General features: G+C 71.5%; 52 protein-coding genes and 1 pseudogene. 24 read left to right on the top strand and 29 right to left on the bottom strand.

Going from position 1 to position 43,854, the window contains the following annotated elements; translation table 11 throughout:
- Positions 1-163 precede the first annotated feature (163 nt).
- Positions 164-802, bottom strand: a complete 639-nt coding sequence (locus tag ACWCXC_RS35025; protein ID WP_450891607.1) for a PASTA domain-containing protein — start codon at positions 800-802, stop codon at positions 164-166.
- A gap of 204 nt (positions 803-1,006) precedes the next feature.
- Here ACWCXC_RS35025 and ACWCXC_RS35020 point away from each other — a divergent pair, with 204 nt between their 5' ends.
- Positions 1,007-1,558, top strand: coding sequence for a hypothetical protein (locus ACWCXC_RS35020; RefSeq protein WP_450891606.1), 552 nt, complete (start codon positions 1,007-1,009; stop codon positions 1,556-1,558).
- A gap of 92 nt (positions 1,559-1,650) precedes the next feature.
- Here ACWCXC_RS35020 and ACWCXC_RS35015 read toward each other — a convergent pair whose 3' ends face one another.
- Complete coding sequence (locus tag ACWCXC_RS35015) at positions 1,651-2,541, bottom strand: PIN domain-containing protein (RefSeq protein ID WP_450891605.1); 891 nt, start codon at positions 2,539-2,541, stop codon at positions 1,651-1,653.
- A 476-nt stretch (positions 2,542-3,017) separates the two neighbouring features.
- On the opposite strand from ACWCXC_RS35015, the gene ACWCXC_RS35010 reads away from it, so the two are divergent.
- Positions 3,018-3,362, top strand: coding sequence for a hypothetical protein (locus ACWCXC_RS35010; protein WP_450891604.1), 345 nt, complete (start codon positions 3,018-3,020; stop codon positions 3,360-3,362).
- On the opposite strand, the gene ACWCXC_RS35005 is transcribed toward ACWCXC_RS35010, so the two are convergent.
- The 3 genes from ACWCXC_RS35005 to ACWCXC_RS34995 all read right to left on the bottom strand — a co-directional run bounded on the left by ACWCXC_RS35005 (position 3,352) and on the right by ACWCXC_RS34995 (position 4,704).
- The gene (locus tag ACWCXC_RS35005) at positions 3,352-3,927 is read right to left on the bottom strand and encodes a transposase family protein (RefSeq protein WP_450891603.1); all 576 of its coding nucleotides are present in this window, start codon (positions 3,925-3,927) and stop codon (positions 3,352-3,354) included. The genes ACWCXC_RS35010 and ACWCXC_RS35005 overlap by 11 nt on opposite strands.
- A 163-nt stretch (positions 3,928-4,090) precedes the next feature.
- Complete coding sequence (locus ACWCXC_RS35000; RefSeq protein ID WP_450891602.1) at positions 4,091-4,267, bottom strand: hypothetical protein; 177 nt, start codon at positions 4,265-4,267, stop codon at positions 4,091-4,093.
- Between the two features lie 89 nt (positions 4,268-4,356).
- On the bottom strand, positions 4,357-4,704 hold the full coding sequence (locus tag ACWCXC_RS34995; RefSeq protein ID WP_450891601.1) for a hypothetical protein: 348 nt from the start codon (positions 4,702-4,704) through the stop codon (positions 4,357-4,359).
- Between the two features lie 202 nt (positions 4,705-4,906).
- Between ACWCXC_RS34995 and ACWCXC_RS34990 the strand changes: the two genes are divergently transcribed.
- The 4 genes from ACWCXC_RS34990 (at position 4,907) to ACWCXC_RS34975 (ending at position 7,998) form a co-directional block, all read left to right on the top strand.
- The gene (locus tag ACWCXC_RS34990) at positions 4,907-5,512 is read left to right on the top strand and encodes a recombinase family protein (RefSeq protein ID WP_450891600.1); all 606 of its coding nucleotides are present in this window, start codon (positions 4,907-4,909) and stop codon (positions 5,510-5,512) included.
- Positions 5,509-6,816, top strand: coding sequence for a hypothetical protein (locus ACWCXC_RS34985; RefSeq protein ID WP_450891599.1), 1,308 nt, complete (start codon positions 5,509-5,511; stop codon positions 6,814-6,816). Before ACWCXC_RS34990 ends, ACWCXC_RS34985 begins: the two co-directional genes overlap by 4 nt.
- A gap of 201 nt (positions 6,817-7,017) precedes the next feature.
- A complete protein-coding gene (locus tag ACWCXC_RS34980) occupies positions 7,018-7,203 on the top strand; it encodes a hypothetical protein (protein ID WP_450891598.1) in 186 nt (61 codons plus the stop codon).
- Positions 7,204-7,341: 138 nt separating this feature from the next.
- The gene (locus ACWCXC_RS34975) at positions 7,342-7,998 is read left to right on the top strand and encodes an HNH endonuclease family protein (protein WP_450891597.1); all 657 of its coding nucleotides are present in this window, start codon (positions 7,342-7,344) and stop codon (positions 7,996-7,998) included.
- 54 nt (positions 7,999-8,052) lie between these two features.
- Here ACWCXC_RS34975 and ACWCXC_RS34970 read toward each other — a convergent pair whose 3' ends face one another.
- Positions 8,053-8,262 carry a hypothetical protein gene (locus tag ACWCXC_RS34970; RefSeq protein WP_450891596.1) on the bottom strand — a complete coding sequence of 70 codons (210 nt, stop codon included), beginning with the start codon at positions 8,260-8,262 and terminating at the stop codon, positions 8,053-8,055.
- Between the two features lie 297 nt (positions 8,263-8,559).
- Complete coding sequence (locus ACWCXC_RS34965) at positions 8,560-8,895, bottom strand: DUF6233 domain-containing protein (RefSeq protein ID WP_450891595.1); 336 nt, start codon at positions 8,893-8,895, stop codon at positions 8,560-8,562.
- Positions 8,896-9,044: 149 nt separating this feature from the next.
- Between ACWCXC_RS34965 and ACWCXC_RS34960 the strand changes: the two genes are divergently transcribed.
- Together ACWCXC_RS34960 and ACWCXC_RS34955 are read left to right on the top strand one after the other, a co-directional pair.
- A complete protein-coding gene (locus ACWCXC_RS34960) occupies positions 9,045-9,467 on the top strand; it encodes a hypothetical protein (RefSeq protein WP_450891594.1) in 423 nt (140 codons plus the stop codon).
- A 27-nt stretch (positions 9,468-9,494) separates the two neighbouring features.
- Positions 9,495-9,743, top strand: coding sequence for a hypothetical protein (locus tag ACWCXC_RS34955; protein WP_450891593.1), 249 nt, complete (start codon positions 9,495-9,497; stop codon positions 9,741-9,743).
- 86 nt (positions 9,744-9,829) lie between these two features.
- Here ACWCXC_RS34955 and ACWCXC_RS34950 read toward each other — a convergent pair whose 3' ends face one another.
- Entirely contained in the window at positions 9,830-10,351 is a 522-nt protein-coding gene (locus ACWCXC_RS34950) for a hypothetical protein (protein WP_450891592.1), read from the bottom strand.
- Positions 10,352-10,597: 246 nt separating this feature from the next.
- On the opposite strand from ACWCXC_RS34950, the gene ACWCXC_RS34945 reads away from it, so the two are divergent.
- The gene (locus tag ACWCXC_RS34945) at positions 10,598-11,323 is read left to right on the top strand and encodes an HNH endonuclease family protein (RefSeq protein ID WP_450891591.1); all 726 of its coding nucleotides are present in this window, start codon (positions 10,598-10,600) and stop codon (positions 11,321-11,323) included.
- 73 nt (positions 11,324-11,396) lie between these two features.
- Here the strand turns inward: ACWCXC_RS34945 and ACWCXC_RS34940 are convergent, their stop codons facing one another.
- Entirely contained in the window at positions 11,397-11,603 is a 207-nt protein-coding gene (locus tag ACWCXC_RS34940) for a hypothetical protein (protein ID WP_450891590.1), read from the bottom strand.
- A 112-nt stretch (positions 11,604-11,715) separates the two neighbouring features.
- Here ACWCXC_RS34940 and ACWCXC_RS34935 point away from each other — a divergent pair, with 112 nt between their 5' ends.
- The gene (locus tag ACWCXC_RS34935; RefSeq protein ID WP_450891589.1) at positions 11,716-12,378 is read left to right on the top strand and encodes an HAD family hydrolase; all 663 of its coding nucleotides are present in this window, start codon (positions 11,716-11,718) and stop codon (positions 12,376-12,378) included.
- Here ACWCXC_RS34935 and ACWCXC_RS34930 read toward each other — a convergent pair.
- Positions 12,359-13,585, bottom strand: coding sequence for a helix-turn-helix transcriptional regulator (locus ACWCXC_RS34930; protein WP_450891588.1), 1,227 nt, complete (start codon positions 13,583-13,585; stop codon positions 12,359-12,361). The genes ACWCXC_RS34935 and ACWCXC_RS34930 overlap by 20 nt on opposite strands.
- 243 nt (positions 13,586-13,828) lie before the next feature.
- Between ACWCXC_RS34930 and ACWCXC_RS34925 the strand changes: the two genes are divergently transcribed.
- On the top strand, positions 13,829-14,413 hold the full coding sequence (locus ACWCXC_RS34925; RefSeq protein ID WP_450891587.1) for a DUF7848 domain-containing protein: 585 nt from the start codon (positions 13,829-13,831) through the stop codon (positions 14,411-14,413).
- A gap of 81 nt (positions 14,414-14,494) precedes the next feature.
- On the opposite strand, the gene ACWCXC_RS34920 is transcribed toward ACWCXC_RS34925, so the two are convergent.
- Complete coding sequence (locus tag ACWCXC_RS34920; protein ID WP_450891586.1) at positions 14,495-15,106, bottom strand: GntR family transcriptional regulator; 612 nt, start codon at positions 15,104-15,106, stop codon at positions 14,495-14,497.
- Between the two features lie 265 nt (positions 15,107-15,371).
- Here ACWCXC_RS34920 and ACWCXC_RS34915 point away from each other — a divergent pair, with 265 nt between their 5' ends.
- The 3 genes and pseudogenes from ACWCXC_RS34915 to ACWCXC_RS34905 all read left to right on the top strand — a co-directional run bounded on the left by ACWCXC_RS34915 (position 15,372) and on the right by ACWCXC_RS34905 (position 16,426).
- Positions 15,372-15,599, top strand: a complete 228-nt coding sequence (locus ACWCXC_RS34915) for a hypothetical protein (RefSeq protein ID WP_450891585.1) — start codon at positions 15,372-15,374, stop codon at positions 15,597-15,599.
- 238 nt (positions 15,600-15,837) lie between these two features.
- A pseudogene (locus tag ACWCXC_RS34910) lies at positions 15,838-15,981 on the top strand (carbohydrate ABC transporter permease); the annotation flags it as partial.
- 178 nt (positions 15,982-16,159) lie between these two features.
- A complete protein-coding gene (locus tag ACWCXC_RS34905) occupies positions 16,160-16,426 on the top strand; it encodes a hypothetical protein (RefSeq protein ID WP_383634416.1) in 267 nt (88 codons plus the stop codon).
- A gap of 213 nt (positions 16,427-16,639) precedes the next feature.
- Here the strand turns inward: ACWCXC_RS34905 and ACWCXC_RS34900 are convergent, their stop codons facing one another.
- A complete protein-coding gene (locus tag ACWCXC_RS34900; RefSeq protein ID WP_450681994.1) occupies positions 16,640-16,816 on the bottom strand; it encodes a hypothetical protein in 177 nt (58 codons plus the stop codon).
- A 213-nt stretch (positions 16,817-17,029) separates the two neighbouring features.
- Between ACWCXC_RS34900 and ACWCXC_RS34895 the strand changes: the two genes are divergently transcribed.
- A complete protein-coding gene (locus ACWCXC_RS34895) occupies positions 17,030-18,067 on the top strand; it encodes an NUDIX domain-containing protein (RefSeq protein ID WP_450891584.1) in 1,038 nt (345 codons plus the stop codon).
- Here the strand turns inward: ACWCXC_RS34895 and ACWCXC_RS34890 are convergent.
- Together ACWCXC_RS34890 and ACWCXC_RS34885 are read right to left on the bottom strand one after the other, a co-directional pair.
- The gene (locus tag ACWCXC_RS34890) at positions 18,026-18,739 is read right to left on the bottom strand and encodes an MBL fold metallo-hydrolase (RefSeq protein ID WP_450891583.1); all 714 of its coding nucleotides are present in this window, start codon (positions 18,737-18,739) and stop codon (positions 18,026-18,028) included. The two genes, ACWCXC_RS34895 and ACWCXC_RS34890, sit on opposite strands and share 42 nt — an antisense overlap.
- A 125-nt stretch (positions 18,740-18,864) precedes the next feature.
- Positions 18,865-20,229, bottom strand: a complete 1,365-nt coding sequence (locus ACWCXC_RS34885) for a M20/M25/M40 family metallo-hydrolase (protein WP_450891582.1) — start codon at positions 20,227-20,229, stop codon at positions 18,865-18,867.
- A gap of 183 nt (positions 20,230-20,412) precedes the next feature.
- Here ACWCXC_RS34885 and ACWCXC_RS34880 point away from each other — a divergent pair, with 183 nt between their 5' ends.
- On the top strand, positions 20,413-21,627 hold the full coding sequence (locus ACWCXC_RS34880) for a geranylgeranyl reductase family protein (protein WP_383634407.1): 1,215 nt from the start codon (positions 20,413-20,415) through the stop codon (positions 21,625-21,627).
- A 118-nt stretch (positions 21,628-21,745) separates the two neighbouring features.
- Here the strand turns inward: ACWCXC_RS34880 and ACWCXC_RS34875 are convergent, their stop codons facing one another.
- On the bottom strand, positions 21,746-22,198 hold the full coding sequence (locus ACWCXC_RS34875; RefSeq protein ID WP_450891581.1) for a nitroreductase/quinone reductase family protein: 453 nt from the start codon (positions 22,196-22,198) through the stop codon (positions 21,746-21,748).
- 148 nt (positions 22,199-22,346) lie between these two features.
- Here ACWCXC_RS34875 and ACWCXC_RS34870 point away from each other — a divergent pair, with 148 nt between their 5' ends.
- The 3 genes from ACWCXC_RS34870 to ACWCXC_RS34860 all read left to right on the top strand — a co-directional run bounded on the left by ACWCXC_RS34870 (position 22,347) and on the right by ACWCXC_RS34860 (position 25,175).
- Positions 22,347-23,087 carry a TetR/AcrR family transcriptional regulator gene (locus tag ACWCXC_RS34870; protein ID WP_450891580.1) on the top strand — a complete coding sequence of 247 codons (741 nt, stop codon included), beginning with the start codon at positions 22,347-22,349 and terminating at the stop codon, positions 23,085-23,087.
- Between the two features lie 121 nt (positions 23,088-23,208).
- Positions 23,209-24,513, top strand: a complete 1,305-nt coding sequence (locus ACWCXC_RS34865; RefSeq protein ID WP_450891579.1) for a sensor histidine kinase — start codon at positions 23,209-23,211, stop codon at positions 24,511-24,513.
- Positions 24,510-25,175: a response regulator gene (locus tag ACWCXC_RS34860; RefSeq protein WP_450891578.1), complete on the top strand. Its 666-nt coding sequence runs from the start codon at positions 24,510-24,512 to the stop codon at positions 25,173-25,175. The genes ACWCXC_RS34865 and ACWCXC_RS34860 overlap by 4 nt, the downstream gene beginning before the upstream one ends.
- On the opposite strand, the gene ACWCXC_RS34855 is transcribed toward ACWCXC_RS34860, so the two are convergent.
- The 3 genes from ACWCXC_RS34855 to ACWCXC_RS34845 form a co-directional block, all read right to left on the bottom strand.
- Complete coding sequence (locus ACWCXC_RS34855) at positions 25,136-25,444, bottom strand: DUF6332 family protein (RefSeq protein WP_450682002.1); 309 nt, start codon at positions 25,442-25,444, stop codon at positions 25,136-25,138. The two genes, ACWCXC_RS34860 and ACWCXC_RS34855, sit on opposite strands and share 40 nt — an antisense overlap.
- Before the next feature lie 45 nt (positions 25,445-25,489).
- Positions 25,490-26,248, bottom strand: a complete 759-nt coding sequence (locus tag ACWCXC_RS34850; protein WP_450891577.1) for a maleylpyruvate isomerase family mycothiol-dependent enzyme — start codon at positions 26,246-26,248, stop codon at positions 25,490-25,492.
- A gap of 75 nt (positions 26,249-26,323) precedes the next feature.
- Positions 26,324-27,553 carry an MFS transporter gene (locus ACWCXC_RS34845; RefSeq protein ID WP_450682004.1) on the bottom strand — a complete coding sequence of 410 codons (1,230 nt, stop codon included), beginning with the start codon at positions 27,551-27,553 and terminating at the stop codon, positions 26,324-26,326.
- Between the two features lie 165 nt (positions 27,554-27,718).
- Between ACWCXC_RS34845 and ACWCXC_RS34840 the strand changes: the two genes are divergently transcribed.
- A complete protein-coding gene (locus tag ACWCXC_RS34840) occupies positions 27,719-28,942 on the top strand; it encodes an ROK family protein (protein WP_450682005.1) in 1,224 nt (407 codons plus the stop codon).
- A 3-nt stretch (positions 28,943-28,945) separates the two neighbouring features.
- Here the strand turns inward: ACWCXC_RS34840 and ACWCXC_RS34835 are convergent, their stop codons facing one another.
- From ACWCXC_RS34835 to ACWCXC_RS34825, 3 genes are all read right to left on the bottom strand, one after another.
- Positions 28,946-29,884, bottom strand: a complete 939-nt coding sequence (locus tag ACWCXC_RS34835) for a phosphotriesterase family protein (RefSeq protein WP_450891576.1) — start codon at positions 29,882-29,884, stop codon at positions 28,946-28,948.
- Positions 29,878-30,459, bottom strand: coding sequence for a DUF4865 family protein (locus ACWCXC_RS34830; protein ID WP_450891575.1), 582 nt, complete (start codon positions 30,457-30,459; stop codon positions 29,878-29,880). The genes ACWCXC_RS34835 and ACWCXC_RS34830 overlap by 7 nt, the downstream gene beginning before the upstream one ends.
- Before the next feature lie 166 nt (positions 30,460-30,625).
- Positions 30,626-31,189, bottom strand: coding sequence for a TetR/AcrR family transcriptional regulator (locus ACWCXC_RS34825; RefSeq protein WP_450891574.1), 564 nt, complete (start codon positions 31,187-31,189; stop codon positions 30,626-30,628).
- 190 nt (positions 31,190-31,379) lie between these two features.
- Here ACWCXC_RS34825 and ACWCXC_RS34820 point away from each other — a divergent pair, with 190 nt between their 5' ends.
- Complete coding sequence (locus tag ACWCXC_RS34820; RefSeq protein WP_450891573.1) at positions 31,380-31,673, top strand: SHOCT domain-containing protein; 294 nt, start codon at positions 31,380-31,382, stop codon at positions 31,671-31,673.
- A gap of 65 nt (positions 31,674-31,738) precedes the next feature.
- Here ACWCXC_RS34820 and ACWCXC_RS34815 read toward each other — a convergent pair whose 3' ends face one another.
- On the bottom strand, positions 31,739-32,257 hold the full coding sequence (locus tag ACWCXC_RS34815; protein ID WP_450891572.1) for an ATP-binding protein: 519 nt from the start codon (positions 32,255-32,257) through the stop codon (positions 31,739-31,741).
- A gap of 184 nt (positions 32,258-32,441) precedes the next feature.
- Entirely contained in the window at positions 32,442-32,759 is a 318-nt protein-coding gene (locus tag ACWCXC_RS34810; RefSeq protein ID WP_450682011.1) for a hypothetical protein, read from the bottom strand.
- A 226-nt stretch (positions 32,760-32,985) separates the two neighbouring features.
- Here ACWCXC_RS34810 and ACWCXC_RS34805 point away from each other — a divergent pair, with 226 nt between their 5' ends.
- Positions 32,986-34,137: a PLP-dependent cysteine synthase family protein gene (locus ACWCXC_RS34805; RefSeq protein ID WP_450891571.1), complete on the top strand. Its 1,152-nt coding sequence runs from the start codon at positions 32,986-32,988 to the stop codon at positions 34,135-34,137.
- A gap of 47 nt (positions 34,138-34,184) precedes the next feature.
- On the opposite strand, the gene ACWCXC_RS34800 is transcribed toward ACWCXC_RS34805, so the two are convergent.
- The 3 genes from ACWCXC_RS34800 to ACWCXC_RS34790 form a co-directional block, all read right to left on the bottom strand.
- A complete protein-coding gene (locus ACWCXC_RS34800; RefSeq protein WP_450891570.1) occupies positions 34,185-34,664 on the bottom strand; it encodes an SRPBCC family protein in 480 nt (159 codons plus the stop codon).
- A 137-nt stretch (positions 34,665-34,801) separates the two neighbouring features.
- Positions 34,802-35,251 carry an SRPBCC family protein gene (locus ACWCXC_RS34795; RefSeq protein WP_450682014.1) on the bottom strand — a complete coding sequence of 150 codons (450 nt, stop codon included), beginning with the start codon at positions 35,249-35,251 and terminating at the stop codon, positions 34,802-34,804.
- Between the two features lie 76 nt (positions 35,252-35,327).
- A complete protein-coding gene (locus ACWCXC_RS34790) occupies positions 35,328-36,170 on the bottom strand; it encodes a DeoR/GlpR family DNA-binding transcription regulator (RefSeq protein WP_450682015.1) in 843 nt (280 codons plus the stop codon).
- A gap of 269 nt (positions 36,171-36,439) precedes the next feature.
- On the opposite strand from ACWCXC_RS34790, the gene ACWCXC_RS34785 reads away from it, so the two are divergent.
- Positions 36,440-38,779 (top strand): hypothetical protein, encoded by a 2,340-nt coding sequence (locus ACWCXC_RS34785; RefSeq protein WP_450891608.1) that lies wholly within the window; start codon positions 36,440-36,442, stop codon positions 38,777-38,779.
- Here the strand turns inward: ACWCXC_RS34785 and ACWCXC_RS34780 are convergent.
- The 3 genes from ACWCXC_RS34780 to ACWCXC_RS34770 all read right to left on the bottom strand — a co-directional run bounded on the left by ACWCXC_RS34780 (position 38,739) and on the right by ACWCXC_RS34770 (position 43,525).
- Positions 38,739-41,177, bottom strand: a complete 2,439-nt coding sequence (locus ACWCXC_RS34780) for a right-handed parallel beta-helix repeat-containing protein (protein WP_450891569.1) — start codon at positions 41,175-41,177, stop codon at positions 38,739-38,741. The genes ACWCXC_RS34785 and ACWCXC_RS34780 overlap by 41 nt on opposite strands.
- A gap of 202 nt (positions 41,178-41,379) precedes the next feature.
- Positions 41,380-42,792: a hypothetical protein gene (locus ACWCXC_RS34775; protein WP_450891568.1), complete on the bottom strand. Its 1,413-nt coding sequence runs from the start codon at positions 42,790-42,792 to the stop codon at positions 41,380-41,382.
- Positions 42,793-42,871: 79 nt separating this feature from the next.
- The gene (locus tag ACWCXC_RS34770; protein ID WP_450891567.1) at positions 42,872-43,525 is read right to left on the bottom strand and encodes a hypothetical protein; all 654 of its coding nucleotides are present in this window, start codon (positions 43,523-43,525) and stop codon (positions 42,872-42,874) included.
- Between the two features lie 134 nt (positions 43,526-43,659).
- Between ACWCXC_RS34770 and ACWCXC_RS34765 the strand changes: the two genes are divergently transcribed.
- Positions 43,660-43,854, top strand: a 195-nt coding sequence (locus tag ACWCXC_RS34765; RefSeq protein WP_450891609.1) for a hypothetical protein, incomplete at its 3' end; no start/stop codon positions are given.

The following is a 43,854-nucleotide window of genomic DNA, read 5'->3' as shown; positions in this document are numbered from 1 at the left end:
ACATCCTGAAAGATCTCCCACAGCCTGTCCGGCACCAGACGCAGAACTATGTCCATGCCGGGAGCAACGATCCAGCACCAATCGAGACACCGTCTAAGCGACGACGCCCCTCCCGCCTTCGGACAGGAGGGGCAGCTGCCCGGCCGTTCAGGCCGCGCAGTCTCTACGGGCAGGACTCGTCGAACTTCACAGCAGTCAGCTCAACCGGCTGACCATTCAGAGTCTCGCCCGGGCTCGGCGACTGGGTGCACACCTGCCAGTTGCTCTCCAGCAGCACCATGCGGTCCTCGCTGGCGTCGGTTACGGTGACCGACGTCCCTGAGTCGAGGGCGCCGCGGGCCGCTTTCACGGACTTGCCGGCCAGGTTCGGCATCTTGCCGCCCTCCACCGTCGGCTCCTTCTGGTCCGTCGCCGGGCAGGTCTCCTCCAGCTTCACCGCGCCGAAGTCCAGCTCCGTGTCCGTGGGGATCGTCTTCCCCGCGGCGAAGTTCTGCGAGCACACCTTCCAGTTCCGATCGAAGGCCTGCATCCGGTCCCGGCCAGCGCTGTCATGCGACTTGAGGAGGTAGAACCCGTCGGCCTGCGCCTTGTCCTGCGCGGACTGAAGCCCCATACCGACGAAGTTCGCGACGGTCCCCATCTCGGCCGGCTCGTCGCTCTTCGCTGACGCCTTCGAATCCGCCGTGGGCGCGGCCGGTGTCGGGGTGGCGGGCGCCTCGGTCGCCGGAGTTGCCGGGTCACAGCCGACCAACGCGAAAACGGCCAGACAGCTGGCAGTGGCAGCGAGCGTGCGGATGCGCATTGCGTCCCCCCAAGGGTGCTTCGTGAAGGCCTGACCGTAGCGTCGCGAAATGAGGTGGGGGAGCAAGATGTTCCGGTGGTGACGGAGTTGTGACCAACACGTGGGGGATCAGTGCGGGCCATCTAGTGCAGGGTGGGCTGCCAGCCGCCCCAGATGTGTACGCTGGAAATCGGCGCGGGGCCTGAACACGTAGGAGCACACGTCATGTTCGAGATCCCCGATCGCGTCGCAGACCTCTTTGGTAATCACCAACTCCGCGTGGAGTTCGACCGGGCCCTCCGCGCCGCGGGGAAGTTCGAGTCGCGCGAAGAGGAGTGGTTCTACACCATGTCGTTCAGTGGGGCGGCCCGGACCTCATACCGCCGCCTGGCTCGATTCGACAGGGCGAGCCTCCCGACCGAGCAGCGGGAACTCATAGCCGGCGTGAAGGCACTCACTCACCGCCTCATTACGTCGGGCTATGCCATCGACGCGGCAGCCAAAGCCGGCTCGCACGTGAACGAGGACTGGCCCGACCTCCTCGACTTCGTGCAACGAAAGTGCACCGCGCGCGTCGGGCTGCCCGGCCACGAGGGCTGGGAACGGTGCTTCACCCACATCGTGGATCGCGCCGAAGCCGCCGTGCAGCCGAGCCGGCCCGCTGAAGATCGAGACGCTGCCTACGCAGTCCTCCAGCACTTCGCCTCGTTCTTCTCCGGTGACACCGGGTTCGAGAGGGCGTGGCTGATCGACGTTCCTGTGCCTGAGGTCGAGTAGGCCCTGGTCGATCGGATACGGCGGCTACAAAGAAGTCTGCGCTCCGAACGCCCCGCCGCAACGCCTGTTTGCGCGGGGCGTTCGGACGTTTCCTACTTTGAGATGGCGGGATCGGGTTCGGACTCTGCGGCCGGACGCAACTTGTGCACGCGCAGGCCGGCTGCCCTTGCTCGCATCGCCTGCCCGGTGTCGTAGGTGAGTAGGCGCACGGGCCGTGCTGCTACCAACTGCACCATCGCAGCGCGGTCGACGATCTCGTCATCATTGATCGGAAGACGGGAATGTCCCGGGGGGTCGAAGAGGATCTCAACCGCAACGCGCCCGTGGGGTACGCCGCCCGACTCCAATCCGGAGTAGTCCGCCGCCTTGATGACAGCGAAGTCAGATCTTTGCGTCAGGTGCTTATCCAGGACGGCAAGGGTGTACGCAGCGCGCCACCTGCGAACCCGCTCCTTACTCTGCTTCAAATTGTCAAGCTCGTCCACAATGACCATGGGAAAAAGTAGGCGGACGTGCTCCTCCCTGATGTCGAGTAGCGAGTGAAAGTTCCAGTCCAGCAACTTGAACTCGTGCTGTATGTACACGCTGCTGTCTGCGACAACGAGGACACCTTCGCTGCCCCAGTCCTCCCCTTGCTTCCTCAAGGCGGCTGCGGTTTCGCCAAGTTCTGCCACCCGCTCCTCCATCTCCAGTGAGATGAGGTCGTTGAGGAGAGCTTCCTGATGACTTCCGGCGAAGCCTCCCGCAGCACCAGAAAGCAGGGCATCGTACCGGCGGGTCAGTACCAGGCGTGTCATGTCCTCGGTGCGGACAAGGTTGCGGAGGAGGCGGGCCGATTCGGTAGCCCAGCGAAGGTACAGAACAAGACGGCTGTATGACGTGCCGGTGAACGGGCCTCGTAGGTTGTCGATTTTGATCCTGACGGTGTCGAGGGTACGGAGGAGGTGATCCCGGTCTGTGCCCGGGAGGGGCGTCACAAGCATGCGCGAAGTGTGGCAGTCGGCGATGTTCGGTGCCGACTGGCTACCGCATAACGTTCCCTTACGGGCTGGGACTGCCCGGATCGACGAAGGGGGGCAGAGCCCAAGCCTGAGCAGCAAGAGGTACGGGGCCCGCCAGTTGCCATGAGCTCGCTCTCACGGCCGTCAGGCATGCGCAGGAACCCAGGCGCCGCATCGAAGAGGTCTACGGGTGAAGCCTCGTCTGCGAGCGTGATGCTTCCGGCCCAAGTGCTGTCGCGGTCGGACTCCCGGTTATCTGTGCGGTTCGGGTCGTATCGCAGCACAAGGGATGCAGTGACCGCGGCCTCCCGTCCGTCAGGGAATACCGCTGTCGCAGGGCCGACGTAGCGAAGCCGGCCGTCGCCAGGGTGGAAGGGGGCGCGTTCTGCCATGGCGGGAGGCTAAAGGTTGTCCCGTAATAGGGGTACGGCGTCTCGCGGCATACTTGGCGCTCGTTGATGACCTTGGTCGGTGCTGTGGGGGCGTTCGTGTTTGAGTTGCGATGTGAGGCGGTCCGCTGGGTGGATGATGAGCCCTGGCCCGGTGTGGTCGAGGTTCAGTTCATGGATGCGGCGGGACGGCGCTGGTCGCTGTTCGACAAGGCCCCGATCTTTGCGGCGATGGGCGAGCTCGGCCCGGACACGTCGTATCCGGTGGAGGTCACCGTCGCCTGCGCGGTCGCCGAGGGCGATGGCCTGGCGGGGGACGACGAGTTCGTCACTGTCTCCACCTCGCCGCACGGTGTCAGCACGCCTGACGGATACGAGAGGTTCACGGTGCGGCGGGACCAGCTCACCCGCTGAGCGCAAGGTTGTGGAGCCGTGCGACGCCCAGTATTGCGTGATGCACCCCAGCTCCGCTCAGGCGGCAGTTGTGAAGGATCTTCCAGTTCTTCATCCGCGAGAAGACGTGCTCGACCCGGGCTCGGGCTCTGCGGTGCACGGCGTTGTCGGCTTCCTGCTCGGGTGTGAGGTGGTCTTGTCCGGGACGGCGCCGGTGCGGAATCAGGGCGCCGGTTCCCTGGTAGCCACCGTCCGCCAAGACCGGTGCGTCACGGCAGGCCCGGTCGACGCCCGACTCGGTGAAGGGTGAGATCGCCAGCAGTGGTGCGAGGTTGTCAAGCACTCGGTCCGCGGCGGACTTCGAGATCCCGAACAGTGGGGCGACCTGCCGCAACGTCAGGTTGGTCCGCCAGTATGTGGCTACCAGCAGCACCCGGTCCTCCAGGCACAGTCGCCACGGCCGGCCGCGCTGGACGTCACCGCCGCGACGGCGGACCAGCGCGACCAGCTTGCGGAACTGCGACTCGCTCAATCCCGAGAACGGCTCGATCCACCTCGGATCGCTCGCCGAGATCACCCCACCCATACCGTGACCAACGCGAGAGCAGGCCAGCAGTTACGGGACAGCCTTTAGCGCAGGATCGACTTCTCGATGCCCTGACTGCCGCCGGAGAAGCCAACTGGCTTGAACACTGAAGCGCCCCCGCCTCTTCGTCGCGGCAGGGGGCGGGGCGCTTCAGTGCGTGGGCCTACCGGCCCATCTTCTTCAGCTCAGCCGGCGAGAAGTCCTCGCCGCACGTCGTGCACACCTTGTCGCCGGTCTGGGAGCTCAGGTAGTACTCCTTCGCCAACCTGGGGTGCTCGCACGGGGGAGAGCCCTTGGCTTCCCATTCCTTCTGAAGACGCGTCGCGTCGGCTGCCTGCATGCCGGAAGAGTACGACCACCGCTTGGCCTGCATTGGCGCGGGTGCCGGTCCGAGTGAGTGGCGGCGAATGGAGTTGCCTGATCGGCGGCTCACTCCTCGTTGCTGACGCGCAGGGCTAGGTCTCGGAGCACGTCCGCGGAGGAGGTCTCGGGGTTGTGCTGGTCGTGCTCGGCGGCAAGCAGGTGGAACGCCGCAGCAAAGCCAGCGAACGCCTTGAAGAGGGGGCTGCTCATGGCTTCGCCGATCGCAGCTGCTACGTCCTGTGGCGACGCGTCGCCCGGGACTTCGAACGAGGTCGAGACCAGTTCGTTCACCAACGCCCCGACGAGGCCAAGCGCCTGGTCGTCGGACGCGTCCTGTTCCACGTCATCGGCGACCCACTTTCTGGTCTCGGTCAGGATGGCGATCACGCGGGTCATCACTTCTGCGTCCTTCATGCCGTGAGCCTAAAGCGCGTCACTGACAGCAGGCAGCTTGCTGCCCGTTGTGAAGGTCGTTCATCAATCGGTCGGGACGTGAACATGAGCGTGTTGCGCTCGAACTCCCCTATTCACCCCCAACGTTGTTCATTAACCCGTTCATCTAAGTGGTACTGTTCAGATTCCGTACCGAGGCGTTTGATGAACGAAGGGGATTCGCATGGCCTTAGTCGGCCTCGTCCGAGTCAGTACCGACAAGCAGAACACCCAACGGCAGCACGATGCACTCGACCCGATCTGCCTCAAGGTCTTCGAAGAGAAGATCAGCGGCAAGCTCGCCGTCGACGACCGCCCCACCCTCAAAGCCGCCCTTGAGTACATCCGCGAAGACGACATGCTCTGCGTGCAAGAGGTCGACCGTCTCGGCCGCAACCTCCTCGAAGGCCTGATCGTCCTCAACGACCTCTTCGAGCGAGGTGTCGCCGTCAAAGTCCTGGAAGGCATCGCGGCTGGCGACCACACCGAACGGTCCTTCATTCTCGACCTCGCGCTCGCCCTGGCCGAAGACCGGCGTCGCGACATCGTCAAGAAGACCAAGAACGGACTGGAAGCGGCTCGGAAGCAGGGGCGCGTTGGTGGACGCAAGCCCGTCATGACGGACGTTCTTGTGGCGCAGGCGGTGGGACTACGAGACCGCGGCTTCACGATCCGGCAGATCCAGCCCCACCTCCGCATCGCCGAAGGCGCGAACAAGGGGAAGAATCCGAGCGTCGGAGCCATCTCGCAGGCGCTTCGCCAGCATGACGCGGGGAAGGGGCGGGTATGACGGGCGATCCGGCGACGCCCCAAGATGTGAGCACGGAAGCTGCCGCTCACATCCAGGCGCTGATGGATCTCTTCCGCCTGGCGTGTCAACAGCAGGGGTGGACGCTGGAGCGCGATCACGGTCTGATTGGCTGGGCCGACGTCAGGTGCAGCGCCGCCCACGAGTTCAGCGTTCGTCCTGTGGACCTTGTGTCTCACCGCGTACCAATCGGGCGGGATCCAAGCGAGCCGTGGTGCAAGAAGTGCTTCAACGTCGAGCGGGTCGCGGAGTGCCTGGCCGCCCTGCAGTCTGTGGCCGAAGCCCAGGGCGTAGATCTGGAAGCGACAGATGGGCGAGATGAGTCTGGCGAAGGTCATGTTGTCTTCGCGGCGAAGTGCCCGAAGGGGCACAGCTTCGAGGCGACAGGGCGTGACGCGACGAACTGGCGCGGAGAGCCGGTTGCCGTGCTATGCCCCGAGTGCTACCAGGCTGCGAAGATCGCCGAAGGATTCGCCAAGATAGAGGTGGTCCTTCGTGAGACTCGATCCACCGTGGCGAAGAAGTACCGAAACGCCGCCGAGATCAGGTGCCGCCGCGGCCACCCGCACACGTTCTACGTGGACAGCCGAGATGGACGCCACGCCATCCGCGCGGATTTCTGCGGCCCCTGTGGCAAGTTGGCCCAGTTCCAGGAGTTCTCGGAGCAAGCCAAAGATCTCGGCATCACCGTGCTTGAGTCGCAGTGGATAGCCAAGTCGCGCTCCCACCGGGCAGTCTGCTTCGCCGGACACGAGTTCGGCCTCGTCCCGAACAAGATGAAGCGTGGATGCCCCGAGTGTCCACGAGGGATGTACGGCGGCACTGTCCCGCCTCATGACGTGTACTACGTCGTGAGCGGATTGGACGCCACGACCGGCAAGGAGACCGTGAAGCCGGGCATCAGCTCCGGGGCCGGCTACAACCGGCTTCGGCAGCACGCCGAGGATGGGTTGACCTTCCAGCATCTTCGCATCTCGGGGTTGCCCCTCGGCATGGCACGAGTGCTGGAAGGGTTCGTCCTGGGCGGGCTCGACGGCGAAGGCTGGCTGTCCACCCGCGGTGTCGAATACTTCCCCGCAGAAGCGCTGCAGGACGTCATGGACTTGGTCGGCGAGTGGTTCACTGATCAGCCAGGGCTGACCATCCGTTCCGTGGTCGTTGACGTCGACGAGGTGTGCGGCGCCGCAGAGGCGTCCGCAGTCCACGCGGTCGTGGACCTTGATGTTGACGCTGCCGTGGTGTTCGACTCCGGTGATGTCACACCTGTTGCGGCATTGATGCGCTGAGTACGTTCGGCCAACCGTTTCCGGTCGCACCTCTTCCACTGTGGCCGGTTTCAGGATCGTTGATCCACGGTCGGACTCGCCATCAGGCAGTTCCCCCGTTCAGGCCCTGCCCGTTTGGACCCCCTTCGGGCGGGGCCTGCTGCACCTCCCGGCCTCCCCACGGGAGGTCACGCGGATGCCGTCAGGCCTTAGCCTCTGGGCATGAGTACACCGCAGATAGTCATCGACCCGGCCAACCCCAATGTTGCGCACGTCGACGTTCCCACCGGTCAACCCACGTCGCAGGCTCTCAGCTACGCCGCGAGCCAGGGCTGGCAGGCAGACCCTCCACAGGCGGCTATTGCTGCTGATGGAAGTCCGGTGCTGCGCCACGTTCTGAGGAAGTAATTCTCGGAGCAACACGCTTCTCCGGCCCTGCCACCGTTGAGGCGAGGCCGGAGAAGCGCGGTATGACTTCCCACCCTCCAGGGTGATCGGGCCGCGGTTCTACGACCGCCGGCTGTCTGTGGCCGGTACCAAAGCGGCATGATCACTAAGACTGCCCGCGGCTGTGCTGCCGCCGCTCTCGCCATCCTGCCCCTGCTCGCCGCAACCCCGGCTCACGCCCAGGCTGAGGTCCTCACCCTGTCCGACGGTATCCAGCTTCTCCCGCTCGCGGCCGAGTCTCGTGAGGGGTATCAGCGCACCAAGTTCAAGCACTGGGTAGACGCCGACCGCGACTCGTGCAACACCCGCGCCGAGGTACTGATTGCCGAGTCGCGCGTTCCCGTCACGATCGAGTCGGGATGCAAGATCGTCGCCGGCGAGTGGTACTCGTACTACGACGGCGTCACCCTCACCGCGCCGGGCGGTCTGGACATCGACCACATGGTTCCGCTGGCTGAGGCCTGGGACTCGGGCGCCTCGCAGTGGACAGCGGCCCGCCGAGAGGCATACGCCAACGATCTCGACGCCGCCCGCAGCCTGGTCGCAGTGACTGCGAAAACGAACAGGAGCAAGGCCGACCAAGACCCCAGCACCTGGCTCCCGCCGCTGGCCGAGGCCCGCTGCACCTACGCAGCCGACTGGGTTTCGACGAAGCTCCGCTGGGGGCTCACCGTGGATCAGTCCGAGGCGGCGGCACTCAACGAGCTGGCCGAGACGTGTGGTGAGCAGCCGATCGAGTACGAGACGGCGAACTGACCCAGGGCGCTCTCAACCTCTGGGGTGGCATTGCGACGGGGCGGGCTTGAAAGGTCACGCCGCCTCGTACCGATGTGCCCGCCCGCCCCGCCACTCCACCCACTCGGGCTGGTCGAGCAGCTGCTCGGCATCGGGGAGCCCTGCCCGCCGCAAGAACTCGACGACGTCGTGATCGTCATGTGCGAGCCCGGCGATTTGCCCGCGGATGGTGACTCGCCGGCCGCCGGTGGGGGAGGGGCGGTGGATGATGATGGGCGCGGCCATACATTCAGGGTGCGCCTGGGGGTGGCATCCTCGCGACTCAGAGGTTTCTCGACACTTCTTCCTCGGTCGAGTAAACCTCCGGCATGGGATGTCCTACTCCCGCGCGCCACTGGTGCCGCTGAGCGTTGTACTCCGCATCGGACTTGAACCAATCGCCGCCGCGAGAGTGGGCGCCGCACTCGCAGCGCCAATGGTAGACCGTCCGCATTTTGGGAACGGCTGGCCTGGACCCTTGTAGTGCACGGCGCAGTTTGTTGAACACGTCCGCCCCCGGTTTCGCCGCTGAGGCCAGAAAGGTTAGCCCAGCATGCCGAGGTCGGTGTCGGGCCGGCAGTGCGTGCAGGCCCGGATCCCCTCGGCGAGCAGCGCCTGGGCCTGGTCGCGGGTGATGGCCCTGCGCCGCTTCCCTGCGGCGTAGCAGCCGCCGACGTGGACCTCGGATGGGGGCGCGCCCTGGCCGATGCCGAGTTCGGCGATCCAGTCGGGTGTGGGTGGCCGGTGTTCTTCGCCGTAGCGTGTCTCGGCTTCGCGCTTCTCAATGGCGGCGATCTGCGCTCGGACCCGGTCGAGGGCCATGGCGAGCCAGGTCTCCAGGACACGGAGACGCGGTAGGTCGGGCGGCAGATCGTTCACGCGTTCGATTCTAGGCCCCAGGATTGGCAGGCGTCGGCGCGCCCACCATCAAACGAGAACTAACCCGGCCTAATGGCAGACAAAAAAGGATCGCGCCGCTATTCTCGTAAAACAGACGTTAATCCATGTCTGTCGATGCGAGGAGCGCCATGAAGATCACCATCACCGTTGAGCAGCCCACAGAGGACTTCCAGGAGAAGCTCCTAGCCCTGCTCGCCGACCACGCCGCCGACATCGAACCCGACACCACCTGGACCAGGGAGCGAGCCGAGCGTCTCTACCTGGCGCTGCCGACCAATGCGCGCCGCATCATCAAGGAGGCCGTCGAACGCGGTGGCTACGTCTCCGCCGACGACCTGCGCACCGGCGAGGATGGCAGCCTGCGTGGCCACAGCGCCGCCATCAAGCGGGCCGTCGACAGAGGAGCCCGAGAGGGGTGGTGGCCGGACACCCTGGAGTCGCCGGTCCAGCCGCAGGGGCCCGGCTTCGGAAAGGTCGTGGGCTACTTGATCCCTGAGCGCCATGTCGAGGCCTTTCGGCACGCAGTCGACAAGCCCTCCCGCGACTGGTGAAGATCACCGAACCGAAAGGACAGGACCATGCTTGCCACACCTGAGCGCGCCCCTGGCTATGGCCGCGCCCCGGACCGAACGATCTGGCACAAGCCGGGCGACGGGCACCGCTGTACCGGGGGCTGCGACTTCCACCCCATCGCGTGCAGCGCCGAGGAGGGCATCGTCGCCCCAGCCCCCGATCGGGACGTGCCGTTGCGGCTTGACGTACCCGACGAGTCCTGGTGCCCAGACTTCCTGGCGCTGATCCGAAGCAAGCGCGCCAACGAGAAGTAGACCGCACGAACGCGGCGCCCCGGCCACTAGACCTGGCCAGGGCGCCGCTGTGTCAGCGTATCGCCCACCTGGGCTGGAACGCACCGTCACCGGCTGGCCAGGTACCGCCTTCGCAGCGGGCCCGGCATCAGCAGGTGCCACCAGCGCTCCAGCAGATCCATTCGGGCAACCTCGACGAAGGAGCGCATGGCGTTCATGAAGAGCACCTCCTCATTCCTGGAGAGGTCCGCCCCATGCTCTTGTTCAAGATCTGTACGGGGCAGATAGTCCTGCTCTTCGGTGTCAAAGATCCATCGCTGCCATTCTCCGATAGCCCCCTCGTCCGCAGTGGCAGAGACGCGATCGACCAGGCCGGAAGCCGCCTCGCGCACCTTCTTCCCAGAGCGCAAATTGACGGCCTGCCATGTGGACCAGACCTCGGCGACGCCATCAGCAGCGGAACGGTTGCGTACTGCGCCAGCGCACGCTTTTAGGAACCGGTCGTAAGCCATCGCACGGTCCTCTCGGCGACCGTGCTTGACGAGCGTCACAGGGCTAGCGGCTGCCTGGGCCATCGATACGAGTTGACGCAGCGCAGCCATCGGGATGGCGGAGGTAGGTTCGGGCATGCGGAGAAAAGTAGCGCGCTCTGCGAGCCACCGGACCGTTTCGAGACAGTCGCCCGAGCGCCTGACCGCAACTGAAGCAGCACTGCCTTGCGCCCGCCAGGCGTCCTCGGTGGCCCAGTCCACCCTCACGGGAGTGCTACGGCACGATGCGGCTACGACCAGCACATATGACCACCTGTCACACCCGATCGCGCTCTGGAATCATGAGGCGGCATCAGCTCAGCCTCTACCCATTGGAGCGCCACCGTGGCAGTCCGCCGCCTCGCCCCCATCGCCGCCGCAGTCCTCGTGGCCGCGCTCGCCGCCTGCAACCCCAGCTCCGCCACCACCAGCGACTCGAAACCGCCCGCGCCCGCCACCAGCGAGGCCCGCACGCCCGCCCCGGGTGCCCCGGCCGCCGACGACGCCCTCACTCTCGCTGACGCCATCGCGAAGCTCCCGGCCGCGGAGGAGCAGCGCGACGGCTACAAGCGGGACTCCTTCAAACACTGGGTGGACGAGGACGGAGACGGGTGCAACACCCGTCAGGAAGTTCTCATCGCAGAGGCAACGACGAAGCCCGAGCAAGGCGCCCGCTGCGCACTGACCGGCGGTGAATGGGTGTCGTACTACGACGAGGCCACCGTCACGAACGCCCGCACTCTCGACATCGACCACATGGTGCCCCTTGCCGAGGCGTGGGATTCCGGCGCTTCCGCCTGGGACGCGGACCGGCGCATGCGCTACGCCAACGACTTCAGCGCCGAGCGGTCCCTGGTTGCGGTCACTGCGAAGACGAATCGCTCCAAGGCCGACAAGGACCCGAGCGAGTGGATGCCGCCGGCCGAGTCCGCGCAGTGTACGTACCTGGCCGACTGGACCGGAACGAAACTCCGGTGGAAGCTCACCGTGGACGACAAGGAGCGCGCCGCCCTGGAGAAGTTGAGCGGCGACTGCACGGACACGGTCGTGAAGTACGAGGTCGCCCCGTAGCTCCGACTGCGACACACGAGCGCCCCCGTCCCGGCTTCGGCTGGCGGCGGGGGCGGTTTCGTCGTGTCCGGGGTCAGGCGCCCTCATCAGGCTCCGGGTGCCGGACGACGCGCTTGAGTTCCCGCTCGACCTCGTACCGGCTCTGCCCCGTCGCCTTGGCGTGCGCGGTGATCGCCGCCTGCACCCGGGCCGCCGTCTCCACGGTCAGCCGCTGCTCCTGCTGCTCAGCCCACGCCGCGCGCTCCAGCTCGATCAGCTCGTCGCTCAGTTCGATTGCCACGGCCGGATCCTAAACGGCGGCACCGGCAGAAGGCCGCAGGTCACGCCGCCGGGGCGGGTACATCGCGCACCACGGCAGGGCCGCCCGGAGGTCGCCTCGTAGGATGCGGTCCATGATTCGCGCAGTCGTGTTCGACGTCGGTGAGTGCTTGGTGGATGAGACCCGGGAGTACGGCACCTGGGCCGACTGGCTGGGGGTGCCGCGGCATACGTTCGCCGCGATGTTCGGCGCCGTCATCGCCCAGGGGCGCGATTACAGAGACGTCTTCCAGGAGTTCCAGCCCGGCTTCGATCTGTACGCCGAGCGTGAGAAGCGCGCCGAGGCCGGGCGGCCGGAGTCCTTCGGGGAGGAGGACCTGTACCCGGAGGTCCGTGACGCTCTGCGCGCGCTGCGGGCGGCCGGGCTGTGGCTCGGCATCGCGGGCAACCAAACCGTGCGCGCCGGCCGAATCCTTCGCGAGCTGTTCACCGACGACGTCGACCTGATCGGCACCTCGGACGACTGGGGCGCCAGCAAGCCCGACCCGCTGTTCTTCGAGCGCCTTGCCGAGGTCGTCCCGCACGCCCCGGAGGAGATTCTGTACGTCGGCGACCGCGTCGACAACGACCTCCGCCCCGGCGCGCAGGCCGGCATGCAGACCGCGCTCGTGCGCCGCGGCCCGTGGGCGACGATCCAGTGGCACACCACCGAGGCGCTGGAGCTGCCTACCTTCCGCGTGGAGACGCTCCTCGAACTGTCGCCGAAGATCAAGGAGTTCAACGCGACAACGCGCTGACCGTGGGCGACCAGCCGTACAGCCGGTCGTCGAGGTCCCGGACGCACTGCTCGTGCTGGTGCGGGGCCAGCGCCCGCCGCACCTCCCGCACCCGGTCCATGCCCATCGCGTACCAGGTCCGGCCCAGCTGATCGAGCGCCCGGACCGCGTACTCGCACGCCGCCTCCGGCGCCCCGGCCGCAGCCTCCACTGCGGCCAGGTCGCCGAGAATGACCGTCGCCTGCTTCTCCTCGGCCGGGGCAAGGGCGTCGAGGACGCCGAGCAGGGTGGTGCGCGCCTGCGGAATGTGCCCGGCCCGAAGCTGCGTGTTGCCCTTGAACGCGGCAAGCCTGACCGTGCTGAACCAGTCCAGCCACGCGGGGCTGTCGTACTCGGTACCGTCGGCGAGGACGTCCTCGGCGTGCCCGATCAGGTGGAGCGCGGTACGGGTATTGCCGCAGCGGGTCTCACACTCGGCCTCGACCGCGTCCAACCACGCGAGCAGCTCGGCGGAGGCCGGGCCGCGGCGGGCATAGGTGCGCGCGGCCACCATCCGCTCGACGGCTGATTCCCGGTCGCCGTCCCACGCCGGGGCGAACGCCATGTGCGCCAGCACGGCAGCACCGAGCAGCGGATCGTCGGCCTCGCCTGCGGCCTGGAGTGCCCGGAGGAGGGTCTGCTGCGCACGGTCGGCCTCCCGCGTGTCGAAGAACTCGATGCGTGCGCCGAGAAGCCACGTCTCCGCCAGTGCTGCGGCGACCGCGCGCCGCGTCTCCCCGGCCGTCTCCGGCAGCAGGGCGCAGCCGAGCGTGGCGTGCGCGATCACTGCCGGGTGCAGGGTTGCCGGGGCGACGGACCAGTACATCCGCCGGTGCGACCGCGTCACGGCCTCGAAGTCGCGTGCCACAGAGGCTGGCTGCATGGTGGCGGAGACCTGGGAGGGCACCGCGGCAAGACCCCCAGCAGGGGCGGGAAGGCCGCGCCGGACGGTGCTGCTCCGGTCGTGGCCGGGCGGGGGCGTGAACCCCAGCGACTCCAGCTCCTGCCCGAGCAGCCGTGCGAGTGCCTGACCCAGCTCGGGATGCGGCCACGGCGGGGTCGCGGTCTCCCACCGTCGCACCTGCCGGACGCCGACCCCAAGGGCGGTAGCCAGAGCCTGCTGGGAGGGGTAACCAGCTGCAAGGCGCGCCGCCTTCAACCGGACGTTGCTGCTGGGCGTCGACGACACACCGACCTCCTGGATGCGAGTCCTGCCAGTGTCACAGCGAGCCCCCCCCGAGGCCAGCCGTCACCCGAAGAGGCGTAGGAAAGTCCTCTTCAGTGCCGCAAAGAGTCCTCTAGAAGTCCTCGGCAAGCCGCTCAGTCTCGGACAGGGTTGTCGCACCGTCACACCCGATGCCGAGGAGCGCTTGATGGCCAGACCCAGCACGCGGACCGTAGGGTCCTGCCACATCGACGGAGCCGGCCACGAATGGGACGCGGTCCGAGTGCCCCGGAGCGTCGGGTACGACACCGTGCGGATCCTCGGCGCTCGCGCGGGCGCCGTCCTGGAGGACCCGCAGGAAGCCTGCCTGTACTTCTTCATCACGCCGGGCGCCGCGCTCACCTGGGACGTCCCCGGTACCCGGGTGCTGGCCCAGGGCTCGCACGTCGTGATCCCCCCGAGCCGCCGCGCGCAGGGCCCCGGCCCGCACTGGAGAGTCTGCCCTGGAGATCAGTGGGTCACGGACGCGGCCGCGTTACGTGCGGCCCTGGAGGATGCAGCTACCCCGCGAGCGGAGGCTGGTCGATGATCCGCAGCGTGATTCGGCATACAGACTGGAGGCTTGGCGTCGACACGCGGCCCGAAGCGCCAGGCCCAGTGTTCGAGATGGAGTGCACGACGTGCGGCCAGTCGTCCGAGGCCGCCAGCCACACGGAAGATCCAGAGGTCTGGGCACTCCGGCACACCGGCCGGAACACCAGCCATCGCAGCTACCAGGCGACCATTACCAGCTTCTTCCGTGTCACCCCCGCCCCCGGCAACCCGCTGCACGAGAGGGGTCAGACCCACTGAACCCGCTCTGCGGGGCAAACGCTTCCGCGTTCTGGCGATGTGCGCTGTACTGACTCTCAGGTCAGTTCGCATCCCGCTTCTTCAGAGGCGGATTGTCCACCGATCCACCGGCAGGATGAGATCCGCAGTTTCCACGGGGGCCCCATGAACATCCAGCCTGGTCCGCACTACCCGGTACGCAACGGTGTCAACCAGCAGGCCGAGGGCATGGGCGTGCTCCTCGCCCAGCTTCGTCACCCCAAGTTCCGCCGCGAACGAGGTGTGTGGCCGGCGCTGGCCTCTCCACCAGGACAGCACCAGCATCGCGGACCTGCCTCCGGGTTCCAGGCACTCGACGGTCGAATGCTGAAGCATCGAACCTGGGGCGACCCCAAGGCGTTCGGCAAGGTCATCTGTTGCGCGCCGAGGCCGGGTGTCCGTCGTCTCGGTGGGGTAGGGCCATTCGGCGTCTACGTCCGTGAGAGTGCGCATGGCAGGAGGATGCGCCACCGTGACGTGGCGTCCCTTCTGTCCGTCAAGGATTCCACCCCGACGGAGTTCGTTGTACGCCAGCCGGACAGTCTGCTCGTGCACGTGATACTGGCGGGCCATCATGGCGCGAGACGGCAGGGCTTGTCCGGGAACCCACTCCTTGGCGGCGATGCGGCGGCGAATGTCGGCGGCGATGCGTCGGAAGGCCGCTTCGCCTGACATTCGAACCCCTGGATCGACCGAAGATCATCGAGTGAGGTTTGAACCTACGAACTGACGCCTACCCCTGATATATCAAGATGGGCTTGCCGCTGTGTTGGCATATGCCTGGGGGGTACGCTCCGGACTGTCTAAATAGAACACCTGTTCACTCGAAGGGATGAACAAGCGCGTGACGATCTCAGTTGCTGGACAAGTGCAGATGGAGGCGGCCATATGCCCCGCCTTACCCGCAGCCAGACACTCGCACGTCCCTCCGGGGGAGCCGATGACTCCTGACGAAATCCTTGCCCTCTACGACTGGACGGCTGGCGTCTGCTTCCGCTGCGCCCGGGCCGGCGTGGACGTCACCGCCGTGGGTCAGATCTCCACGCCGTCGGGAGACCGGTACGACCTTGCCGCATGCGAGCGGTGCATCCTCGCTATGGAGCGCGAGAGGCGCGCCTACGCCGAGCGGAGGGGGCTCAGTTACACGCCGGGCCTGATCGGGTCGTAGACATGCGCGAAGGCGCCGCACTCTCGCTGCGAGAGTGCGGCGCCTTGCTGTAGACGCCCTGGCAGGGGCGGCATTTCCCGGGGAGTTACCGGGGAGAATCTGTTGGTGGGGGGCGACTGGAGAGGGCCAGAAATCTCTACATCTACCCTCGATCGCCCCACCACCGGAACAGGTCGGAACTCATCGGAACGCAGGTCAGGGGCCTATGGCTCCACCCGAGCCGAGAAGTGCCTGGTGACATAACCTGCGCGGTCAGTTCTTCACGGACTACAACCTGCTCGCCGCCGGTTCGGTGATCGTCGCCCTGCCCACCCTGGTGGTCTTCCTGCTGCTCCAGCGCCACTTCGTCGCGGGCCTCACCCTGGGCTCGGGAAAGGGCTGACACCACGGCACGACGGCATAGGCGCCGGGCTCACCGGGTGACGCGGGCGCCGATGCCGTCGAGCATGAGCCGAGCCCCGCCCGGAAGGGCCGCCCGCGTGCGCGCGGCGCGGGTCCGATCGGGTCATCCGGGCCCGTGGACCGAGGGCGTTGTCAGTGGCGGGTGCGATCCTGCGGGTATGGACGAGATCATGCGGCGTCGCGTGTACGGCGCCGATCACGACGACCCCGACCCCGGGCCGAAGCCGGGCCGTTCCTACCGGGAGCTGGTCGGCGGACCGCTCGACGGGCTGCTGCTGGACGTGACCGGCTGGACCGACGTCGCCCTCGCGGACGGCTCCGCCCTCGTCACCGAGATCGGTGCCTATGGTGCCGGTGGCCGGGCGGAGTACGGGCCGAGGGGCGAGGATCCGGACAAGTGGGACTGGCGCGGCGACACGCCCTGACCGCCGAGCGGGAGGGGGGACGCCGGTGGGGGACGAAACGCCGACGTCCCTCGCCAGGGCCGGGCCGCCACGCACGTAGCGGACGCAGGCACGCGGGCCGGGGGCGTGCGGCGGCCGGGGCCTGTCGGGCGGAGCGGGGCGGGGCGGGGCGGGACGCGCCGCCCGTGCGTCGCGCGCCACGGCCTCCACGGCGCCGGCGCGTCCCGCCCCGGATCATCGGCCCCGGTCGATGCCCTGTTGCGGGACGACCACCAGGAAGGCGTCCTGTTCCAGGTCCATCACGACCTCCGCCGCGACGCCCTCGCCGCGACGGGCCGCCGCGAACTCCTCGGCGGGCCAGCTGCCCCGTGGATCCCCGGCGGGAAACCGTTCCAGTACGGTGCGGCGCACGGTGCACCCCCTGTCGTTCGTTCCGATGCCCGCTCCAACGACGAACGGCCCCCGCCGTTACGCCCCGAGCGGCCCGAACGGGCACCGCGGGCCACCGGAAGCAGCCGCCGGCCGGACGGCGTGGTTGCGCTCGGGCAACGTCACGGCCACAGTCGTGTTTTCGCGGCACGGTGTTGCGGGCAAGCCACTGGGGGCTACGGAAGAGGGGGAACCGTGATCGTCTGGATCAACGGTGCGTTCGGCGCGGGCAAGACCAGCGCCGCGCGTGAACTGATCGATCTGATCCCGAACAGCACCTTGTACGACCCGGAACTGACCGGCGCGGGACTGGGATCCCTGCTGCCCCAGAAGAAACTCGCCGAGGTGACCGACTTCCAGGACCTGCCGATCTGGCGGCGCCTCGTGGTCGACACGGCGGCGGCCCTGCTCGCCGAGATCGGCGGGGTGCTGGTCGTCCCGATGACCCTGCTGCGCCAGGAGTACCGCGACGAGATCTTCGGCGGGCTCGCCTCCAAGAGGGTTTCCGTGCACCACATACTGCTCCGACCTGACGAAACGATCCTGCGTCAGCGGATCGCGCACCGGGCCCGGTTCCCCGAGGACCCGGAGCGCGTCGACAGCACCGGCCGCTGGGCGTTCGACCGGATCGCGCCCTACAAGGCGGCGCTCCGCTGGATCACCCCCGACGCCCACACCATCGACAACAGCGTGCTCACCCCGCGCGAGACCGCCGAGCGGATCGCGGAGGCCGTACGGACCGGGGCCGCCCCCGTCTGCGAGATCGTGCAGACCCCCGACCCCACGGCGGAGACCGTCGCGGCCGGGGTGCTGCTCTTCGACGAGCACGACCGGGTCCTGCTCGTCGACCCCACGTACAAACCGGGCTGGGAGTTCCCCGGCGGGGTGGTGGAGGCCGGTGAGGCCCCCGCGCAGGCCGGGATACGGGAGGTGGCCGAGGAGATAGGCATCCACCTCGACCGGGTGCCCCGGCTGCTCGTCGTCGACTGGGAGGCGCCCCGCCCGCCCGGCTACGGCGGTCTGCGGCTGCTCTTCGACGGAGGCACCCTGACCGGCGCGGACGCCCGGAGACTGCTGCTGCCCGGATCGGAGCTGCGCGACTGGCGGTTCGCGACCGAGGAGGAGGCGGCCACCATGCTGCCTCCCACCCGGTACGAACGGCTGCGCTGGGCCCTGCGCGCCCGGGAGCGCTCAGCCGTGCTCAACCTGGAGGCCGGCATCCCCGTGGGCTGAGGCGCGCAGTACCGCCGCCGCGTTCTCGGTGAGCGGTTCGCCGTGGCCGAAGCAGACCGTGGCGGCCTCCAGGTCCGCCAGCCGCCTGAAGGAGACCGCGGCCTGTTCGCGGTCGATGTTCATCACGCCCAGCAGCACCCGCCCCTCCGCCTCCGCGACGCAGTCCCCGGTGAACAGCACCTTGTGCAGGGGCAGATGGATGCCGACCGAGCCCGGCGTGTGCCCGGGGGAGTGGACCACCACCGCCCCGCCGCCGAACGGCAGCACCGTCCCCTCGGACAGCTCCGTGTCCACCCGGGTCGGCGGCGCCACGGGCACCGTCAGACCGTGGGCGTGGATGGGGATCTCCCAGTCCAGCAGGTCCGGTGCAGGGACCTCCGCCTCGCCCCGGATGTACGGGGCGTCGAGCCCGTGCGCCAGGATCTCGCAGCCGTACCGGTCGGCGAGTTCCTGAGCGGCGCCGTAGTGGTCGCGGTGGCCGTGGGTGACGACGATCCGGGCGATCCGGGCCGGATCGTGACCGAGGGCGCGGACCGCCTCCTCGATGGCGGGTCCGCTCTCCGCGTCGCCCGCGTCGATCAGGGTCAGCTCGGTCCCGTCGCGCCAGAGGTAGGCCTGGCCGATCCGGAACCGCAGCAGATGCAGCTGGGGAAGGACGTCGATGAGTTCCATGCCGTGAACCTATGCGCGCCCGCACCGCCGCGACCCCTGACTACGCTCTGGGCGAGCTTCGCTCTGCGCGTAGCGGCTGGCCGGGGCGCGGACGTCGCACCCCCGGCCGGCCGTCCTTCGGGCCCTCAGGCCTTCTTGGACTCCGCGTAGTTCCGCAGGAACAGCGCCTCGGCGACCGAGAGCCGCTCCAGTTCCTCGGGCGACACGCTCTCGTTCACCGCGTGGATCTGCGCCTCGGGCTCGCTCAGCCCGATCAGCAGGATCTCGGCCTCCGGATACAGCTCGGAGAGCGCGTTGCAGAGCGGGATCGAGCCGCCCATGCCGGAGGACTGCATCTCCTGACCCGGGTACGCGCTCCGCATGGCGTCGGCCATCGCCGTGTACGCCGGGCTCGACAGGTCGGCGCGGAACGGCTGCCCCTGCCCCACCTGCTCGACCGAGATCCGCGCCCCCCACGGGGTGTGCGCGTGCAGATGCGCGGTCAGCAGCTTCGTCGCCTCGACGGCGTCGGTGCCCGGCGGCACCCGCAGGCTGATCTGCGCGCGGGCGCTCGCCTGCACGGAGGGCGTCGCACCGACCACGGGCGGGCAGTCGATCCCGATGACGGTGACCGCCGGACGCGCCCAGACCCGGTCCGCGACCGTACCCGTGCCGATGAGCGCCACCCCGTCCAGGACCTTGGCGTCCGAGCGGAACTCCTCCTCCGGATACTGCAGCCCGTCCCACGCCGTGCCTCCGGTGAGCCCGTCGACGGTCGTCGAGCCGTCCTCGGCCCGCAGCGAGGCGAGCAGCTGGATCATCGCGGCCAGCGCGTCGGGCGCGGCACCGCCGAACTGCCCGGAGTGCAGGTTGCCTTCGAGGGTGTCCAACTGGACGCGGAGCATCGTCATCCCGCGCAGCGTGGAGGTGACGGTCGGCAGCCCGACGCGGAAGTTGCCGGTGTCCCCGATCACGATGGTGTCCGCCGTCAGCAGGTCCGGGTGCGCCCGCGCGTACTGCTCCAGCCCGCCGGTGCCCTGCTCCTCCGAGCCCTCCGCGATCACCTTGACCGACACCGGCACCCCGCCGTTGGCCTTGAGGGCCCGCAGCGCCAGCAGATGCATCACCAGACCGCCCTTGCAGTCGGCCGCGCCCCGGCCGAACCAGCGGCCGTCACGCTCCGTCAGCTCGAACGGCGGGGAGAGCCAGGCCGACTCGTCGAGCGGCGGCTGCACGTCGTAGTGCGCGTACAGCAGCACCGTGGGAGCCCCCGCCGGACCGGGCAGGTATCCGTAGACGGACTGGGTGCCGTCCGGGGTGTCGAGCAGCGCCACGTCCTGGAAGTCCTCGGCGCGCAGGGCGTCCGCGACCCACGCGGCCGCCGCCTCGCACTCGCTCTTCGGGAACACGGCCGGATCCGCCACCGACTGGAAGGCCACCAGCTCCGCGAGCTCCGTCCGGGCGCGGGGCATCAACGAGGCGACGGTCTCGGAAATCGGATGGACGGTCATGGGCACGCTCCTCGTAGGTGCGACGTAATGGGTACGAATCCGGCTACCCGGACACCAGGAGTGCGGCATCGCGGGTACGACGGAGGCTCGGCCGATCCTCCCACAGCGGGGAGCGCTCGCAGAGCGCCGTAGGATGCCTGGAGCAGCTGGGGCCACTGGTCGGATCGGGAGCAGAAGCACATCGTGAGCAGCGAGAACGCAGACGCCGGACATGAGCACGAAGAGTCGTCCGTGTGGGATGTCGTCGTAGTCGGCGCCGGACCGGCGGGAGCCTCGGCGGCATACGCGGCGGCGGTCGCGGGCCGTCGGGTACTGCTCCTGGAGAAGGCGGAGCTGCCCCGTTACAAGACATGCGGCGGCGGCATCATCGGGTACTCGCGCGACGCGCTGCCGCCCGGTTTCGAACTGCCCCTGCGGGACCGGATCCACGCGGTCACGTTCTCGCTCAACGGCAGGCTGGCGCGGACCCGCCGCTCCCGGCGCATGCTCTTCGGGCTCATCAACCGGCCCGAGTTCGACGCGGGCCTGGTCGAGGAGGCGCAGAAGGCGGGTGCCGAGCTGCGGACCGGGGCGACGGTGACCCGGGTCGAGCAGCACGGGGCCGCGGTGCCCGACCGGCGCACGGTCGCCGTGGTGCTCTCCGGCGGCGAGACCGTCCTGGCCCGCGCGGTGGTCGGCGCCGACGGCAGTGCCGGCCGGATAGGAGCCCATGTCGGGGTGAAGCTCGACCAGGTCGACCTGGGTCTGGAGTCCGAGATCCCCGTGCCGCCGACCGTGGCCGAGGACTGGGCCGGCCGGGTGCTCATCGACTGGGGTCCCATGCCCGGCAGTTACGGCTGGGTCTTCCCCAAGGGCGACACCCTGACCGTCGGGGTGATCTCGGCCCGGGGCGACGGCGCGGGCACCAAGCGCTATCTGGAGGACTTCATCGCGCGGCTCGGCCTGGCCGGCTTCGAACCGAAGATCTCCTCCGGCCATCTGACGCGCTGTCGCAGCGAGGACTCGCCGCTCTCGCGCGGCCGGGTCCTGGTGTGCGGGGACGCGGCGGGGCTGCTGGAGCCGTGGACCCGGGAGGGCATCTCCTTCGCCCTGCGCTCGGGCCGGCTGGCCGGTGAGTGGGCGGTACGGGTCGCGGAGTCGCACGACGCCGTGGACGCGCGCCGCCAGGCGCTCAACTACGCCTTCGCCATCAAGGCCGGACTCGGCGTCGAGATGAGCGTGGGACGCCGCATGCTGAAGCTCTTCGAGCGCCGCCCCGGTGTGCTGCACGCCGTCCTGACCGGATTCCGGCCCGCGTGGAACGCCTTCGCCGGCGTCACCCGGGGCACGACCTCGCTCGCCGAACTGGTCCGCTCGCACCCGCTGGCGCAGCGCGCGCTCTCGGCGATGGACCGCTAGGGCGTGTCCCGAAGCCGGGGCCTGTCCGACCGTTCCCGTCTGCCGGGCGTTGTCGGACAGGCCCTGGCGCCGTCCGTTCCGGGGCCGGTTCCGCGCGATGCGCGGTCCGGTCCCGGAGTCATCGCTCGACGCCCACCCGGAAGACCGGGTGGTCGGGGAGGGCGGCCAGGAGTTCGGCGTCCGTGGACGTGGCCGTGATGCCCTTGAAGTACTGGTTGACCTCCCAGCCCCAGCGCTCCAGATAGGCGCGGACGACCGCCGCCTTGTGCGCGTCGTCCCCGATCTCCGTGGCCGTGAACGTGCGTGTCCTGCGGCCCACGCGCAGCTCGCCGCCGCCCGCCGCGCGCATATTGCGTACCCACTGCGAGTGGCCCCGCGCCGAGACGAGGTACTCCACGCCCTCGTAGGTGTGGAGGTTCACCGGGATGCGCTGCATCCGCCCGCTCGTGCGGCCCCGCACCGACAGCTCCCGTGAACCCATCAGGCTGATCCCGTGCCGCGCCAGCCAGCCGACGAGGCTGTTCATGCGGATGGTGAGGGCGCTGCCCCGGCGGTAGTACGGCTGCGACATGGTGACCCCCATGGTTGGTGAGAGCGGTGCTCCGGTTATGTGAGCGGTGCTCTCGCTTGAGATCAGTGTGCATGGGTGCGCCGTTCAAAAGCAAGAGCACTGCTCTCGTTCTTGGTCGGTGCTCCGAATCCGTGGCAGACTGGCGGGCATGAGCGCAATCAAGGGAGCCCGGGAGCGGGCCCGCATCGAGGTCACCGCGGCCATCAAGGACGAGGCCCGCCGGCAGCTCGCCGAGGAAGGGGCGGCGAAGCTGTCGCTGCGCGCGGTGGCGCGCGCACTGGGCATGGCCTCGTCGGCGCTCTACCGCTACTTCCCCAGCCGGGACGAGCTGCTGACGGCGCTGATCGTCGACGCGTACGACTCCGTGGGCGCGGCGGCCGAACGCGCCGACCGTGCGGTGACGGAGGCCCGCGTGCCTTTCGCCGACCCCGAGTCCCCCGCTCCCGCGCACGGCATCGGTCTCGCCCGCTGGACCGCGATCGCCTGCGCCGTCCGCACCTGGGCCCTGGCCCATCCGCACGAGTACGCGCTGATCTACGGATCGCCCGTGCCGGGCTACGTCGCCCCGCAGACCACCGTCGTCCCGGCCTCCCGGGTCGGCCTCGCGCTCATCTCCGTGGTCGAGGAGGCCCACCGCACCGAGGGCATCGCCCTTCCGCCGCTCACGGAGGAACTGCGCCCCGAGGCCGAGCGGCTGGCCGCGGCGTTCGCCCCCGGACTGCCCCCGGGCGCGGCGGCCCCGCTCGTCGCCGCCTGGTCGCAGCTCTTCGGGCTGCTGTCCTTCGAGCTGTTCGGCCAGTTCCAAGGGGTGGTGGAGGACCGTGAGGTCTTCTTCCGGCACGCCGCGGCGGAACTGGGCCGGACCGTCGGGCTGCTCGGCGCCCGGTAGCCGTCCCGCACGGCCCCTCCCGTCCCGGCCCGCTCCGTGCGCGCGTACTCCCGGGGGAGTACGGGCGGTCGCCACGCCGGGCGGACGCCTCCGTGACGGTCCGCGGTCTAGCGTGGCCGCCATGGAAGACGAGCGAGCGGGGACGGGCGGCGGACCCCCCGAAGGGCGGGGCGCGGCGGCGCACCGTCCTGTGCGGGCGAGGAGCCCCCGGGGCGGCGGGGAACCGCCGCGCTGGCTGACCGGCGGACGCGACGGCGGGCGGAACCGGCTTCCCTGGGCGTCCACGGTCCTGATCGGCGTCGTCGTCATGGTCGGCTCGACCGTCGCCGCGCACAGCCAGACCGGTGAGAAGGCACCCCTCGACCTCTTCGCCCGCCTGCTGCTGCTCGCCTCCGTCGTGGTGCTGCTCTTCCGGCACCGCCATCCGGTCGCGGTCGTCTTCGGGACCTCGGCCGCCGCCACGGTGTATCTCGGCGCGGGCTATCCGTACGGACCCGTCTTCCTGGCCGTCGCGGTCGGTTGCTTCAGCGCGGTCGTCGCCGGTCACCGCCGTGCCGCCTGGTCGGCGGTGGCCATGGTGTGGGCGGGGCACATCCTGGTCGGCCACTGGCTCTACCGCCGGCTTCCCCCGGCCGGCGACGCCGCCACGCCCTGGGGGCAGGAGGTTGGCGTCGCGGCGTGGGTGGTGGCCATCGTGGCCGCCGCCGAGTTCGTCCGCGTACGCCGGGAGCAGTGGGCCGCGCAGCGCGCCGAGCGGGCGCGCGCGGAGCGGCGGCGGGCCGACGAGGAGAGGCTGCGGATCGCCCGAGAACTGCACGACGTCCTCGCCCACAGCATCTCGGTCATCAACGTCCAGGCGGGCGTCGGGCTCGCGCTGATCGACACCGACCCCGAACAGGCCCGCACCGCGCTGACGACCATCAAGGCCGCCAGCAAGGAGGCGCTGGGCGAGGTGCGGCAGGTCCTCGACACGCTGCGCACCCCCGGCGACGCGCCCAGGACCCCGGCCCCCGGACTCGACCGGCTGCCCGAACTCGTCGAACAGGCCGCGAGCACCGGCCTCACCGTCACCGTCACGACCGAGGGCGAGCGGGGCACCGTGCCGCCGGGCGCGGACCTCGCCGCGTTCCGGATCGTCCAGGAGGCCCTGACCAACGTCGTCCGGCACTCCGCCTCCCGTACCGCCCGGGTCCTCGTCGGCTACGAACCGGACCGCGTCCTGCTCCGCGTCGACGACGACGGACCCGCCACCGGCACCGAAGCGGGCGGCAGCGGCAACGGACTGGCCGGGATGCGGGAGCGGGCGGCCGCCCTGGGTGGCACCATCGAGGCGGGAACCGCACCCGGCGGAGGCTTCCGGGTCCGGGCCGAACTCCCGCTGACCGGCGGCCTCGACGGCCCGGCGCACCGGAAGGGGACACCGTGATCCGCGTACTGCTCGCCGACGACCAACTGCTGGTCCGGGCGGGGTTCCGGGCCCTGCTGGACGCCCAGCCGGACATCGAGGTGGCCGGGGAGGCCGCCGACGGCGAGGAGGCGGTGCGCCTGGTGCGCGAGCTGCGCCCCGACACCGTGCTGATGGACATCCGCATGCCGCACCTCGACGGCCTGGCCGCGACGCGCGCCATCACCGGCGATCCCGCCCTCGACCGGGTCAAGGTGATCATGCTGACCACGTTCGAACTCGACGAGTACGTCTTCGAGGCGATCCGCTCCGGTGCCTCCGGCTTCCTGGTCAAGGACACCGAACCGGAGGAACTGCTGCGGGCCGTCCGCGCGGTCGTCGGGGGTGACGCCCTGCTCTCCCCGGGCGTCACCCGCCGGCTGATCGCCGAGTTCGCGGCCCGCTCCAGGGAGCCCGTCGCCCCCACCGCGCTCGGCGAACTGACCGAACGGGAACGGGAGGTGATGGCGCTGGTCGGCCTCGGGCTCTCCAACGACGAGATCGCCCGGCGCCTGGTCGTCAGCCCGCTCACCGCGAAGACCCACGTCAGCCGGGCCATGGTGAAGCTCGGTGCCCGTGACCGGGCCCAACTGGTCGTCCTGGCCTACGAGTCCGGGCTGGTCCGCCCCGGCTGGGCGGTCTGATCCGGGGCGGCCGGAGCACGTCCGCCGATCTCGCGCTCCGCGCCCCGGCGTCCGAACCGCGACAGGACGTCGACGGTCCGGCCGAGGAAGACCACCGCGGCCGTGCACGACGCGACCTTCAGCAGTCCGGCGCCGACGCGGCCCGAAGAGAGGAACGCGGGAGCGCAGACGGCGGCGAACGCGACCGCCGCCAGCAGGGCGGCGGTGACCGCCGCGAAGACGATCTCGACGGTCATGGCGTCACGTTCCGCCTGGTCGCGCTCTCCCATGACCGCAGTGTCACAGGCGGCGTGCCCGGCGGACAAGGCGCCCGGTCAGATGGCCGAGTGCTCCTGCCAGAGCCGGACGAGGTCCGTGTCGCCGGTCGCGGGCAGCGCGTCGAGCGGGGCGCGGTTCCACAGCGCGAGGTAGAGCTGTCCGGCCGTGGCGGCCACCTCGCAGTCCGCCGGAGCGGCGTCGCCCGCCCCGTTCGCCGGCGCGTCCAGGCGGACGGCTGCCGGGGGTTCGGCGGTCAGGCGTATGTCCCAGAGGGCCCCGGTGTCCGTGGTCCGCACCCGCAGGGTGCGCGGGACGTCGGTGCGCACCCGGCTCTTGGGCCGGGCGTGGAAGCCGCGCAGCAGTTCGTCGATGCCGTCCTCGGCGTGGGCCGGCGCCACCGGGGCCGGCGGGCGGCCGAGCGCGGACTCGGCGTCGAAGCGGTGGACCCGGGTCTCGTGCGCCTGGCGGCGGGCCCAGAAGGCGAGCGGGGAGGGGGCCGGGAGGAAGGTCCAGCACTCCAGGTCCTCCGGAGCGTTCTCCAGCGCGGTGACCAGTGCCCGGTGGCCGGCACGGAAGCGGTCCACCAGCGCGGTGCCGTCGAGCTCCGGCAGCTCGGTCTCGGGGACGTACGCGCGGTGGCCCTCGGTCACGAAGGCGGCCGCCCACCGGTGGACCGCCGCCGTGTGGTCGAGCAGATCGCGCACCCGCCAGCCGGGGCAGGACGGCACGGGCGCTCCGGTGCCGGCCTCCTCGGCCGCGTCGGCCATCAACCGGCCCTCGGTGGACAGGGATTCGATGTGCTCCATGATCTTCATGGCCCGGATTCTGCCAGGGTTGCCCGGGGTGCGGGACGGGGTTTTTCCGCCCGCGCACCCCGGGCGGGGACGGTGTTACGCGGCCGTTCCGGAGCCGGACGCGTGGCGGGCACCGTAGCCGAGCGCGGTGGCCGCCAGGGCGAGCACGGCGACTGTGGTGAGCGCCGCGGGCAGCGAGAACCAGTCGGCGAGGAAGCCGATCGCGGGCGGCCCCAGCAGCATGCCGCCGTAGCCGAGCGTCGAGGCCGCGGCCACCCCGCCGGGGCCGGCCAGCTCACCGGCCCTGCCGACCGCCACCGGGAAGATGTTGGCCAGGCCGAGGCCGGTCACCGCGAATCCGGCGAGCGCGAGCCACGCGGTCGGGGCGAGCGAGCCGATCAGCATGCCGGCCGCCGCGGTGCCCCCGCCGACGACCAGGGTGCGGGTCTGGCCCAGCCGTTCGAGGAGCGCGGTGCCGCTGAGCCGGCCGGCCGTCATCGCCAGCGCGAACAGCGAGTATCCGGCCGCCGCGACCCCGGGGTGGGCGTCCAGGTCCTGTTCCAGGTGGAGCGCGCCCCAGTCGGCCAGCGCGCCCTCGCCGTACGCCGTGCAGAGTGCGATCACGCCGAACAGGAGCACCAGGCGGCGCGTCCGTCCGGTCAGTGCCGAGGAAGCGGCGGACCCGTCGTGCGCGGTGCGCGGCGGGGTCTTCGACGGGTGGCGCAGCAGGACCGGGCCGGCGAGGGCCGTGACCAGCAGGCCGACGGCCGTCAGGCAGAGCAGGTGCGCGGAGGGCGAGAGCCCGCCCGCTACCAGCCCGCCGAGCCCGGCGCCGAGCATCCCGCCGAGGCTGAAGGCGGCGTGGAAGCTGGGCATGACGGGCCGCCGCAGCGCGGCGACCAGATCGACGGCGGCGCTGTTCATCGCGACGTTCATGGCGCCGTACGCGCCGCCGAAGACGAGGAGGACCAGTCCCAGCGCGAGCGCCGAGTGGGTGCGGGCGGGCAGGGCGATGCTCAGCGAGAGCAGGACGCCGCACACCACGGTCACCGGGTGGCTGCCGAACCGGCGGCAGAGCCGCCCGGTCAGCATCATGGTGATGACGGCACCGGCGGAGACGCCGAGCAGCGCGAGGCCGAGGGTGGAGGCCGAGGCGCCGGTCTGCTGCTTGATGGCCGGGATGCGGACCACCCAGCCGGCGAAGAGGAACCCGTCGAGGGCGAAGAACACGGTCAGCGCGGTACGGAGGCGTGTCGACGAAGGTGGGGCGATGGTGTCGCCCGGTCCCCCCGGCAGTGCCGTCCGCAGTTTGTTTAGTTGCGGCACAAACTCAGGATAGGGGTCGGCGGGTCACCGGCGCAAGACGGCCGCGGCCCCGTGCGCGCAAGGGATCACAGCCCGCCGCTCCGCACCGCGCAGCGTGGTGGTACGGGGGAGCGCGGGCGCGCGACGGGGCCCGAGCGACCTCCGGATCATGGGAGACTCGCCCCCATGAACGGCAAGGTGACCACCACCCGGACGAAATTGGAGAGGGGCCGCAGCGCGCTCGGGCCCGCGCTGGAGCTGGTCCACACCGGACGCGCGCCCACCCGCGCCGTCCTCACCTCCGAACTCGGCGTCACCCGGGCCACCGCCGGCGCCGTCGCCGCGGAGCTGGAGGCACTGGGCCTGATCCGCGTCGACTCCAGCCCCGGTTCGGCGGCCGGCTCCCAGGGCCGCCCCTCGCACCGGCTGGCGGTGCGCGAGTCCGGTCCGGTGGCCGTCGCCGCGCAGGTGCACGCCGACGGGTTCCGGGCCGCGCTCGTCGGACTGGGCGGCCGGATCGTCGCGACCGCCCCCGGCAGCGTCACCATCACCGCCGACCCCGCGCAGGTCATCGGCGCCGTCGTGGACGACTGCGCCCGGCTGCTCCGCGACAGCGGGCTGCGCTGCGTCGGCGCCGGCCTCGCCGTACCGTCGGCGGTCGCCGAACCGGAGGGGACGGCGCTCAACCCGCTGCACATCGCCTGGCCCGCCGGCGCCCCCGTCCGCGAGATCTTCGCCACCTGCGTCCGCGAAGCGGGCATCGCCGGCCCCGCGTTCACCGGCAACGACGTCAACCTCGCGGCCCTCGCCGAGCACCGCCACGGAGCCGGACGCGGCGCCCAGCACCTGCTGTGCGTGGCCACCGGCCACCGCGGGGTCGGTGGCGCCCTGGTCCTGGACGGCCGCCTGCACACCGGGAGTTCGGGGCTCGCGCTGGAGGTCGGCCACCTCACCGTCAACCCCGAGGGCCGCCCCTGCCACTGCGGCGGCCGGGGCTGTCTCGACGTCGAGACCGACCCGCTCGCCTTCCTCACCGCCGCGGGCCGCGCACCGGGCCCCGAGGAGTCCCTGCTCAAGCAGGCCGGGGACCTGCTGCGCAACGAGTACGCCGACCCCGCGGTGCGCGCCGCGGCCGAGGAGCTGATCGACCGGCTGGGCCTCGGGCTCGCCGGACTCGTCAACATCCTCAACCCCGACCGCATCGTCCTCGGCGGACTGCACCGCGCGCTGCTCGACGCCGACCCCGAACGGCTGCGCGCCGTCGTCGCCGACCGCAGCCTGTGGGGGCGCAGCGGCAGCGTGCCGATCCTGCCCTGCACCCTGGACCACAACAGCCTCGTCGGCGCGGCGGAGCTGGCCTGGCAGCCGGTGCTGGACGACCCCCTGGCAGCCCTGGCCCAGAGCGTGTGACGGTCAGGCCGCCGGAGCCTCGAAGGCGAACGCCCGCGCCGGGTTGGCGACCAGGAACCGTTCCACGGTCTCCGCGCCCAGCACCTCGGTGAGCCGGGGGCGCAGCCGGCGCAGCAGGTGCGGCATGCCCGGGGTCTCCGGCACGGTGGTGTCGCCGCCCAGCAGCACCTGACCGGCGAATCCGTCGTCGGCGAGCGCCGCCAGCTCCTCCGGCAGCCGCCAGTCCGTCGCGTGGTGGGCCCGTGACGGGCCGTCGAAGGCGAGGAACGCCCCGGAACGGGCCGCCTCGCGCTGGGCCGAAAGGTCGGGGGAGCGGCCGAGGTGGCCGAGAACCACCCGGTGCGGCGGCACGCCGAGCGTGCCGCACAGCAGTTCCAGCACGTCGAGGGCGGCCGTGCCCAGTTCCAGGTGGACGGCGATCGGGGCGCCGGTGCGGTGATGCGCCTCGGCCGCCGCCGTCATGGTGAGCCGGGCGTGCGCGTCCACCGTGTGGAAGGCCCCGGCGACCTTGATGAGCCCGGCCCTGACCCGGGTGGAGCCGATGCCCTCGGTCAGTTCGGTGACGAAGAGGTCCGCCAGACCGTCCCGGACCCTGTCGAGCAGCGCCGCCGGATAATGCACGGCCTGGTGCAGGCCCGTGGCCGCCACCACGTGCGTCCCGCTCCTCCGCGACAGCTCCGCCAGCAGCCCGGCGCGACGTCCCATGCCGTACGGCGTCCACTGGACCACGGCCCGGCCCCCGAGTCCGTGGAAGGCGCGCAGCCGTCCGGCCGCCGCCTCGGGGTCGTTGAGTTCCTGGCCGGGCAGCACAGGGCTGCGCAGGAACAGGTGGTCGTGGGCGTCGCACACCCCGAGCGAGTCCGGTGCGACGTCCCCGAGAACGGTCCGGACGACGGCCCGCCCACCGGCCGCCGGGCGCGTGTCCGGCCTCCCGGCTACCACTGGCGGCCGGCGTCCAGCCGGTCGCGCTCGGGGGCATTGGTCCGCAGCACCTGGTAGCGCTCGCCCGGCTCCGGCGGCGCCGGCCGGTCCCAGAGCGTGACGTGCACCAGCTCCCAGTGCCGGGGGTCGGCCACGAGCGCCGTCGCGACCGCGCCGCGCGCCCCGGCCAGCCGGCGGCTCTCCTCCAGGGCCCGCTCGACCTCCTCCGCCGGGGCGGCCGACGGGTCCATGGCCGACCGCAGCCGGGTGGCGGCGCGGGGCTCGGCGGCGGACGCAGGCCCCTCCGCATACGACAGAACCGTCCAGTGCTGGACCGCCGGACGTCCGAAGTCCCGCACGATGCCCTGGAATCCGGGCCCCCAGAGGAACGCGTTCATCCCCTCGGGGCGGGTCCACAGGTAGAAGGGGGCGTACTGGTTGACGGGGGAGTCCGCACCGCGCTCCCGGATCAGATACGCCTTGACGCCGAGCCCGTCGAAGTCGTCCAGGAGGTGCGCCCGGGTCGCCACCCGGTCGCGGATGACGTTCATGTCGTAGTCGGCGGGAAGCGTGATCTCGTACTGCATCGCGTGCATCGCGGCGGCCTCAGCTCGACGGGTAGGTGGCGACGGCGGCGTCGTCGTGCCAGTGGGTGGTGGATCCGTCCTCGGCCGCCTCGACGACGGCCGGATGGGTCATGAACGTGTGCGGGGTCGCGCAGGGGCGAGAGCTCCGGGGGAGGGGTGGGGTGCGGGGAACGGCTCAGTCGGTGCGCGGGCCGAGCAGGGCGAGCAGCCCCCGGACGGCGGCGTCGAAGACCTCCGTCGACCCGGAGGCGCGGGCCAGCACATAGCCGCCCTGCACGGTGGCGACGACGGTCGCGGCGATGTCCTCGGGCACCAAAGCCCCAGCGAACTCGCCGCCGTCCAGGCCCTCCTGGACGATCGCGGCGAGCCGGCCGCGCAGCCAGGCGAGGGTGTCGTCGACGGGGGCCCGCAGGGCGTCGTCCGCGACGATGTCCGGATCCATGGTCAGCCGCCCCACCGGGCAGCCGCGCAGCACATCGCGCTCGCGCAGCAGATAGCCGGAGATCCGTTCGTAGGCCGACCCGGGGCCGTCCAGCGAGCGCTCCGCCGTCGCCCGCAGCTCCTCGGCCGTGCGGCGGATCGCGGTGAGTGCCAGATCGGGCTTGCCGGCGAAGTGGTGGTACATGCTGCCCTGTCCGGCGCCCGCGCGCTGCTGGATCGCCTTGGGGCTGGTGCCCACGTACCCCCGCTCCCACAGCAGTTCGCGGGTGGCCTCGACGAGTCGGTCCGAAGTGCTCATGGCGACACTGTACATACTAGTAGGTACAGAGACCAGGGAGTAGGTGGGGTGCGCCTCCGGGTGCCGGCTACTCCCGAGGGGGTAGGCGTACGGCCGCCGGGCGGACGACGACGTGGCCCCCGGTGCGGAGGCACGCTCGGTGACAAGGGGAAACCTCCCCCCCGTACCGTGACCCGAGGAGCTGACCGAGATGAACACCCTGGCCTTTTCCGGCGGACCCGGACCCTGGGTCCTGCTCTTCCCGCTCGTCTGGGCGGCCGTCGTCGTCGCCGTCGTCACGGTCGTGCGCCGCACCGCCCCGCGTGGTGGCCGCCGGGGACCCTGGCAGGGCCGAGCCGCGGCGGGCGGCCTCGGCGAACCCACACCGATCGCCCTGCTCGGCAAGCGCTTCGCCGCCGGGGAGATCGACGAGGACGAGTACTGGCGCCGGCTCTCCGTCCTGGACGAGCACTTCGGCGCCCGTGACGGGGGCGGCCGAGGCTGAGAGCCGCCCGCTCCCCGTGCACCGCGCGGGGGCGCCCCGTCACGGGCGCCCCCGCGCGGTGCGGGTCAGCCGACGACCATCGACCGGGCCGTCGAGGCCGGCACGCCCTCGGGTGCCATCAGGCCGGTGAGGTCGAACGGCCCGTCGGTCGTCGCCCCGTACAGGGTGTGCGGCGCCTGCGTGACCAGCGGGGACGGGGTCGGCAGGGTGAACCAGACGACCTTCCCCGCACCGCCCCGACGGACCCCCCAGCTCTCGCTGACCGCGGCGATCAGGGCCAGACCGCGCCCCGACGTACTGGACTCGCTCGCCTCGCGCACGGTCGGCAGCCGCGGGTCGTGGTCGTGGACGGACACCGTGAGCCGGTCGAGCAGCAACTCGACCTCGACGGTGCACGTCTTGTCCGGCTGCGCGTGCCGGTGGACGTTGGTCAGGAGTTCGGTGACGCCGAGGGCTGCCTGGTCGATCAAGGGTTCGAGATGCCAGAAGCGCAACTGCGCCGAGATGATTCTGCGGACCTGACCGATCCGCGACGGCAGGGCCTGGAGCTCCACCGTGCAGTGCCTGCTTGGCTCGCTGATCACGGCTGCGACTCCCCGAAGTAGTCCGGAAGAAGACGAAGGAACGGATCCAGCAGATGGCTGGCCGCTGCGGGCGGCCGGCGACGCGGTCTCGCTGTCACCGCCGGTCGACCTTGAGTGACGTGACTCCAATGTCACCCCGCGTCGGTGACCCCGCAACTCGCGGTGGTCCCACCGCCCCGCTCCGTCAGCCCGGCACGCCGCGCGCCCGCCGCACCGCCTCCAGGAAGCGTTTGACGGCCCCCGCCTCGTCCGGCTTGTCCGGGCGCCTGGGCATCGTCAGCCGGTACCGCCTCCCGTTGACCCGCGCCACCGTGGCGTCCTGCCCCGCGAACCACGGCCGGCCCGCGCTGACCGTCCCCGCCGGGGCGCTGTCGATCTCCCGCCCGTAACTCGTCAGGAGCGACACCCGGCCGTCCTTCACGGTGACCTGCCCGGCCCGGGTCACCGAACGCGCCCACCGGTCTATGCGCACACCCGTCTCGCTGAACTCCGCTTCGCGCACGGCCCCTTCGCCCCCTTCGTCTCTCCCCTGAGAGGGAGTCTGCCCAGCGCACGCCGGATCCACCAGGGCGCATCGGGACGGACACCCACCTTCCGGGCAGCCGTCCCCGCCAAGGGACGCCCGCGACGCCAAGGCAGGGCTATGGAGCATCAAAGTCAACGTTTGTGCAGGTGGGGGGCATATCGTGGGCCCCGCCGGGACCGGTCGTACGAGGAGAGGCGCGCTGATGGACACGAGTGAGCACGGGAACGGCGGCGAGACCGCGACGACCGTCGACATCGACCGTACGGACCCCGAGTACCGGGCCTGGCTGAAGGAGGCCGTCCGCAAGGTCCAGGCCGACGCCAACCGCTCCGCCGACACCCACCTGCTGCTCTTCCCGCTCCCCGGGAGCTGGGGCATCGACCTCTACCTCAAGGACGAGTCGACGCACCCCACCGGCAGCCTCAAGCACCGGCTGGCCCGTTCGCTGTTCCTCTACGGGCTCTGCAACGGCTGGATCCGGCCCGGAAAGCCGGTGATCGAGGCGTCCAGCGGCTCCACCGCCGTCTCGGAGGCGTACTTCGCCAAGCTGATCGGCGTCCCGTTCGTCGCCGTGATGCCGCGCACCACCAGCCCCGAGAAGTGCCGCCTCATCGAATTCCACGGCGGGCGCTGCCACTTCGTCGACGACTCGCGCACGATGTACGAGGAGTCCGCCCGGCTCGCCGCGGAGACCGGCGGCCATTACATGGACCAGTTCACCTACGCCGAGCGGGCCACGGACTGGCGCGGCAACAACAACATCGCGGAGTCCGTCTACCAGCAACTGCGGCTGGAGCGGTACCCGGAACCGGCCTGGATCGTCGCCACCGCCGGCACCGGCGGCACCTCCGCGACCATCGCGCGGTACGTGCACTACATGCAGTACGACACCCGCATCTGCGTCCCCGACCCGGAGAACTCCTGCTTCTTCGACGGCTGGACCCACCACGACCCGCACGCCACCAGCGACTGCGGTTCCCGCATCGAGGGCATCGGACGGCCCCGGATGGAGCCCAGCTTCGTGCCCGGGGCCATCGACCGGATGATGAAGGTCCCGGACGCGGCGAGCGTCGCCGCCGTACGCGCCCTGGAACGGGCCATCGGACGCAAGGCGGGCGGCTCGACCGGAACCGGGCTCTGGAGCGCCTTCAAGCTGGTCGCCGAGATGGTCGCCGAGGGCCGCACCGGCAGCGTCGTCACGCTGATCTGCGATCCGGGCGACCGCTACCTCGACAAGTACTACTCCGACTCCTGGCTGGCCTCCCAGAGACTGGACATCGCGCCGTACACCCGCACCATCGAGCGCTTCCTGGCCACCGGCGCGTGGCCCGGCCCGGCTCACACCACCGGCTGACGCACCGGCGGCCCCCGGCCGCACGCGCGGGGGCGGGCCGGCCGCGATCAGGCCGACGCCGCCGCCAGCCGCCGGTCGAGGCGCCGCACCGCGTCCCGGAACGAGCGCCCCACCACGGACCGCCCCCGGCCGAGAAGGAAGCGGAACACCGGGGAGCCGCCCGCCGCGAACGTCCACTGCACCCGGGTCCCCCGCCCCGCGGGCGCCAGCCGCCACTCCTCCACGAGGGCGTGCAGCCCCGGGGCGTTGGACCGGTCGATCCGGTACGCGTAGCGCTCGCCGGGCTCCGCGGCCACGATCGTCTCCGCGAACGTGACCCCGCCCCGCAGCCGCACCTCGCGCCCGGCCCCGCCGTCCATCGGCACCGCCCTGGTCACCTGGGTGAACCAGGAGGGCCAGCCCTCGACGTCGTCCGCCAGAGCGCGGTACACGACGTCCGGCGGGGCGGACACCTCGGCGGCGAAGACCAGCCGCAGGGGAGCGGACTCGACGAAATCGAGTCCGACGGGGCGAAGCAGGCGTGCCATGGAACGCACCTCCCGTGCGGTCGGCGGCGGACGGGCCGCGCACACCATAGCGGGCGCACCGGAAGAAGTCGCCGTACGCGGCACGGCCGACCGGACCGAGAACCCGCGCGCCCGGCCCACCGGAGCGATGGGCACCCTCAGCGGGTCGGCGGCGGGGAGTCCAGCACCGAATCGAGGACCCGGCCGAAGACCCGCCCGCCCGCACGGACGACCAGCGGATCGGCCCAGTGCGGCAACAGCCGCACCCGCACCTCCTCCACCCACACCACATGGGAACCGGAACGGGTCGGATACACATCGATGGCTGCCCGGCCCAGCACCACCCGGCCCCGCTTCTCCAGCCGGCACGTCCCGGCGCGCCCGCCGGCCGGCGGCGACCACCGCACCACTTCCATCGGATCGTCGAACGCCAGCGGCCCCAGCCCGGTACGGGCCACGAAGACGGAGCCGGTCCGCGTCGGCCGCCCGTCGGGCACGCTGATCGTCGTCAGCGGGACCCGGTCGGCGTGCCGTTCCCAGTCCGTCACCCGGCGCCAGGACTCGGCGGCGGGCAGCGGGCTGTATCGCTCGATTCGGAAGACGGCCACGGAACGATCTTAGGACGTCACAGCGTCCGGGCGCGCTGACCGGAACCGCGCGCCCGGCACCGTCACCCGGGCGCGACTACGGGGCGGCGGGCGCCTCTCCGGACGGCCGGCCCGCCACCACGAGCCCCGGCAGCCGTTCCTCGATCTCCGCGCGGGCCCCCTCGGACAGCCCGGCGTCCGTGACGAACGTGTGCACCTGGTCCAGCGTGGCGAACGAACTCAGCCCCACCGTCCCCCACTTGGTGTGGTCCGCGACCACCACCACCCGCCGGGCCGACTGCACGAACCGCCGGTTGGTCTCCGCCTCCGCCAGATTGGGCGTGGACAGCCCGCCCTCCACGGAGATCCCGTGGACACCCAGGAAGAGCACGTCGAAGTGGAGCGAGGCGATCGCGCGGTCCGCCACCGGACCCACCAGCGAGTCCGAGGGCGTACGCACCCCGCCGGTGAGCACCACGGTCGCCGCACCGGGCCGGGACCCCGGCGAGCCCGGACGCTGCGCGGCGTGGAACACGTCCGCGACCCGCACCGAATTGGTCACCACCGTCAGATCGGGCACATCCAGCAACTGCTGGGCCAGGGCGTACGTGGTGGTCCCGCCGGAGAGCGCCAGGGCACTGCCCGGCACCGCCATCGCGGCGGCCGCCCGCGCGATGTCCTCCTTGGCGGTCAGCTCCAGCGCCGACTTCGCCTCGAAACCGGGCTCGTGCGTGCTGGCCTCGACCACGGGCACGGCGCCGCCGTGGACCTTCTCCACCACACCCTGCCGGGCCAGCGCGTCCAGGTCCCGGCGCACGGTCATGTCGGAGACGCTGAGTTTCCGGGTCAGTTCGTTGACCCGGACGCCGCCCCGTCTGCGCACCTCGTCGAGGATGAGCGCACGCCGCTGCTCCGCGAGCAGATTCTGATGGTCGCTCAACGGGGTCCGATCCCTTCCGTAGGCCGTGCCGGGGACCGCTCATCCTGCCACGCGGTGTCGGCGCCCGCCGCACCGGGGAGAATCCCCGAGAGCGCTGCGCGCGCCCGGCCCCGTCCTCCACTCTGGTGACCGGGCATCAGCCGCGTCCCCTTCGGGCCCTCAGCCGAGAGCGAGTCACCTCCGTGCCATCTGCCACCCCTGCCCCGCAGAACGACGGTCCCGCACTGGAACTGCTGGTCCACGGCGTGGGCGGCGCCACCCCGCAGGAGATGCTCGTCGATCCGCGCACCGTCCGGATCACCGGCGACGCCACCGCGGCCGTCTACCGGTGCTCCGGCGACGCCGACGCGGAGGCCCACCCGGACCGCTACCGGGACCGCCCGATCCCCGAGGCCTACTGCTGGTCCAACCTCACCTCGGGCAACGGCTCCCGCGCCCTGTGGCTGCTGCTCCTGCCGTTCATGGTGATCAACCTCGCGCACTGGATGCGCCCGGCCGCCCGCCGCCGCCCCCGCGCGGTCCGGCTCTACGGCGTCCTCGTCCGGCTCATCGCCCTGAGCCTCACCGTGCTGCTGACCGCCGCCGCCTGCGAGGTGGCGCTCGACCTCACCGCCTGGCAGTGCGCGGGCGTCCCGGCCTGCTCCGACCAGCGTTCCTGGCTCGGCTTCCTGTCCACCGCCCAGGGCGGCTGGTGGTCCCAGCCCGGCCGCAGGCTCGCGCTCGCCGCCCTGCTGCCGGCCGCGCTGGTGGGTCTGCTCTGGTATCTGTCCAACCGCACCTGGAGCGCCTACGAGTCGCAGCGCCCGCTCGACGGGGCCGGGGCGTACACGGACGAGGAGACGGCCCCGGCCGCCCCGGCGGACCCCGCCCCCGTCGTGCGGCCGGCCCTCGGCCGGCCCGGGTTCTGGTACGGACGGCGCCTCGTCGCCCGGCTGCGCGCCGCCCACACCGCCGCGGGGTTCCTCACCGTGACCGCCTCCGTGGCCGGCGCCGCCGCCCGCCGCGACCGGGCCGTCGACGACGCCGTACCCGCGCTGTACGGCCGGCTGATCGAGGCGGCGCTCGTCCTCGGGATGCTGGTGGTCCTCTGGGTGGTGTGCCGGCGCGGCCGCAGCGAACGGCGCCTGGACAACCGGCTCGACCGTGCCCTCGTCACCTGGCTCCCCGCCGCCTCCCTGATCCTGCTCGCCCTGGCCCTGCTGCACGCCGGCTGGTCGCGCCCCGGCTGGGTCTCCGGCGGCTCGCTCCCCGGCGACGTCACCTTCCGCGTCGTCACCCTCGCCCAGGGGGCCCTCGTCGTGGCGCTGGCCGCCGTCTCGCTCCACCTGTACCGCCGCGGCCCCGAACCGCGCACCGTCATGGGCGGACTCGGCGGCCCCGCCGTCGCGATGCTCGCCTGCGCGCTCGGCGGGGTGATGACGGGCGGCGTCGCCCAGTGGGTCGCGGACTGGCTGGACGGGCCCGGCACCCCGGGGATGGGCCTCGGCTCCGCCATCGAGGGCCCGCCGGTGCTCCTGAGCTGGCAGGCGTCCGTCATTCCCGTCCTGCTGCTCCTGCTCCTGGTACCCGGACTCGTCCTCGGGTGGCGCACCTACCGCGCCGCCCGCCGGCTGGAGCCGGTGATCACCGCGGAGTACGCGGGGGAGCGGCCCGACGCCGCCCGGACCCGGCAGATCGCCCGGATCCGCGCCACGGCCGCCCTTACCGACGCCGCGCCCGGCATGCTCGGGCTGGTCTCCGCCGCCACCCTGCTGCTCGGCGCGGGCGCCGTCGCCGGGGCCTGGGCCGGCGGACAGGTCCCCGGGCTCGCGCTGGAGGGCAGCAGCGCCTTCGTCGAGTCGCTCGCCGAGGCCGCGCAGTCCACGGGCTCCTGGCTGATCGGCTTCGGCTTCCTGGTCTTCGTCGCCTGCGGTCGGCGCGCCTACCGGGACGCCTCGGCCCGCCGCACCATCGGCATCCTCTGGGACGTCGGCACCTTCTGGCCGCGCGCCGCGCACCCCTTCGCCCCGCCCTGCTACGCCGAGCGCGCCGTGCCCGACCTGGCCTCCCGGATGTCCGGCTGGACCGCCCGGACCCGGGGCCGGCTCGTCATCTCCGGCCACTCCCAGGGCAGCGTCCTGGCCGCCTCCGCGGTCTGGCAACTGCCCGCCGCGACCCGGGCCCGGGTCGCCCTGCTCACCTACGGCTCCCCGATCGAGCGCCTCTACGGACGCTGGTTCCCCGCCTACTTCGGTCCCGCCCAGCTCCACGGACTGCACCGCTCCGTGCACTGCTGGCGCAACCTCTGGCGGGCCACCGACCCGATCGGCGGCCCGGTCCGCCTCGGCGAGGAGTCCGGCCCCGAGGTCGACCGCGGACCGCTCAGGGACCCGCTGGTCTACGGACGCACCGCCGAGCACCCGCTGCCCGAACCGGTGCTCGGCCACTCCGACTACCAGGCCGACCCCGTCTTCGCCGAGGAGCGTGCCGCGCTCCTGGAACGCCTGGTCCCGGTCGTGCCCCGCCAGGCGGAGCAACCGGGCCGGGCGCCGTCGAGCGGGCGGGACTCACGGAACGAGCCCCGGGACATCAGGGAAGTTCCGGAAGGTCTTCCGGATACAGCAGGGTGAGGTCCTCCGTGCTCGCGTCGGCGAGCTGGGCGACCCGGCCCGCGTGCCGCTCGACCATCGACTCGAAGGTCTGCCGCGCCGTGCGCCCGTTGCCGAACGCAGGGCCCTTCGGAAGCTCCGTGAAGTACTTCAGCAGCGCCTCCCCGGTGCCCGCCGCCAGGCTGTACTCCTGCTCCTCGGACTGCTGCTCCACGATCCGCAGCAGCTCCTCCGGCTTGTAGTCGCTGAAGGTGATGGTCCGGGAGAACCGGGACGCCACCCCGGGGTTGACGGTCAGGAACCGCTCCATCTCATGGGTGTACCCCGCGACGATGACGACGACGGCGTCACGGTGGTCCTCCATCAGCTTCACCAGGGTGTCGATCGCCTCGCGGCCGAAGTCCCGGCCGGAGTCCTCGGGCGACAGCGCGTACGCCTCGTCGACGAACAGCACCCCGCCGCGCGCCCGGTCGAACGCCTCCTGGGTGCGGATGGCCGTCGAGCCGATGTGCTCCCCGACCAGGTCGACCCGGGACACCTCGACCAGATGGCCCCGCTCCAGCACCCCGAGCGACGCCAGGATCTCGCCGTACAGCCGGGCGACCGTCGTCTTCCCGGTGCCGGGGGAACCGGTGAAGACGAGATGCCGGCGCACCGACGCCGCCTTCAGTCCCGCCTGCCGGCGCCGGCGCCCCACCTCGATCATGTCGGTGAGCGCCCGCACCTCGCGCTTGACGCTCTCCAGCCCGACCAGCGCGTCCAGTTCGCCGAGCACCGCGTCGGAGGTGCGGGACGGCTCGGCCGGCGGCGCCGCCTCCTCCGCGACCGGGGGCGTGGTCCTCGGCGCGGGCACCGAACCCAGCAGCCCGGGGGCCGACTGGGTCGCCGTCAGCACCGGGGGCGGCGGGGGAGGCGTGGCGCGCAGCCCGCTCTCGTCGCTCGTGCAGTCCTCCGCCACCGGGCCGCCGGACGCCCCGTCCCCGTGGGCCCCGCCCTCGCCGAACTCGTAGCCGCCGCGCGCGCACCGCTCGGTGCGGCAGCGCCGCAGCGTCGCACGGCAGCCATCCATCACATGGAAGCCGTACCCCTCACTGCCCGTCACCCGGCAGCCGTGGAACGTGCCCCGCCCCTCCGCCGACACGTAGAAACCGGCCTCGGCGGGGGAGGTGACCGTGCAGCGCTCGATCGTCGGGTCGGCGCCCTTGGTGACGATCACCCCGGTCTGCGCGGCGTCGATGGTGCAGTTGTTCAGCGTGCCGCCGCTGCCGTGGTCGCGGAACCAGGCGCCCGTGGACGCCTCCCGGATCCGGCAGTCGTCGAGCTGGGCGGTCGCCCCGTCGCTGACGGACACCGCCGTGTTGCGGACCTGGGTCAGATCGCTGTCCACGACATCGGCGCGCGAGCCCCGGTCGAGCACGAACAGCGCGTCCGGCACGTCGTGGACCCGGCAGGAGTCCAGTATCACGGTGGCCCCGTCGCTGACCCAGACCGCCGGGTAGTCGCCCGTGGAGTCGTGGATCTCGCACTGGTTGGCGTCGACCCGGGTGCCCGGGTCCCAGACCGAGAGCCCGTTGCGGCCGAACCGCCGCACCGTCGAGCGCGTCAGCGTCAGCACCGAACGCGACCGCAGGTCCACCGCGTTCTCCGGGACGTCGTGGATGTCGCAGTCCGCCAGGGTGAGCACGGCGTCCGTGTCCAGGGTGACCCCGTCCGACGAGGTGCGGTGCACGGTGCAGTCGGTCAGATGGGCGCCGGCGCGCGCCGACACCTGTATTCCGCTGCCCTTGATCTCGTACACCTCGCAGCCCAGCGCCTCCAGCGCGCTGCCCTCGCCGGTGACCGACAGGCCCGCGCCCGAGGCGTGGTGGACCCGGCAGCGGTCCAGCCGGGGGTGTGCCCCGTCGCGCACCGAGACGCCGGCCTGCCCGGCCGAGACGACCTCGCACTCCTCGAAGACACCGCCCGCGCCGTCGAGCACGGCGATGCCGACCCCCGCCGGATTGTCGACCGTGCACCGGCGGACCGTGGGCCGGGCCGCGCCGCGCACCTCGATCCCGGCGGCCGACCGCGTCACGATCCGCAGATCGGACAGCTCCGGCGTCCCGTCCTCGATCAGCAGCGCCGGGGCCGCCATGTCCTGGCCCTCCACGTGCAGGTCCTGGACGACGGCGGAGGCGCGCACGGTCAGCGGCACGCCGTCCACGGGCGCGATCCGCACCGAACCGACCGACCCCTCGGGCCCGCGCAGCGTCACCGCGCGGGCGATGACCAGATTCTCCCGGTACGTGCCCGGCGCGACGGTGAGCACATCACCGTCCGCCGCCGCCTCCAGAGCCGCGGTGAGGGAGGCGTACTCGCCTGTGCGGCGCCGCCACCGCGATGTGCCGGTGTGCGTCACCTGGACCGTGCCCTGTGCCATGGCGCTGTTGTGCCCCCACCTCGTGCGTGTGTGATGCCCCCTGCCACCGCCTCGCGGCAGCGACCGACCGGGGGTCCGCCCACCGGCGTCACGGGCGGGCCGGTCCACCGTAGCGCGCGCGGAGGGCGGGAGTTGACCCGATCAGGAGCTCTTCGTTCCGAGGGCCGGGCGCGGCCCCGGCCCTCGTCCCGCAGCGTGAGGGCTACGAGGCCGTGCACGTCACCCTGATCGGGGCGGCGGCCGCGTGCCGGTTGCCCGAGGTTTTGCCCCGGTTGTCGAGTACGACGGATATCTTGCCCGTGCTCACCGGGAACGTGCCGGCGTCGACCCACTGGCCCCGGTGCGAGGGCTGGTCGATCTCGAAGGTGTCGATCGCGGTGCTCGGCTTCGCGTCGAAGTACCGGTGGACGGTGTAGTGCGCTGGGTTGCCGCCCACGTAGCTGATGTCCTTGACGTTCGGGATGAAGACCCGGACCCGGCAGCTGCCCTTGGTCACCGACCCCGTCGGGAACTTCCACTGGGCATAGGCGTCGGAGGTCGAGGTGCTGTTGGACAGGGGCACGCTGTAGTAGAAGCCGCTGCACCCGTAGGCCGTCTGGCTGCCGGAACTGCCGCGCCAGCCCCTGTTGCTGTCGCGCCACCGCTCGGAGGTCGCGAACCCCGGGGTGTTGCAGCCGGGCCCGATGAAGTGGCTGTAGGTGACGGGGGCCGCTCGTGGAGCCTTGTCCGCGGAGGTGTCGGCCGGCTTGCCGGATTTCTCCGGTGCCGCCTGAGTGGTGGCCGCCGTGGCCGACGTGGCCGCGCCACCGCTCCCGGCGGGCACACTGCGTACCTCGCTGCCGCCGTCCTCCACCGGCCGGTCACCGGCGCCCTTGGCGGACCCGGCTTCGTGAATGCCGCCGCCCGTTCCGGATCCATGGGCCGGTGATCCGGCGGCCGTGCTGCCGCTGGGCGACGGGCTCTTCTCACCGGGGGCGTTCTGCCGGCCGGGCACGATCCCCGGGCCGGAGCCGTCCGGCCCCATCCGGCTGCCCGCCGGGGCCACCGCGGAGGCCGGCGGGGCGTCGTCCCCCGATCCGTTCAGGCCCGAGATCAGCAAGGGCACACCGACCAGGATCAGGCCCCCCGCCACCGCCGCAGCGATCAGGGGCTTTCCGGGGCGGCCCAGGGGGAGGACCCCACTGCGGCGCGCGCCGGCGGCCGGGCTCTCGCCGGAGGCCGCGGCCCGGGCGGTGGCGGCCTCCGGCTCGGCGGTGCCGGAGGCGATGGCGGCGGCCTCCGGAGCGGCGGCCGGGTCGGCCCCCTCCTCGTGCCGCTCCGATTCCGCCTCCTGCGCGGCCGCCGGCCGCCGCTCCTCGCCCTCCTCGCCCTCCTCGGTCGCCGCTGCTCCCGCGGCGCTTTCCTCCTCGGACGTGATTCGGGCGGACGTGGTGGACACCGTGGCGGTGGGACCCGTGCCGCCGGAGGACGCCGTGGCGGTCTCGGTCGAGGGTTTGTCCGGGAACAGGCCGGTGGCCGGTTCCTCGGCCAGGACCGCGACAGCCGCCGCACGGGGGGACGGTGCGCCGGACGTACGGGATGACGTGCCGGTCGGGGACGGCTCGTTGGTTGCCATGACGTGCCTCTCGGACGGGTCGGGACGAGGGAAGGGAGGAGACGGGGAAGGACGGTGGACGGAGTGGGGCGGCGGTGGGTCAGACGAGGAGCGGGACGGGGCCGGTGCAGCGGGCGGGCCACTCGGGGGCCGAGGGACCGCCGTCCCGGAGGGCCGCCTCGTCCAGCCGGGCGACGGCCGCTTCGGACGGTGCCCGGAACCGCTGTGCACCACGGGGGAGTTCCGCCAGCAGGACTCGTGCGGGGCGCTCACCGGCCGCGTCGTGCCTGGCGAGTACCGAGAATTCCGTACCCGCCGCGAAGAGTGCCGTCGTGCCGGTGCCACCCGGGACCGTCAGCATCGACGTGCGACGGGCGGTCATGGGTTTGACGGCATACCGGACATGGCCCTCGGGAGGGGACGGGGCGCCCGCTTGCTCGGAATGCACGACGTCGAGCGGTGCGTCGCAGCGCAGGACGGAACCCGGCACCACGTCGTCCGCGATTCCGGGCCCCGCTACGGCCCGCAGCAGCGGTCCCCGCAGGGCGGGCAGCCTGCGCAGTCCAGAGGCTAGGCAGGAGGCGTACGGTGCCAGTTCACCGGGGCCCGAGACCGCTTCGGAGGCCAGTGCGAGGGCTCCGAACCGCCCGTCCGGCGGCGACGCCAGATACAGGTGGACGGCGACGAGGTCGACGCGTGCCTCCTCCTCACCGGGGCCGCGCAGGGCGGGCAGCCTCACCAGGGCCTGGTTCACCGGGCCGGTGTACTCCTCCCAGACCGACGCCGCCAGTTCGCGGAAGGCGGCCCGGTCCGCCCCGCTGCTGACGTCCCCCGGCGCGGGGGCGGCGCTCCGGTTCCGCGTGACGGGGAGGCGGACCGGAGGCCGGGGTGCGCGAGGAGCCGGGGCGGGGACCGGGGCCGGTCGCGGGCTCTCCCCCCGACCTGTCCCACCATCCGGCTGTTCCCGAGGGGGCACGGTCCCCGTCCCGCCCTCCCCCTCGGGACGAACTGTCCGAGGCGCTGCGCCGGGCGTCCGAGGACGGACTGACGGTGAAGCCGGTCGGCACCGGCCACTCCTTCACC

It is taken from the genome of Streptomyces sp. NPDC001515 (assembly GCF_053597115.1).
Note: the sequence above shows the minus strand (reverse complement) of the source record. Positions and strands in the feature narration are given on the sequence as shown.

Coding starts and splice junctions, on each gene's coding strand:
- ACWCXC_RS35025 (WP_450891607.1), bottom strand. CDS start 802: ATGCGCATCCGCACGCTCGCTGCCACTGCCAGCTGTCTGGCCGTTTTC.
- ACWCXC_RS35020 (WP_450891606.1), top strand. CDS start 1,007: ATGTTCGAGATCCCCGATCGCGTCGCAGACCTCTTTGGTAATCACCAA.
- ACWCXC_RS35015 (WP_450891605.1), bottom strand. CDS start 2,541: ATGCTTGTGACGCCCCTCCCGGGCACAGACCGGGATCACCTCCTCCGT.
- ACWCXC_RS35010 (WP_450891604.1), top strand. CDS start 3,018: ATGACCTTGGTCGGTGCTGTGGGGGCGTTCGTGTTTGAGTTGCGATGT.
- ACWCXC_RS35005 (WP_450891603.1), bottom strand. CDS start 3,927: ATGGGTGGGGTGATCTCGGCGAGCGATCCGAGGTGGATCGAGCCGTTC.
- ACWCXC_RS35000 (WP_450891602.1), bottom strand. CDS start 4,267: ATGCAGGCAGCCGACGCGACGCGTCTTCAGAAGGAATGGGAAGCCAAG.
- ACWCXC_RS34995 (WP_450891601.1), bottom strand. CDS start 4,704: ATGAAGGACGCAGAAGTGATGACCCGCGTGATCGCCATCCTGACCGAG.
- ACWCXC_RS34990 (WP_450891600.1), top strand. CDS start 4,907: ATGGCCTTAGTCGGCCTCGTCCGAGTCAGTACCGACAAGCAGAACACC.
- ACWCXC_RS34985 (WP_450891599.1), top strand. CDS start 5,509: ATGACGGGCGATCCGGCGACGCCCCAAGATGTGAGCACGGAAGCTGCC.
- ACWCXC_RS34980 (WP_450891598.1), top strand. CDS start 7,018: ATGAGTACACCGCAGATAGTCATCGACCCGGCCAACCCCAATGTTGCG.
- ACWCXC_RS34975 (WP_450891597.1), top strand. CDS start 7,342: ATGATCACTAAGACTGCCCGCGGCTGTGCTGCCGCCGCTCTCGCCATC.
- ACWCXC_RS34970 (WP_450891596.1), bottom strand. CDS start 8,262: ATGGCCGCGCCCATCATCATCCACCGCCCCTCCCCCACCGGCGGCCGG.
- ACWCXC_RS34960 (WP_450891594.1), top strand. CDS start 9,045: ATGAAGATCACCATCACCGTTGAGCAGCCCACAGAGGACTTCCAGGAG.
- ACWCXC_RS34955 (WP_450891593.1), top strand. CDS start 9,495: ATGCTTGCCACACCTGAGCGCGCCCCTGGCTATGGCCGCGCCCCGGAC.
- ACWCXC_RS34950 (WP_450891592.1), bottom strand. CDS start 10,351: ATGCCCGAACCTACCTCCGCCATCCCGATGGCTGCGCTGCGTCAACTC.
- ACWCXC_RS34935 (WP_450891589.1), top strand. CDS start 11,716: ATGATTCGCGCAGTCGTGTTCGACGTCGGTGAGTGCTTGGTGGATGAG.
- ACWCXC_RS34925 (WP_450891587.1), top strand. CDS start 13,829: ATGGGACGCGGTCCGAGTGCCCCGGAGCGTCGGGTACGACACCGTGCG.
- ACWCXC_RS34920 (WP_450891586.1), bottom strand. CDS start 15,106: ATGTCAGGCGAAGCGGCCTTCCGACGCATCGCCGCCGACATTCGCCGC.
- ACWCXC_RS34915 (WP_450891585.1), top strand. CDS start 15,372: ATGACTCCTGACGAAATCCTTGCCCTCTACGACTGGACGGCTGGCGTC.
- ACWCXC_RS34905 (WP_383634416.1), top strand. CDS start 16,160: ATGGACGAGATCATGCGGCGTCGCGTGTACGGCGCCGATCACGACGAC.
- ACWCXC_RS34890 (WP_450891583.1), bottom strand. CDS start 18,739: ATGGAACTCATCGACGTCCTTCCCCAGCTGCATCTGCTGCGGTTCCGG.
- ACWCXC_RS34885 (WP_450891582.1), bottom strand. CDS start 20,229: ATGACCGTCCATCCGATTTCCGAGACCGTCGCCTCGTTGATGCCCCGC.
- ACWCXC_RS34875 (WP_450891581.1), bottom strand. CDS start 22,198: ATGTCGCAGCCGTACTACCGCCGGGGCAGCGCCCTCACCATCCGCATG.
- ACWCXC_RS34870 (WP_450891580.1), top strand. CDS start 22,347: ATGAGCGCAATCAAGGGAGCCCGGGAGCGGGCCCGCATCGAGGTCACC.
- ACWCXC_RS34865 (WP_450891579.1), top strand. CDS start 23,209: ATGGAAGACGAGCGAGCGGGGACGGGCGGCGGACCCCCCGAAGGGCGG.
- ACWCXC_RS34855 (WP_450682002.1), bottom strand. CDS start 25,444: ATGGGAGAGCGCGACCAGGCGGAACGTGACGCCATGACCGTCGAGATC.
- ACWCXC_RS34850 (WP_450891577.1), bottom strand. CDS start 26,248: ATGAAGATCATGGAGCACATCGAATCCCTGTCCACCGAGGGCCGGTTG.
- ACWCXC_RS34840 (WP_450682005.1), top strand. CDS start 27,719: ATGAACGGCAAGGTGACCACCACCCGGACGAAATTGGAGAGGGGCCGC.
- ACWCXC_RS34830 (WP_450891575.1), bottom strand. CDS start 30,459: ATGCACGCGATGCAGTACGAGATCACGCTTCCCGCCGACTACGACATG.
- ACWCXC_RS34825 (WP_450891574.1), bottom strand. CDS start 31,189: ATGAGCACTTCGGACCGACTCGTCGAGGCCACCCGCGAACTGCTGTGG.
- ACWCXC_RS34820 (WP_450891573.1), top strand. CDS start 31,380: ATGAACACCCTGGCCTTTTCCGGCGGACCCGGACCCTGGGTCCTGCTC.
- ACWCXC_RS34805 (WP_450891571.1), top strand. CDS start 32,986: ATGGACACGAGTGAGCACGGGAACGGCGGCGAGACCGCGACGACCGTC.
- ACWCXC_RS34800 (WP_450891570.1), bottom strand. CDS start 34,664: ATGGCACGCCTGCTTCGCCCCGTCGGACTCGATTTCGTCGAGTCCGCT.
- ACWCXC_RS34785 (WP_450891608.1), top strand. CDS start 36,440: ATGCTCGTCGATCCGCGCACCGTCCGGATCACCGGCGACGCCACCGCG.
- ACWCXC_RS34780 (WP_450891569.1), bottom strand. CDS start 41,177: ATGGCACAGGGCACGGTCCAGGTGACGCACACCGGCACATCGCGGTGG.
- ACWCXC_RS34775 (WP_450891568.1), bottom strand. CDS start 42,792: ATGGCAACCAACGAGCCGTCCCCGACCGGCACGTCATCCCGTACGTCC.